41 protein-coding genes, 2 rRNA genes and 1 pseudogene are annotated in these 44,481 nt (G+C 48.2%); 19 read left to right on the forward strand and 25 right to left on the reverse strand.

Translation table 11 applies throughout. From position 1 onward, the window contains the following. The 10 genes and pseudogenes from OEY64_09935 to OEY64_09980 all read right to left on the reverse strand — a co-directional run. The coding region (locus OEY64_09935) for a chemotaxis response regulator protein-glutamate methylesterase (GenBank protein MDH5543270.1) at positions 1 to 181 on the reverse strand (181 nt) is incomplete at its 3' end. A gap of 138 nt (positions 182 to 319) precedes the next feature. Further along, a pseudogene (locus OEY64_09940) lies at positions 320 to 655 on the reverse strand (response regulator). 11 nt (positions 656 to 666) lie between these two features. Further along, positions 667 to 2,943: a hybrid sensor histidine kinase/response regulator gene (locus OEY64_09945; protein MDH5543271.1), complete on the reverse strand. Its 2,277-nt coding sequence runs from the start codon at positions 2,941 to 2,943 to the stop codon at positions 667 to 669. 35 nt (positions 2,944 to 2,978) lie between these two features. Further along, complete coding sequence (locus OEY64_09950; protein ID MDH5543272.1) at positions 2,979 to 3,440, reverse strand: chemotaxis protein CheX; 462 nt, start codon at positions 3,438 to 3,440, stop codon at positions 2,979 to 2,981. 209 nt (positions 3,441 to 3,649) lie between these two features. Further along, the gene (locus OEY64_09955) at positions 3,650 to 4,339 is read right to left on the reverse strand and encodes a DUF1573 domain-containing protein (GenBank protein MDH5543273.1); all 690 of its coding nucleotides are present in this window, start codon (positions 4,337 to 4,339) and stop codon (positions 3,650 to 3,652) included. Between the two features lie 38 nt (positions 4,340 to 4,377). Beyond that, positions 4,378 to 4,686: a hypothetical protein gene (locus OEY64_09960; GenBank protein ID MDH5543274.1), complete on the reverse strand. Its 309-nt coding sequence runs from the start codon at positions 4,684 to 4,686 to the stop codon at positions 4,378 to 4,380. Continuing rightward, positions 4,683 to 8,426, reverse strand: coding sequence for a PilC/PilY family type IV pilus protein (locus OEY64_09965; protein MDH5543275.1), 3,744 nt, complete (start codon positions 8,424 to 8,426; stop codon positions 4,683 to 4,685). The genes OEY64_09960 and OEY64_09965 overlap by 4 nt, the downstream gene beginning before the upstream one ends. Then, positions 8,417 to 9,025 (reverse strand): hypothetical protein, encoded by a 609-nt coding sequence (locus OEY64_09970; GenBank protein MDH5543276.1) that lies wholly within the window; start codon positions 9,023 to 9,025, stop codon positions 8,417 to 8,419. Before OEY64_09970 ends, OEY64_09965 begins: the two co-directional genes overlap by 10 nt. Continuing rightward, positions 9,022 to 9,711: a prepilin-type N-terminal cleavage/methylation domain-containing protein gene (locus OEY64_09975; GenBank protein MDH5543277.1), complete on the reverse strand. Its 690-nt coding sequence runs from the start codon at positions 9,709 to 9,711 to the stop codon at positions 9,022 to 9,024. Before OEY64_09975 ends, OEY64_09970 begins: the two co-directional genes overlap by 4 nt. A gap of 4 nt (positions 9,712 to 9,715) precedes the next feature. Then, on the reverse strand, positions 9,716 to 10,303 hold the full coding sequence (locus tag OEY64_09980; protein MDH5543278.1) for a prepilin-type N-terminal cleavage/methylation domain-containing protein: 588 nt from the start codon (positions 10,301 to 10,303) through the stop codon (positions 9,716 to 9,718). Positions 10,304 to 10,557: 254 nt separating this feature from the next. Here OEY64_09980 and OEY64_09985 point away from each other — a divergent pair, with 254 nt between their 5' ends. Then, positions 10,558 to 10,929: a hypothetical protein gene (locus OEY64_09985; GenBank protein MDH5543279.1), complete on the forward strand. Its 372-nt coding sequence runs from the start codon at positions 10,558 to 10,560 to the stop codon at positions 10,927 to 10,929. 43 nt (positions 10,930 to 10,972) lie between these two features. Further along, a complete protein-coding gene (locus OEY64_09990) occupies positions 10,973 to 11,674 on the forward strand; it encodes a hypothetical protein (protein ID MDH5543280.1) in 702 nt (233 codons plus the stop codon). 104 nt (positions 11,675 to 11,778) lie between these two features. On the opposite strand, the gene OEY64_09995 is transcribed toward OEY64_09990, so the two are convergent. The 4 genes from OEY64_09995 to OEY64_10010 all read right to left on the reverse strand — a co-directional run bounded on the left by OEY64_09995 (position 11,779) and on the right by OEY64_10010 (position 17,598). Further along, positions 11,779 to 12,222 (reverse strand): hypothetical protein, encoded by a 444-nt coding sequence (locus OEY64_09995; protein MDH5543281.1) that lies wholly within the window; start codon positions 12,220 to 12,222, stop codon positions 11,779 to 11,781. 94 nt (positions 12,223 to 12,316) lie between these two features. After that, positions 12,317 to 12,835 (reverse strand): signal peptidase II, encoded by a 519-nt coding sequence (gene lspA, locus OEY64_10000; GenBank protein ID MDH5543282.1) that lies wholly within the window; start codon positions 12,833 to 12,835, stop codon positions 12,317 to 12,319. A gap of 4 nt (positions 12,836 to 12,839) precedes the next feature. After that, a complete protein-coding gene (gene ileS / locus OEY64_10005) occupies positions 12,840 to 15,656 on the reverse strand; it encodes an isoleucine--tRNA ligase (protein MDH5543283.1) in 2,817 nt (938 codons plus the stop codon). An 82-nt stretch (positions 15,657 to 15,738) separates the two neighbouring features. After that, positions 15,739 to 17,598 (reverse strand): PAS domain S-box protein, encoded by a 1,860-nt coding sequence (locus OEY64_10010; protein MDH5543284.1) that lies wholly within the window; start codon positions 17,596 to 17,598, stop codon positions 15,739 to 15,741. Between the two features lie 522 nt (positions 17,599 to 18,120). On the opposite strand from OEY64_10010, the gene OEY64_10015 reads away from it, so the two are divergent. The 4 genes from OEY64_10015 (at position 18,121) to OEY64_10030 (ending at position 20,833) form a co-directional block, all read left to right on the forward strand. Next, entirely contained in the window at positions 18,121 to 18,999 is an 879-nt protein-coding gene (locus tag OEY64_10015) for a YicC family protein (GenBank protein MDH5543285.1), read from the forward strand. Between the two features lie 21 nt (positions 19,000 to 19,020). Beyond that, positions 19,021 to 19,674 (forward strand): guanylate kinase, encoded by a 654-nt coding sequence (gmk, locus tag OEY64_10020; protein ID MDH5543286.1) that lies wholly within the window; start codon positions 19,021 to 19,023, stop codon positions 19,672 to 19,674. Then, positions 19,671 to 20,519: a bifunctional methylenetetrahydrofolate dehydrogenase/methenyltetrahydrofolate cyclohydrolase FolD gene (folD, locus tag OEY64_10025; GenBank protein ID MDH5543287.1), complete on the forward strand. Its 849-nt coding sequence runs from the start codon at positions 19,671 to 19,673 to the stop codon at positions 20,517 to 20,519. Before gmk ends, folD begins: the two co-directional genes overlap by 4 nt. A gap of 158 nt (positions 20,520 to 20,677) precedes the next feature. After that, positions 20,678 to 20,833 carry a hypothetical protein gene (locus OEY64_10030; protein MDH5543288.1) on the forward strand — a complete coding sequence of 52 codons (156 nt, stop codon included), beginning with the start codon at positions 20,678 to 20,680 and terminating at the stop codon, positions 20,831 to 20,833. A 78-nt stretch (positions 20,834 to 20,911) separates the two neighbouring features. On the opposite strand, the gene OEY64_10035 is transcribed toward OEY64_10030, so the two are convergent. Then, entirely contained in the window at positions 20,912 to 21,829 is a 918-nt protein-coding gene (locus tag OEY64_10035; GenBank protein ID MDH5543289.1) for a diacylglycerol kinase family protein, read from the reverse strand. A gap of 183 nt (positions 21,830 to 22,012) precedes the next feature. Between OEY64_10035 and OEY64_10040 the strand changes: the two genes are divergently transcribed. Continuing rightward, on the forward strand, positions 22,013 to 22,204 hold the full coding sequence (locus OEY64_10040; protein ID MDH5543290.1) for a hypothetical protein: 192 nt from the start codon (positions 22,013 to 22,015) through the stop codon (positions 22,202 to 22,204). A gap of 412 nt (positions 22,205 to 22,616) precedes the next feature. On the opposite strand, the gene gatB is transcribed toward OEY64_10040, so the two are convergent. Genes gatB through rpmH form a run of 6 tightly spaced genes read right to left on the reverse strand, consistent with a single transcriptional unit; the run spans position 22,617 to position 27,405 of the window. Next, complete coding sequence (gene gatB, locus OEY64_10045) at positions 22,617 to 24,056, reverse strand: Asp-tRNA(Asn)/Glu-tRNA(Gln) amidotransferase subunit GatB (protein MDH5543291.1); 1,440 nt, start codon at positions 24,054 to 24,056, stop codon at positions 22,617 to 22,619. Between the two features lie 23 nt (positions 24,057 to 24,079). Beyond that, positions 24,080 to 24,988, reverse strand: coding sequence for a KH domain-containing protein (locus tag OEY64_10050; GenBank protein MDH5543292.1), 909 nt, complete (start codon positions 24,986 to 24,988; stop codon positions 24,080 to 24,082). A gap of 6 nt (positions 24,989 to 24,994) precedes the next feature. Further along, positions 24,995 to 26,683, reverse strand: coding sequence for a membrane protein insertase YidC (gene yidC / locus OEY64_10055; GenBank protein MDH5543293.1), 1,689 nt, complete (start codon positions 26,681 to 26,683; stop codon positions 24,995 to 24,997). 3 nt (positions 26,684 to 26,686) lie between these two features. Further along, the gene (gene yidD / locus OEY64_10060) at positions 26,687 to 26,896 is read right to left on the reverse strand and encodes a membrane protein insertion efficiency factor YidD (protein ID MDH5543294.1); all 210 of its coding nucleotides are present in this window, start codon (positions 26,894 to 26,896) and stop codon (positions 26,687 to 26,689) included. Between the two features lie 37 nt (positions 26,897 to 26,933). Beyond that, entirely contained in the window at positions 26,934 to 27,269 is a 336-nt protein-coding gene (gene rnpA, locus OEY64_10065; protein ID MDH5543295.1) for a ribonuclease P protein component, read from the reverse strand. Position 27,270: 1 nt separating this feature from the next. After that, positions 27,271 to 27,405: a 50S ribosomal protein L34 gene (gene rpmH, locus OEY64_10070; GenBank protein MDH5543296.1), complete on the reverse strand. Its 135-nt coding sequence runs from the start codon at positions 27,403 to 27,405 to the stop codon at positions 27,271 to 27,273. 432 nt (positions 27,406 to 27,837) lie between these two features. Between rpmH and OEY64_10075 the strand changes: the two genes are divergently transcribed. The 11 genes from OEY64_10075 (at position 27,838) to OEY64_10125 (ending at position 39,322) form a co-directional block, all read left to right on the forward strand. Beyond that, a complete protein-coding gene (locus tag OEY64_10075; protein ID MDH5543297.1) occupies positions 27,838 to 29,007 on the forward strand; it encodes a KamA family radical SAM protein in 1,170 nt (389 codons plus the stop codon). 155 nt (positions 29,008 to 29,162) lie between these two features. Further along, a complete protein-coding gene (locus OEY64_10080; protein MDH5543298.1) occupies positions 29,163 to 29,780 on the forward strand; it encodes a methyltransferase domain-containing protein in 618 nt (205 codons plus the stop codon). Next, positions 29,747 to 30,598 (forward strand): DUF3108 domain-containing protein, encoded by an 852-nt coding sequence (locus tag OEY64_10085; GenBank protein ID MDH5543299.1) that lies wholly within the window; start codon positions 29,747 to 29,749, stop codon positions 30,596 to 30,598. The genes OEY64_10080 and OEY64_10085 overlap by 34 nt, the downstream gene beginning before the upstream one ends. Then, positions 30,570 to 32,198, forward strand: coding sequence for an NAD+ synthase (locus OEY64_10090; protein ID MDH5543300.1), 1,629 nt, complete (start codon positions 30,570 to 30,572; stop codon positions 32,196 to 32,198). The genes OEY64_10085 and OEY64_10090 overlap by 29 nt, the downstream gene beginning before the upstream one ends. Before the next feature lie 8 nt (positions 32,199 to 32,206). After that, positions 32,207 to 32,755 (forward strand): arginine decarboxylase, pyruvoyl-dependent, encoded by a 549-nt coding sequence (locus OEY64_10095; GenBank protein ID MDH5543301.1) that lies wholly within the window; start codon positions 32,207 to 32,209, stop codon positions 32,753 to 32,755. A gap of 42 nt (positions 32,756 to 32,797) precedes the next feature. Beyond that, positions 32,798 to 34,978 carry a putative LPS assembly protein LptD gene (locus OEY64_10100; GenBank protein MDH5543302.1) on the forward strand — a complete coding sequence of 727 codons (2,181 nt, stop codon included), beginning with the start codon at positions 32,798 to 32,800 and terminating at the stop codon, positions 34,976 to 34,978. Positions 34,979 to 35,271: 293 nt separating this feature from the next. Then, positions 35,272 to 36,495: a FapA family protein gene (locus OEY64_10105; GenBank protein MDH5543303.1), complete on the forward strand. Its 1,224-nt coding sequence runs from the start codon at positions 35,272 to 35,274 to the stop codon at positions 36,493 to 36,495. A 44-nt stretch (positions 36,496 to 36,539) separates the two neighbouring features. Next, positions 36,540 to 37,340, forward strand: a complete 801-nt coding sequence (locus tag OEY64_10110; protein ID MDH5543304.1) for a MotA/TolQ/ExbB proton channel family protein — start codon at positions 36,540 to 36,542, stop codon at positions 37,338 to 37,340. A gap of 6 nt (positions 37,341 to 37,346) precedes the next feature. Then, positions 37,347 to 38,042 (forward strand): OmpA family protein, encoded by a 696-nt coding sequence (locus OEY64_10115; GenBank protein MDH5543305.1) that lies wholly within the window; start codon positions 37,347 to 37,349, stop codon positions 38,040 to 38,042. Positions 38,043 to 38,055: 13 nt separating this feature from the next. Continuing rightward, positions 38,056 to 38,466: a PilZ domain-containing protein gene (locus OEY64_10120; protein MDH5543306.1), complete on the forward strand. Its 411-nt coding sequence runs from the start codon at positions 38,056 to 38,058 to the stop codon at positions 38,464 to 38,466. A gap of 145 nt (positions 38,467 to 38,611) precedes the next feature. After that, a complete protein-coding gene (locus OEY64_10125; GenBank protein ID MDH5543307.1) occupies positions 38,612 to 39,322 on the forward strand; it encodes a ZIP family metal transporter in 711 nt (236 codons plus the stop codon). Between the two features lie 110 nt (positions 39,323 to 39,432). On the opposite strand, the gene OEY64_10130 is transcribed toward OEY64_10125, so the two are convergent. Beyond that, positions 39,433 to 40,143 (reverse strand): ion transporter, encoded by a 711-nt coding sequence (locus OEY64_10130; protein MDH5543308.1) that lies wholly within the window; start codon positions 40,141 to 40,143, stop codon positions 39,433 to 39,435. A gap of 424 nt (positions 40,144 to 40,567) precedes the next feature. Here OEY64_10130 and OEY64_10135 point away from each other — a divergent pair, with 424 nt between their 5' ends. Further along, positions 40,568 to 41,119: a hypothetical protein gene (locus tag OEY64_10135; protein ID MDH5543309.1), complete on the forward strand. Its 552-nt coding sequence runs from the start codon at positions 40,568 to 40,570 to the stop codon at positions 41,117 to 41,119. 114 nt (positions 41,120 to 41,233) lie between these two features. Here the strand turns inward: OEY64_10135 and OEY64_10140 are convergent, their stop codons facing one another. The 3 genes from OEY64_10140 to OEY64_10150 all read right to left on the reverse strand — a co-directional run. Further along, entirely contained in the window at positions 41,234 to 41,851 is a 618-nt protein-coding gene (locus OEY64_10140) for a cysteine hydrolase (protein MDH5543310.1), read from the reverse strand. A 102-nt stretch (positions 41,852 to 41,953) separates the two neighbouring features. Then, positions 41,954 to 42,070 (reverse strand): 5S ribosomal RNA (gene rrf / locus OEY64_10145). 149 nt (positions 42,071 to 42,219) lie between these two features. Next, positions 42,220 to 44,481 (reverse strand): 23S ribosomal RNA (locus OEY64_10150); the annotation flags it as partial.

Genomic DNA, 44,481 nt, shown 5'->3' on the forward strand with positions numbered 1-44,481 from the left:
CTTTTTCGGCGACAACCACCGAGACTTTGCTCAACTGGTTCATCCTTTCCGCAAAGGGGGGTATAAATGCCGTCGGCATGTGCTGAACTATCAAACCCCCTACCGGGAAATTACTATCAAACTCCGGCAGCAGTTTTTGGAGTGCGGCTGGACCTCCGGTAGACGTACCGATAGCGACCAACTCCGCTTCCCTGAAAACCGGCTTAACTTCCTCCCGCTTTTGCTCTCTTGCCGGCTCATGGGCCTTTTGGGCAATCAGGTCCTTTATTCTGGAGGCGACCTTCTTTCTGAACTTTATGTTGGATGTTGAAGTATCTCCAAACGACTTCGTAATGAAATCTTCGGCTCCTATCGATAACGCTTCGAAAGTAGCATGCGCCCCCTCTTCCGAAAGGGAGCTTATCATAAGAATTTTGGCGGAGCTCTTCTTCTTCAGGATCTTTAACGCTTCAAGACCGCTCATCTCAGGCATGATGATGTCCAGCGTAATAACATCCGGCTTAAGCTCTTCAGCCATTTCGACGCCTTCGCGTCCATTGCTGGCCATACCCGCGACCTCCATATCGCCATCCTCCTGGACGGCCATGGAAAGCATCTTCCGAACAAGGGCGGAATCATCGACAATCAGGACTCGAATCGGCTTTTTTCTGTCCATTTTCTGAAACGTCAACTGATGTATTTTCGAACCGTTTTAACCACACCTGCCAAGTCTGTCTTGGTGTGGAAATCATCCATCCCGGCCTTATAGCATTCCTCCCTCTTCACGTTTTCCGTCACGAAAGAAAGCGCCACGACAGGAATTGTTTTCAGCTTCTCGTCTGCACGGATCTTCATGGTCATTTCAATACCGTCCATTTTGGGCATCATAATGTCGGTGACTACCAAGCCTATTTCTCTATTCTCCGAAAGCACTCTCAAACCCTCTATCCCATTACTCGCTTCAACCACGGAAAAGCCCTTATCCTCAAGGAACTTTTTTTGCATCATTCTGGCTGAATTCGAATCGTCGACAAGCAGCACTTTTTTTACAGCCTTCCCCTTGGAGCCGCTTTTGCTGCTGTTTGATTTTCTCGGCGTACCACCGACCGCCAGGACATTTCCACCTTCTTCAATAATCTCCATCAGCCCGCCAAGATCCACTATCAGGGTCACTTTCCCATTGCCAAGAACGGTGGCCCCAGCAATCCCCTTGGGTTGTATGAATTTCCCGATAGACTTGATTACAACCTCTTCCTGACCGAGGAGTTCCTCAACGACAATTCCAACCTTTTTTTCCGCGATAGCGATCACTACCACATACATCCAGTCTTCGTCCCTGCCGGAATCTTCATCCGTGGTGATCTCGAAAACATCTTTCAGGCGAAACAGAGGCAACACCTCATCGCGAAGATGTATAACCTCCCTTTGATCGACATACTGAAGCGAGTCTACCGATGTCCTCACGGTTTCGACTACCGAAACCAGCGGAAGGGCGAAATATTCGATCCCCACTTTCACCATCAACGCCTGAATGATCGCAACCGTAAGCGGAAGCTTTATGGAGAATGTCGTCCCTTTTCCGATTTCCGTTGTAATCGATATCGTGCCGTTCAATTTAAGGACGTTGTTTCGGACAACATCCATCCCGACGCCACGGCCCGAAATATCGGTTGTCTTTTCCGCGGTGGAGAATCCGGGAGCCATCACGAGGTTCAACTTATCTCTTTCGCTCATACGATCTACTTCCGATTCCAGCACAATCCCCTTCTCTATCGCTTTTTTGACCAGCTTTTCAGGATCCATCCCCTTGCCGTCATCTCTCACCTCGATTATTATGCTGTTCCCCTCGTGAAATGCGGCCAGAGTGATCTTCGCCTCATCCGCTTTACCGGCCTGCCTCCGCTGTTCCGGCATCTCAATTCCATGGTCGACCGCATTTCGTACCAGGTGGACAAGCGGATCGCCTATCTCTTCCATAACAGACTTGTCGAGCTCTGTGTCTTCTCCTTCAAGCGACAGCTCTATATTTTTCCCCAAAGCCTTCGCCAAATCGCGAACCATCCTCGGAAAACGGCTGAACACCTTCCTCACAGGCTGCATTCTGGTCTTCATTACCCCTTGCTGGAGGTCCGCGGTAACCATATTTATCTGTCCAACCGTATCAGACAAAGACTGAACAAGCGGATCGTTTTCATGAGCCTGCTCCAGTTCTGAAGCTATCTGCAGTATCCTGTTCCTTCCAAGCACCAATTCGCCTACAAGGTTCATAACTTCATCAAGCCTGGTCACATCGACCCTGATAGTCTGTTCCGCCTTATCAGTTTCACGCCTTCCGAAATTTTGACCTTCTTCAGGCGACCGCCTCCTCTCAAGGTTTGACGGAACCTTCTCCGGCAATTTCGAGCCGCTGGCGGGAACCTCCTCCGAATCCCTTCGTCCCCTTCTCTCGATCCCGAGCTCAGCAAGGAGATCCGTCTCCGAGACAGCTTCCTCCTCGACAATCAGCCTCCCTGTTCCGGTCATTTCCGCAGAAGGCTTCTTTGCGACAGCCGCCGCCGGAGCGGCGTCTGTAGTAATCATGCATTTTCTTAAATCTTCGAGGAGGGGATTAATATCCATCGAAAGTTCCCGGTTTTCGTGGATATTTCCAAGAAGCGTCTTTATGGCATCAGAAGCCTTGAATACAGCGTCATTGATCGTAGGGGTCATCTTCAATTCCCCCTGTCTGCATTTGTTCAGAACGTTTTCGGCATTGTGTACGATGTCGACAATTTTTGTAAAACCAAGAAATCCGGCGGCTCCCTTGATAGTATGGACGCATCGGAAAACCTTGTTGATGAGATCCATGCTGTCAGGAGAATTTTCCAGCTCAATGAGGTCGTTATCGAGACCCTCGATGATTTCCCGTGTTTCGGTGACGAAATCGGCAACGATCTCACGCATTTCATCCTTTTCGTCAACCATCTTTCCCCCCTATCATCGGAAAACAGCAAAAAGGATTATTTTTCGAAACTCGTCTCCACCACAAATTGAGCGCCATCCACCGTGAAAGGTATTGCAACTGTCGGGCCGCTGGTTATAGATTCGATTTCGTGATTTTTCCCCGTTATAACGCTTGGCAGTCCAGCTTCAAAGTTGTGCCCCTTTTCCGATAGAGCTCTTCTTGCGTCTCCCGAAATCATGTTTGTGATCTCGCCCACGGCATCCTTTATATCGTCGTTCAGTTCAGTGAGAGTTTCGCCAAGCATGCCTCCGACGATTTTCAACGCCGCCTCCTTTGAAAGGCTGATGATCACCACTCCCTTGGTGGCTCCAGTAAGGCCTATCACTCCCGAAATATCACCGGATGCGACTTTATCCTTTTTCAAATACGGTTTGCCCGCAACAGGCTTTACGAACGCCATCATCTCAAGGACATTCAGCGTAGCTTTAAGAAAAGGATTTACAAAATCAGCGTTCATTAAAATCTCCAACTTCCATGCAGAAAAGTTTTCTTCTTTTGGAAAATGCCCCCTTCGCTATCGAAGCAATATTCCCAGCATTGATAGGCCAATTAAGATTTTACGAAATCCCGAACATTTTCGCAACTTCTTGTTACAAAACCCGACAGCGGCTTTTATCAGAAAATAAACTGCAGGAACGGAAACATACGCGGACATAAGAACGTATTTCACTTAACGGTGCCGATAATCCTTATTCGGAAAAGTGGCGTAATTGGGTCATTTGACCTGATTACCAGAAAATCGTGAATAGCCCCTTTAACGTCGGCAAAAAAATATCCCGTAAGTTCAACACGCTTCCCCTTTCCTATCCCCTTTTTACTTAATGGCAAGCCGGACGACTCGTTTAAAACGTCAAAATTCCGTATAAAAAGATCTCCGTCACCGCTATTACCGACGATAACCTTGTAATAAACCGTTTTGCCAAACTCTACATTCCCAAGATCAACAACACCAGGCGTAACGGATATCTCTGGGGCCGGCACCTTCACCTTGTGAACAAATTTTTCCGCAAAGGATAGATCGGCCTTGATAACCAGGGTATAGGGATCTTTCACGCCTTTCACATATACGCTGATATCGGATTTATACTGACCGCTCTGTCCGACGGGGTTGAATGAAACCCTTATCTCCCCTCTCTCCCCCTTCCCGATCTTACTCTGCCCGGCTATCGCAGCTGTACATCCGCAGGAGGTTATTACGTCAACTATCTCTATTTCGGAATCTCCCGTATTAGTGAATTTAAATGTGTGTGTCTGCCTGTTATATGATTCAAGTTTTCCGAAATTCCAGATCTTCTCCTGAAACTCAAGCCTCCCATCGGCATGGGAAAGAACGGGAGAAATAAGCAGAAATGCCAATACGAAAAAAAGTCGGCGGAAACAAAGAATGCCCAAAGCTAATACCTGGAAAGAACCTTTATTGATTTTGCGACCGGCGCATACTCATCGTTAAAATAATATATAAGCTCCACCCTCATGCCAGCCATCAGGCTGGAGAATGGAACAGCCGTGCCGCGAGTCCCGATAATCACTGTATCGGGAATGACAAGTATCTTCCTTTCGTTAATCTCGACAAAATCCACACCGACCCTATCGAGACCGACGTTGGCAACTTTTGATTCGATTCTGGTGATATCCCCATTTGCAGACAATGAAACGTCCGCAATTACACCTAATAACAACAGAGAAGCCAGCAAAATCCTCACCAGACCTCCCTCCATGCAACGATGCCGCTTTTAATATTTATTACAGTGTCAAATTTGACCTCTGTAACCTCACCCGTGCTTTTCTGTATGTACGCAACGGCCCCTTCCTCTCTCCCCGCGTGTATCGCAACGGACGAGGCCAGCCCAGTGCCTGCCGTTTCCGATCTTTTGAGGACAATATCAGGATTGGAAGAGCTATAGCCTATCGTAGACTCCTTGTAGGCTGTACCGGTTTTATAATAAAGCGAATAGAGGTAGTTCAACCCGCCGAAGCCACAAACATCCGTATTCGGAATAAAACTTGTAGCCAGCACTACGCCACCCACGATGGACGGTTTATTCAGAGCCCTCTCCTTGGAAGTGGTAAGACGCATGTACCACCCCTGATAATTGGCGAGTATTTCATCTGCCAATCCCTGCAGGGTGGTTATCCCGCCGGGTCCGCCTGTTATGGCCCCCCCCTTGGAGACAACAACTGCCGTTGTATCGAGAAGATTCGTTACCGTTGGGGAGCCGTAGCTCGCCGATGAATTCAAGGATGCCGCTCCCAAACATGCGTTATCCCATGCTCCGGTAACCCTGTCCCAGCAAACATCTCTGACCCCGTATACACCCTGAACCGCAGTGTCCGCCTTGTCGGTGGTGCTTTTGAACTTCCCGGTCCCCCAGTAGATCCAGAGCGGCCCCTCTGTATCGTTTGATACTGATGGAGCCGCGGAAATTGTCTGCCCTACGGCGGAGTTATGCAGCAGGGACATCTGCCAGTTGGCAGGGTTAGGGTCGTTGTTTATAACTATTCGCCACATTCGGCTGTTCCACGAACCACCCCCCGTGGCTTTGTAATAGGTTTCACCTATGTATACGGCGTCCGAATTGTAAATGGGGGGGGAAACGGTATTATCTGAAACAAAATCAATGTCCACCGATACCGGATCCGCAAAGTATGAGGTCGCGTCCGAAACCGCGAATTTCGCGGCAAGCGTTCCAGTTTCCAGATCGACTACGAATACCTTCCCCGTCTGGTTTGAGTTCCCCTGATAATCTGGAACATAGGCGGCCTTTGTACCTGAGCCGAAAACGGCGAACCATTTTGTCCCAACCTTTACGATAGCCGGGTATGATGCCGCGAATCCCAGTTCATTGTCATCCGCAACCAGTCCCGACCGGGTGAGGTTGTGCCCGAATTCCCAAAGGAGGTTCGGCGAGTTCGGATCCGTTACATCAAGGGCGAAATATGCCGACCTCCATTTCCTCAAATTCGCGGCTGTGTCACCGTCGCCGTCAACGTCAAATCCCGCGTCGGCTATCTCCCCTCCGCCACTACCCATTCCTCCAATGAGGATGGTCCCCCAGCATTTGCCAGCGGAGTTTGAGCCTACATGAATGGCGTCGCATGGGAATATCTGCACGTCAGAGATCTTTGGCCTCATATCAACATACTCCACGCGCGAGTAAGTAAGGCTCCCCATCCAGTTCAGATGCGGGAGGAGGTTGTATGGAATATACGCCCAACTCTCTGCGCCATCCTGCACGGTCGCAGAGGCATTGCTCGCCCTGATTGCGTGCAACATCCCGTCATTGGCCCCTACATAGGCATAAACGTCTCTGGGACTGGATCCTGTCACGCTGTATTTGTCGGAAAACATGTTATAGGAGGGATCTCTGTAAAGAAGTCCGTATGCCTCAGCCGGAGAAGAGACCACTCCGGGGGTCGAATTTACAATGTCCCCAAGTTTCCATTCGTTCCCGCTTATGTTGCGGTCACGATAGCCGACTACATCGGCCCCCCTTACGAAGTTGATCAGGTTGGCCGGATCCGCGCTCTTCATATACTTTGCAAGAGCCGCCGAGTTTCCGGTATTAAACGAGATGAACTCCCCCGTAGCGGGGCCGCTGCATCCATTGCAGACACCGTCTTCGTTTGAATCCAGGAATGTGTATATGTTCCTTGCTCCGGGCGCAACCGCACTCAGCAGCTTCTCCCCGGCATCCCAGTTGTACCCGCTGTATGAAACGAGCGGCACGGAACTGACCGGTGTAGTGGTGCAGACGCCGTTCACTTCAGAGAGGTTTTTCACCACCGTCTGGTTCTGAACGATATCAAATTCAAAACCTATGCAGTTCCCGAATTTGTCCCTCATCGCCCCCAGCGGGTCTACGTTGAAAGAGAGGAGATGCCCAAGCCAGTCGATGTCCCTGGTGCCGCTTGCCTCTACGACGGTTTTCTTCGGCAGGAAGTAAGCCTGGAAAATATTCCCGGCGCCGGAAGAGGATGTCGCAAGAACCGATATGGCTGTTCCCGATGTCGCGCGGTTCAGAATATCCGTTATCGCCTCAAGGAGTTTCGACTCCAGCTGTGCGCCATCCGATGCCTTGAAGTAGGTGTCCGGTATATTATCGCCGTTTACGTCCCACTCGCTTTGAAGATCAGGTATTTTGTTGGCGTTGGAATCAATGAACGCACCGTTTTTAGAAGTCTCTTGCAGGATCGTCTCCGCGGCCACAGAATCACCAAACGCAAATATTGTGTAAATGGTCAGATTCTGATCTCCCGCGATATCGCTTCGAAGATCCCCCACATGGGCGTAGAGGGCGACATCGTCCAGAAAATCCGAGTTGGCAACGGCATCGTTGCCGTCATTGTCATAATCTGTCAGAGGTCTGTTTAAAGGGTCTAGCACGGTAGGAACGATATTTTCATCGTAAGTTGGTTCACCGTCAGTAATTATGATCACGAAATTTTTACCGCAAGATACATAGCCGGCATATTCCGAATAGTACAAGGGGTCGTTGCCTATTACATTCGAAGGGAGGTTCCCGTTCACCCCATAATCCATGTTCCCCAAAGTAGGGTGGCGATAGAACGCAAAATACCCAGCGGCTATCCAGAGCGATTCCGCCAGCGGGGTAAATCCGTCTGCCGGCTCGGTCTGAAAGTTCGTTATGAAGTTGGTTCCATACCCGGTACCCGTGATGGCTTGGGAGATGTATCCTCCATCCCTTCCGTTAGCCGGCCCCCCTTCCGCCAGGGTTCTGCCGCTATTAAAGAATTCGAGGCCCCACCTCGCCTGGTTTTCAACTCTCTGCATGATGCCCGCGAGGTTTCCCGAAACGAAATCATTCGGCTCCAGGGCCTGGTCCTTTTGAATCGAAAGGGTAAAGGTAGCCAACACCAACTGGACTCCCGTGGCTATCGTAGTTCGGATCACACTCATATTTCCGCCAGCGAGCTTATACGAATAGGTGTATGTCGCATCATTCTGATAAGGGGTTATGCCGGCAGTGACGCCAAGCGGGCCGGCAAACATCCTATCCCACATTGCGGAAGAGGCCTCCCCCTTGTTCTGCTGGTTTCCTCCGCCCGTCCTCGATGTGGCAAGCCCACCCATGACGACTTTTCTGGAAACGTCCACCCTCCTCATTGTCGCCCAGTTGAGAAAATTCCCGCTCCAGGGACCGGCGGCGTTTATCGTAAAGACGTTGCTTGCATAGCTATACTTGTAGGCAGAAGTGAAGTAGCCGTAATAGGTCGTCGCAGGGTCGTATACGCCGAGGTAGGCCCGCTCATTCATGCTCCCCGAATTATCCATCAGAAAAAGGATGTTCGGCTTTACAGTGTTGCTCATGGAAATAGGGGTATGCGAGTAGTCGGCGTTTGTCTCGCCCCGCGCACTGCTTGCGGTAAAGCCGCACAAGAGGAGAGCAACGGCAATTATTCTATGCCTATTGATCACAGACATCTGGCACCCCCTTCAACGCATTTGAATTTTGCCCTTACCGTGGCCGACTTTCCAGCATTGGAAGTGTTATTTGAATCTATCCTGTAATAGAGGGCAACGCTCCCCGCGCTCCCGCTACCTATCCCTTCATAGCGCGAGCCGAACTCGGAGGATGTCCCGGCCAGCTTTCTGCTGGTCACATAATCGATATCGACGTTCACCTTTTCACCCGCCAAATCGACCTGAGCGTCCGGAATGGCGTCGTTATAGCTATCAGGGTCGTTAACGGAGTCCCCTTTCAGCTCATCTTCAAGGTCGGTAACGCCGTCAGAATTCGTATCGGTGTTATTGATCGTTATTTTCGCACTGCCCGTATCGATAGCCGCTACCTTTAAACCGTTACCGACAGCCCGCATCACCAGTCCGCCGCCGTAATCGGCGCCGCCATCTGCAAGGTACATCAGCTTTGTCTTATTTCTGTATTCCCCGCTGAACCGAAGGCTGAAACCTGTGCTGTTCACGGCAACAAGGGAGAATATGGCGAGAACCATCGTTATCAGGAGGGCGAATGCAAGAGCAACACCCTTTTCATTTTTTAAAACAGCCATCCAGCCTTTCATATATTGTTCCTCAATGAAACCCTCGTGGTAATTGATTCCAGATTGTACATCTTAGTAAGGTTATGCACCGTTTCCGTGCGAAAGGATGCGTTGATATCTATGGCAACAACCTTGTCGAAATTCCTCTCCAGAACCGCGTTGGTCGGGAGGCCGACATCCGTGCTTATCGTCCCGTTCTCATATTTATAGACAAATGCCAGCGCCGTCAGATTTTCCACAACGACCCTCCATGAGCCGATGGTACCGGCCAGATCCGTAATATTGGCTTGTTCAAGATTGGATCCATTCAGCCTGAACGCCAGGAATTCCCTCGTCGAGCTCCGCGTGCCCGAAACCGGCGGATTAACCGCTTCGCCATCCTCATCGAGGTCGGCCGTAAAATATATCTCTGTAGTTGAAACTATCACGGATGAAGTGCCTGCGGAAAAAGTTGAATCGGTAAGCCCGAATCTGTCGGGCCCCGCCTCTCCAGGGTCATATCCGATAAGCCGGAGGTTCTTCGACAATGTATCCATTGCGTTCCGTTCGCTGCCATGCATGTATACAACCTTCTGCTCGCCGGCAAAAAGCTTGTTTTGCGAATCAAACATCCTGTATATGGCAAGCATGACTATTGAAGCTACGGCAATGGATACCATAAGCTCCACCAGAGTTATACCTTTCTGATCCAGATTCATATTTGCCATATTCCTATTCTCCGACTATCGCCGTAGCTATCGAAACATACCTTGGGCTACCCTTTTCGGACCATCCCACCACAACGTAGACCGTCTTCATGCCGGCCACCGGATCATCATCCCTTATGGACCATGTCCTCCTCATTTCACTTGCGACAGCAAGACCCGACGGACACTGCAGAATGGCAAGGGGAAAAACTTCAAATCCGTTTGCGTCGACCGTATAGCTGTAATCAGGATCCGCAAATAGCGTAGCCGGATCTGTTTCAGCATCGTTTGCTATGGAACAGTTGCCAAGCCCGGCGCCTATCGTATCGTCGCCGCCGCCAATCGCCATATCCGCGCCCAGATTAAAATCTATACTTCTTAGATCTTCTATTGTCTTTTGCACAAGAAGACTTGCTTCAATATATCTGGAACTGGAGACATTCCCCCCTACTACAGAAAGAGAGATCGACGAAAGCGCCAACAGCGCGATTGAAAAGATGGTGATAGCTACCAGGCTTTCCAGGAGTGAAAAGCCTTCACACCCCGATACAGGAGTGCAATAAATCTCCCTGCGCCGGAAACTTGCCATATCGCGGTTGAATTCGCTTCTCATCTATTACCTTTTTTCCATTAAAAACAGCTACTTCTTTTGCACATATTATAGCCTTTTAGCGGCTAATATTATGATTTATGCATAATCCATACCAATATAAAAGAGAAAAGAATGCAAATTTGCAACATTTTAGCCATATATATAGACCGCTCAACATGCCAAGTATATATTATCATACACTTTTACCAATATCGGTCTCCCCACTCTTCTGCAACAATATTAACAAATTCATCCAATAAACCGAAAAGCATCATATGAAGTATTTCGCAATTCCCGCATTACTGCTAACTATACTTTTTTCCGGCGAAGCGTCCGCATGGTATGTGACCATTCACGACGAGCCGGAGGACTCTGAAAGAAAAAATGGAATAATTTTCCCTTTGACAAATAATACGAGCAGGGACATTGAGCTTGTATATGGGTGGGTATACAGATACGAAGCAGAAAATCCAAAGGATCTCTACCTCGTTTCAAATCCGCACGTACCGGGCATAAAGGTAACACCCGGACCACACAAACCTGGCGAAAAAGCGCTTTACTGGTTCGAGGTTCCTCCGTATCACATAAAACCTGATAAATACGGGATATTAATTTACGATGCTTCCATTCGGTTTTCCCGATTTTGACCCTCTCAATCCATTTTTCAGGAAATTCCGCTAGAATAGAGCGATGATTGAAAATCGGCTCTGCAGAATTAAAACGATTATCATCTTTATGACAATTGCCGGATTCGCGATACCGGCGAACCCGGAGGAGGAGAAGAGTGCGGAAATTCACTTCAACCGGGTTATATACGGCGATGTAATGACCGGGATGCGGCTGCAGCATTTCAGCTCAATTTTTCCCGGATTTACCGAAACCGCCAGCGGAAACTTTGTGGACCTTGAGAAGCGGTCCAAAACTGATTTCACGATACTTGTTGAAAAACCGCTCAACATTGACCTGTTCGGCATTTTCCTCAAAAGAATTCCAATATCAATATTCAGCACATCGGATGAATTGGCATGCAATACACCCCAGGGGGCGAGGTTTCTCTCACATCCCCCAACCAGGGAGGGCGCTATAAAGATCATCCTGTACTCCTACGACTATCTTGTCTGCGCGGGGGAAGGAGTAGTAAGCGGTGAAAGACTTCTTGAAAAATACATTGAGAAATACGGGAATTACGACAAGAAGGATTATGACCGCAACCAGCATATCTATTTCAACGTTGAAAAGAGATACGAGGTACGCGTAAAACCTGTAAAAAGCAAAACCGGCGAAGGCGCACTGATAATAACCGTTTCCGATAATGAAATTTTCAAGGAAGCCTACGACAGCTGGCGCGCTTACATCAGAAGGATCGAAGAATCGGCGCTGGAAAAATTCTAGCCGTCACCGCTAAAACAACGGTGCTACGCTAAAACAATACTAAAAATAACTGGATTTTCCCGCATGGCCCGCTTCACGGAGAGCCGTGAAGCGGAAATCGAAATTTAATTTGACGAAGAAGAGTGGAAGCGGCTGTTTTCGTCGACAACCAGAGCCGCCGCCTGCGAGACAAGCATCTTTAATTCGGGGTCGTCGACAACCTTGAGCAATGAAACAAGGTCGTTTTTCCTCTCCTTGAGGGAATCAACCATCGGTTTTATCCGCCCTATCGGAACATCCTGGTTCTCAAGCGAGTTTTTATAGATAGTCAGATCATCGAGAAGCGATTCCAGCTGGCCAACTGCAAGCAGGTTTATCGAATTGCTAGCTTTCGGAGTAGCTGTGACGCTCTGAACAGGGGGCGTCGCAAGCGGTGCATCAGCTTTAACAGCTTTTTCCGCCATAGCTTCTTTCAACACTGAATCAAACGGCGTAGAGCCGGTTTTTTCCGTTTTCTTTTGTGGAAGCTCCCCGCTCCCGCCAACTTTGCTTGTTACGTCTATTTTCATAAATTTCCTCCTGTTTCTTCCATATCGGAAAAAACCAAGTTTCCCTTTAGTAGATTATCCCTTTATGAGGAGTAAGGCAAACCGGGCGGCGATGCTACTTCTTTGGCGTATCCGAGACATTTCCGGAGGATAAATCCAATACCGTTTTCACTATTACCAGCGTCACACCTACCGAAATGCACGAATCCGCCACGTTGAACGCCGGCCAATGGTATGTCCCGAAATAGACGTCCAGAAAGTCGGTTACTTTACCGTAGAGGAACCTGTCCCACAGGTTCCCCAGGGCGCCGCCGAATATGAGAATGAGGGCCGACTTCATAACCTTGTCATCCTCTTCCACATCTCTGTAAATGAATACAATTACGATGAGCGCCACCACCGATGCGGCCTTGAAAAATATCGCGCGCCAAATGGAGTCTATCCCGGCAAGGAAGCTGAATGCCCCCCCACGGTTCCAGACAAACACGATATTGAAAAAGCCGTCGATAACAGAAACCGATTCCCCCTCGGCAAGGCTCCTTCTTATGATCTCCTTGGTTACCTGGTCAGCTACGAGGATGACAATGGACCAGATAATGAGCGGCAGATACTTCTGAAAAGCCGGGCCGTTCATGGTATCAAACCCCGCTTTCAGCAAGATGTTTCGCGCATCGTTCACATACGGCCGGGTGTTCGCTGTTTCTCCCCAGATCCGTAGAGTAATTCCAGCATCTTTCGCATTTCTCCCCATCGGCCTTCAATACCGATATCTCCATCTCCCCCTCTGATTTGGGTTTCACCACGGCCTGTGAAACGATGAATATAAATGGAAGCTCGGCCTCATACTCCTTCATAACAGTCTGATGCTTGCCGGATGCCGATATTTCAAGTTTCGCATCAAGCGAATGACCTATTACTTTGTCACGCCGCTTTTCTTCAAGCACTTTTAATACCCGGTTACGAATTTCAAGGATGGTATCCCATTTTTTTCGAAATTCGAATTCCTTCCCGCTGAACAGCGCCATAAGGCGTTTACCGGAAGTTTCCTCTGAATTTGCAAACCGGAACCACCCTTCATGAAGGAATTCCTCGGAATGCACAGTCGAGCCTTTTGGGCACAATGAATCTTCGGGTATCGCCTTCCATATCTCTTCTGCTGTAAAGCTGAGAACAGGAGCAACCAGCCGAACCATTAGTTGCGTGAGTGCGTATATGGTCGTTTGAGCGGCGCGGCGTCCATCTGACTCTGCAGGATATGTATAAAGCCTGTCCTTGACGATATCAAGATAGAAAGAGCTTAGATCCACTACGCAGAAATTATTAATCTGGTGGTAGAGGACATGATATTCATGGCGGTCAAATGCCTCCAGCACCTTTTTTTGCATCTGATAGGCGCGATCCAATATGTATCTGTCGAGTTCAGGCAATCTGTGACTGTCCACGAAATTCTTGTCTGGATTAAAATCATACAGGTTGCTAAGCAAGAAACGGAAGGTGTTCCTGATTTTGCGGTACGACTCGGAAAGGCGCTTTAAAATTTCATCGGATATCCTCACCTCTTCCATATAGTTCTCGGAAGATATCCATAACCTCAAAACCTCCGCGCCGTATTTCTTTACCACCTGCTCGGGGGTTATCGTGTTGCCTACCGATTTCGACATCTTCTTCCCCTGCTTGTCCACGACGTATCCGTGGGTAAGTACCGTTTTATACGGTGCGGGATTGCCGGTACCTACCGATTCCAGGAGCGAGCTTTGAAACCACCCTCTATGCTGGTCGCTCCCCTCAAGATAGAGGTCGGCCGGCCATGAAAGCTCCTTCCAGTCTTTAAGCACCAGCGCGTGGCTCACTCCGGAATCGAACCAGACATCAAGGATATCCTCTTCCTTCCTGAACCTGTCGCTTCCGCATTTGCACTTCGCGCCGGAGGCGAACTCCCCTGCGTCAAGCTCGAACCAGACGTCCGCCCCTTTATTCTCTATCATGTCGGCGGCTCTTCTTGCCACGTCGGCGCTCATCAGCGGTTCATCGCATTTTTCACAGAAAAGAATGGTTATCGGCACGCCCCACGACCTTTGCCGCGAAACGCACCAGTCGGGGCGCCCCTCGACCATTCCGTGAATTCGTTCCTTCCCCCATGCGGGAACCCATTTGGTTTTGCCGATGTTCTCAAGAGCCCTCGCCCGCAGATCATTCTTCTCCATGCTGATAAACCACTGCGCGGTTGCGCGGAAGATTATCGGTTTCTTGCATCGCCAGCAGTGGGGGTATGAGTGCCCCAGCTTCTCCTCATGGAGGAGCCTCCCTGTGGATGACAGCTTTTCAATCACGTCGCCGTTCGCTGCCGGAACCTTGAGCCCTCCGAAGAACTCCAGATCGTCTACATATCTGCCGTCACCCCTCACCGGGTTATAGACCTCAAGGCCATACTTCAATCCGACTATATAGTCATCCTGCCCATGCCCCGGGGCTGTATGAACCGCGCCGGTACCCTGTTCGAGGGTTACATGCATACCTGTGATAATCGGGGATCTTTTTTCATACAGGGCATGCCTCGTGTCGACATTTTCCAGCTCCGACCCCTTAAAGGTCTTAACGCTCTTTACGTCGTCTACTCCAAGTTTGCTTAAAACCTTTCCGGCAAGCTCCGTGGCGAGAATGAGGATACCGTCCTTATACTCCACTGCGGAGTAGTCGAACCCGGGGTGCACCGCAACCGCGCGGTTGGCGGGGATTGTCCAGGGGGTGGTGGTCCAGATCAGAATGGAAACCTCCCTGTCGGAAGGGAGGCCTAGTTTTTCTGCTTCCCCTTCCCAAAGGGGAAACTTGACGAACACGGATGGGGATACATGGTCTTCGTACTCCACCTCGGCTTCCGCAAGAGCCGTGCAGCAGGAAACACACCAGTGCACCGGTTTTAATCCCTGGTATAGAGAGCCGTTCTCAATGAACTTTGCAAGCTCCCTTACCGTATCGGCTTCATATTTATAATTCATTGTGAGGTAGGGATTCTCCCAATCCCCGAAGATGCCGAGCCTTTTAAACGACTCCCTCTGTTTGTCAACGAACTCGGAGGCGTAGTCACGACAGAGCTTCCTTTTCTCCGAGCGGGAAATCTCCCCCTTCTTTTTGCCAAGCTTCTTGTCTACCTGGAGTTCGATAGGGAGTCCGTGGCAATCCCACCCCGGAACGTAAGGGGCGTCGAATCCCTGCATGGTTTTGATCTTTACTATCATGTCCTTGAGGATCTTGTTAAGAGCATGCCCCGTATGGATGTCGCCGTTTGCGTACGGCGGGCCATCGTGAAGGATATATTTGGGCGCGCCGGTCCTTGCCTTGCGGATCTTTTGATACATGTCCGCCCACTCCTCCAGCAGGCGCGGTTCAAGCGTTGCCAGCCCCGCCTTCATGGGGAAGTCGGTTTGAGGAAGGTTCAGGGTATCTTTGTAATCCATAGTCGGATAAGTTTACTTTCACATCACCAACTAATCAACACTCCATTCAAAAAGAAACGGAATAATCGACGCCATGGGGCTGTCAGACTATGAGTTTGCGGATGCGCGGCAGGAGATCCTCGGGGACAAAAGGCTTGGTGATAAAATCGTTCGCCCCGGCGCGGAACATTTCATCCTTTTTGACAATCTCTCCGGATGGCATAAGTGCGATAAATGGAAGAGATGCGGTCAGGTGGTTTGAGCGTATCTTTTGCAAAAGTTCCAGTCCGCATGCGTTCTCCGTTCCGGTCGAGGCCAGGATCAGATGTGGCTGGCTTTCGTTTATCATCTCTTCCGCCTCAGGACAGCTGTTGGCAATCCTGATCTCAACATTGAGTGTGCCGATCAGTTTGGATAGAAGCTTCCGAAGGAACTTGTCATCATCCACTATTAGAACCTCGGGTTTTACCTCCGGCACTGAAAAATAGAATGTGCTCCCCGCGCCTACTGCTGATTCAGCAACCAAATTACCGCCAAGCGCAGTTGCGATCTCCTTGCAGAGAGGCAATCCCATACCGGTTCCCAGTTCCCCCCCTGTTCCAACTGATGAAGTCTTTATCTGGTAATCAAACAGCGACTCGATAATGTCGGGGCTTATACCAACCCCTGAATCGCTCACGGCAAGGGAAGTCTTTTCACCGTAAGGCAGGTAGAGGCGCACCTTCCCCCCTCTGTTGCTGAATTTTATCGCGTTGGAGAGGAGATTTCTCACAACCTCATGATAGAGCGCGGAATCCACATAAATGCGCGTACGCCTCGGAACATCGTTTACAACCTCTATCCCCTTGCTCGCGGCAAGATGGAAAAAATAATCAAAATTCCTGGCAATGAGATAATGCATATCTTCAAAGCCAAAGACCGGTTTTAGCGCGCCGGTCTTCAGCCTTCCAATGTCTAGCAGACTTTCGATCAGTTTCATCAATGATTCACCCGTAGATATCGATGAATTGACCAGCTTCAACGCTTCATCCCCCATCCCGTATTTCGGAGTGGAAATCAGCACCCTCATTGTGCTGATAATAGTAGCGAGCGGACCTTTCAAGTCGTGTGAGACAAGCGAGAGCATTTTATCTTTCAGGACTGTAGCTTTCTCAGCGTTCTCCTTGGCGGATATAAGGTCTTCCTCCCGTTTCTTCCTGTCCGTTATATCTATGGACAGTCCGCAAACGGCATATGGCCTCCCCTCCTTGTCCAGGATAGGAAAACAGCTGGTCAGAAATACCTTTGGCCTTCCGTCGACAATCTCCGTATCTTCCCTGTCAAAAGGCTTGACCTCCCGGAAAAGTTTCTGTTCGCTCTTCCAAAGTTTTTGCGCGAACGACACCGGAAATACTTCTGCGCCTGTTTTGCCGACTACGGCATCCTCTTCCAGATTATGCAACTCAAGGAAACGCTTGTTCACCATGACAAACTTTCCGTCTTCCCCCTTTACATATACCGCGGCTCGAGAACCGTTCAACAGCTCCCGAACACTTTCGATAGCGCTCCCTTTAGCAACAACTTCTCCGATCGTCGCTTCTTCTCTGGAAATCCCCATGATGCCGATAATATTCCCACCGAGATCCTTTATCTGCGAAGCGGAAACAAACGACCGGAAGATCTCGCCATTCCTGCGCTTGTTCAGGATCCAGCCATGAAATTCCCCACGTGCCTGCATTGTCTGAGCCGGCTTTTCGGACTCGGACGCATTGGCGTACAACATGACTACGTTCTTGCCGATAACCTCGGATTCTGCATAACCGAATGTCTTTTCGGCGGTCTTGTTGAATTTGACAATCCTTCTGGCCTTGTCGACAACGATTATCATCTCGTTGGAATTGTCCAGAAAACTGGATGAGACATCGCGATTTTTGATCATATTGCCAAAAATTTCTCCGCTCTTGTCCGGTGCCTTGCTATCCATAGGGTGCCCCGTTTATAAGAATTTGTCCGAATACGCCGGATTAACCGCCCAACTTATATTTAGTGGACATGAGCACAATTTCGGAACCATTAAAGGTGAAAAATGCGGAAATGCAGATCCAGCCCACGCAGGGAGTTGGAACGCAGAACCAAACATCCTGAAACATGCAAACGGCAAGACGAAGGGGCTTGTTAGCGTCCTGGACATATGTAGAATTTCACTAGCGAATTGCGTTACTCCACTAAAACGCCTATCCCTCATAAGTGATTTCCTTTAAAAAACATGTTAAATTATAATGCAATATCAAATGCAAAACAATCTTCATGATGCAAATCTGCACTCTGTAGATAGATTGTTACATGGTTCGTCGTCCACAACATAGCCTTTTTGCTACGCATTGATCATGGGTCAACAAATAAGGTCAAATATTTGATTTTAGCGGATGCTATTCAAAAAAAGAATCCCATGGATTATACTTACCGCAACTTATTACATTGGAATTTTTACATTGGCGGTGGATGAATGATACTGAGCATGACCGGTTTTGCCCGGACTGAATCGGAAAATGAAAAACTGAAATGCGTCGTTGAGATACGATCCGTAAACCACCGGTTTCTGGATATCTCCGTTCGCCTCCCTTCGAAAAGTTTTGAGCATATAAAGGCTATCAAGGATCTCGTTTCGGCAAAGATATCCCGCGGTTCGGTGGAGATCACAGTTTCGCTGGGGGAGAGTGAAAACAACCAGAAAAGGCTGGTCATTGATGAGAACCTGGTAACGCAATACATGGCTGGAGCCAAATCGATAGTTTCGAAATTCCAGGTTTACGGCGAAATCGATCTGCCGACACTTTTTTCCATGAAAGACATATTCAAATACGAAGAGACGGAAGATGACGCCGAAGGACGATGGCAGCTTATCCAGAAAACCGTCAACGGCGCTCTTGAAAAACTGGTCGAGATGAGGCGGGTCGAAGGTGATGCCTTGGAAAAGGATATACTTTCACAACTCGACATAATCGAAAAATGCGCCGAATCGATAATCAAAACAAAAGACATCCAAAAAAAGGAGGTCACTGAAAAGCTGAGGGCGCGCCTCGAAGAACTTTTCGCCGACTTCAAGGCCGACGAACAGAGGGTCATTACCGAAGCCGCCATACTTGCCGACCGCTCCGACATCAGTGAAGAGATCATACGGCTGAGATCACACATCGACCAGACAAGAGAACTTGTGAAAAACCACGGGCCAAACGGCAGGAAACTTGAGTTCATCCTTCAGGAGATGAACAGGGAGACCAATACGGTCGGTTCGAAAAGCACGCTTTTCAATATAAGCACGGATGTGATCGAGATCAAAAGCTGTCTTGAAAAGATCAGGGAGCAGGCCGCAAACATTGAATAATCTAAAAGCGGAAATCACAGTATGACTACAAACTGGAATCCCGGATGCGGAATCCTGTTTGTGCTATCAGCCCCGTCCGGCGCTGGCAAGACCACTCTTGCCCAATACCTTGTAAAGCATATCCCGGACATGAAACAGTCGATTTCGTACACAACCCGCCCCATGCGGGATGGTGAAGTGCAGGATATTGATTATCATTTTATTGATCAATCGTTGTTCGAGCAGATGATAACCGACAACTCATTCGCTGAATACGCGAAGGTGCACGATTTTTATTATGGTACCTCCTACAAATCAATTTCCGACGCTAAAAAAAGGAAAAAGGATCTTCTTCTTGTCATTGATGTTCAGGGTGCGGAAAAGATCCACAACAGCGGCCTCAGCAATGTCGTTTCCATTTTCCTCCTCCCTCCATCAATCGAGGTTTTGAGGCAGAGACTGGAAAGCAGGGGGACCGATACGGCGGAACGGATAAACAAACGGATCGAAACGGCAAAAAAAGAGATAGAAGAGTGCAGAAAATATGATTACATTATCGTGAACGATGATCTTGAAACGACAGAAAAGGAAATATCGGGGATCGTGAGGGCGGAGAGATCCAAGCCGGAAAGGAAAAATCCAAAATTTCCTGATTTTTCGATACCGCCGCCAACAAAAGGAAGGAATCAGCAATGAGCGCAAAAATAATCGACGGAAAAGAGATCGCCCAACAGATAAGAAGTGAGGTAAAGAACGAGGTGAGCAAACTCATCGAGGGGGGCGGACGCGCGCCTGCGCTCGCAGTGGTGCTGGTTGGTAACGACCCAGCTTCGGAGATATACGTAAAAAACAAAAAAAAGGCGTGCCACAGCACCGGAATCACGTCGATCGAACACAAACTTAGCGAAGATATCCCTGAAAAAGACCTGGTTGCACTGATCGACCGGCTGAACAAGGATCCTGAAATAGACGGCATACTGGTTCAGTTGCCGTTGCCGGGGAAACTTCATGAGAACATGATAATAGAACGGATCGACCCGAAAAAAGATGTCGACGGATTCCACCCCGTGAGCGTTGGACGACTGGTGGCCAACACGAAAGGGCTTAGGCCATGCACACCCGCAGGCATAATCGAACTGCTGAAACGGATAAATGTCGACCTCGTGGGGAAAAAGGCTGTCGTCCTCGGACGCTCAAATATCGTCGGCAAGCCTACGGCAACCCTTCTCCTCCACGAAAGCTGTACAACAACAGTCGCCCACTCCAAAACAAAGCACCTAAAAGAGCTGTGCCAGAGGGCCGATATAATCATCGCCGCGATAGGTAAGCCGAAATTCGTGACAGCTGACATGGTTAAAGAGGGGGCGATAGTTATTGATGTCGGCGTAAACCGGACAGAAGAGGGGATCTTTGGCGATACCGATTTCGCAAACGTGAAACAGGTCGCCGGCTATATTACTCCGGTGCCCGGGGGGGTTGGCCCAATGACGATCGCAATGCTCATGGTAAATACCCTGGAAGCCTATAAGCTGAACAGATAAGCGTAGTAGATATTTTTGCCCTTTTCCCGCTAATACTGGGGAAATACCCTGTCTAATATGTTTACACAATCTTTACTTTTTATTTCTTGGCCGAAAGGTGTAAAATGTATTGTATAGATACATTATTAACATTAGGAAAATTGGAGAATAGTAATGCCATGAAAGACTTTGATGTGTTTTTAGAGGGAATGGATAAAACTTCTTCCTCAACTCTGGAATGGGTTTTACTTGTCGGATTTTTCCTGGTCCTTTTTATTGCATTAAAACTGGTCCAGCGGTCGAACAAGAAAGCTGAAGAAAACTCCAACGATTAAACTGATACCTTAAATTTCCCGCCCCACACGCGAGAATTACTTGATCTTACTGCATAATTTCTTGACATACCGCCATGTCTACTTCATCGGGAAGCATACGTTTAGCGCTTTCGGCAGAAGGTCTATCATCATATCGGTCGAGCCGTAGAGCTCTCCATCGATCTCGGAACCCAATGGTTTTGGAGCGCGCAACTCCAGCCTCTTTGCTGAATATTTACTAATCCCCCTCACGGAGAGGTAGTTTCCCGTGAAAAGTTTCCCCAGGCTGTAAAGCATGTAAAACGGGTTGCTCTTCTCAATAACCGTTATCTCGAACCTTCCATCGTCCAGCGCAACGTTCAGGCCGAAATTCATCCCGTTCCCGGCATAACTCCCCTTCGAGACCGTTACTGCCAGAACTTCCCGCCTTACGGTCTCTTTGTCCATGACTATCTCGACCTCCTTTGGATGAGCCTCGAAGAGACCGATCATTGTCGGAAGGATATATCTCAGATTGATGTGGATGAGGTCGCTTGCTTTCTCCTTTTTTTCAACTATCTCGGCGGTAAGTCCTATACTTGCCATATTCACAAAATACTGCCCGGCCATAGCGTGGTCGCCATAACTTGCATACCCGACGTCAACCGCCCGCACCTCCGAATCGGCGACAAGCTCCATCCAGTTCCTGGTATTTTTATATTTTGTAATTGAAGAGTAGTAATCCCAACCGCTCCCTTCCCTCGTAACCACAAGGCTGGCCCCGCTGTTTATCGGTTTCCCGTTTTCGAAAAATCCGTTTACCACCGCATTGACGGTTCCGTCTCCGCCAACCGCGATGATCCGATTAAAACCTTCCTTTAGAGATTCCCTTGTGAGCCTTATTGCATCATCGCGTCCTTCCGGCAGAACATATTCAAAGGAGCCGATAGCGGATTGGAAATATTTCTCCATATCCAGTATTCGGCGATTCCCGATTTTCCTCCCCGAATGCCTGTTGATGATAAACCTGTATCTCACCTTCCCTCCAGAATTAAGAAGAATCTACCATTTGCATGCAGGCTTTTCAGGAAATTTTTGCCGCGCCGGATTCGCCACCCCGGATTTTTGCGATCATAAAAAAACACTAATGCCAATTCCCAATTTTCCGATAAATAGGGAGAGAGTAATTTGCACCAGAAATGCAATTCTTTAGTAGGAGTAATGATGATAAAAACTGCCGAAAGAAATGGAAACAGAGTATCAGGATATTCATCGGTATTCAGCGTGAAGCATCTCACGATAGAACCTGACAGAGACGAAAAAGGAGAGGAAAGTCTTGGCGAGTTCGCCTCCTATGCGCTTACCTCTATCCTTACATTTGTATTGTTGATCGCCTATATGGAGTGGTTATAGAGGATACCCCCTCCCCTCTTTAACGCTCTCTCCAGAAAAAGCCGCTGCCTCCCCTCGGCGGCTTTTTCTGCATGAACACTGCCTGACGAAGCCCTATCCCTGAACAAAAAGAACCTCCATTGTCCACGTGCGGAGGTATTAAACGAGCTGACGTTCATTGTTGCGGGAATGCATGGGGCAAACCTCTCAAAAAGCGGAACGGCGCCCCTGTGCGCCTTTTTGCCCCGGGGAACAGGGATTCGAGGCAAACGTCGTTCCAAGCGTTCCAAATCCCCGCTGGTCGCAGGAGACTGAGCGATTAATAGATGCCGGAGATCGCGTTCCTGCACTTCCATACAACGGGTACGCAAAACAAGTTGGATACCTGTACATCTGAGATTGCGGACATTAGAGAAGCCCGGTGGGGAGATATCTAGCCGGAGAGCTTTTTCTTCAGCAGGTCGTTTACTATTCCGGGGTTTGCCTTCCCTTTGCTCTCCTTCATGACCTGGCCGACAAAGAAGCCGAGCAGTTGCTCCTTCCCTCCGCGGTACTGTTCCAGCTGTTTTGGATTCGCCGCTATTACGCTATCGACTATTTTCTCGATCGCCCCCGAGTCTGAAACCTGCACCAGACCCTTCTCCTCGATGATCGCCTTCGGATTCTTCCCGCTCAATTCCATCTCGGCAAAAACAGTCTTTGCTATCTTGCCCGAAATCGTACCGTCCTTTATCAGCGCCAGCATCTCGGCAAGCATTCCGGCCTTAACCGGGCATTCGGCAAGCGGGATATTCTTCTCTTTCAATATCCTCAGCACGTCGGTCATTATCCAGTTTGAGGCCGCTTTAGCGTCGGCGCCCCCTTTGACAACCTCTTCGAAGTAATCGGCTGTCTCCCGCTCGGCTGTGAGCACCTCCGCATCGTAGGGGGGTATACCGTAATCCTTTACGAACCTCTCCCGCTTGGCATCCGGCAGTTCAGGCAGGCCTTTTCTTACCTCCCCTATCCAATCCTGGCTTATCCGCAGTGGAACCAGGTCGGGATCCGGGAAATAGCGGTAGTCGTTTGCCTCTTCCTTGCTTCTCATCGAGATGGTTATTCCCTTGTCGGAATCGAAAAGCCGGGTCTCCTGAACTATCCGCCCGCCATCCTCGAGTATCTCTTTCTGTCTTTCGATCTCGTATTCCGCGGCGCGCTGAAGAAAGCGGAAAGAGTTCATATTCTTCACCTCCACCTTGGTGCCAAACTCCTTTTGCCCCTTGGGGCGGATGGAGAGGTTCAGGTCGGCGCGAAGGGAGCCCTCTTCCATATTGCAGTCGCTGACATTGATGTACTGCAGGATGGTTTTCAATTTCGTAAGGTACTGCTTCGCCTCTTCCGAGGAGTTCATGTCCGCCTCGCTCACTATCTCTATCAACGGCACCCCTGTCCTGTTCAGGTCGACATAGCTGTGGGCCGGGTCATTGAAATTCTCGCCGTGGATCGATTTGCCGGCATCCTCTTCCATATGAATACGGTTGATGCGTATCGTTTTAGGCTGGCCATCGATGAATACCTCTATTTTCCCGTTTTGCGCGATCGGTAGCTCGAACTGGGATATCTGATACCCTTTTGGAAGATCGGGGTAGAAGTAGTTTTTCCTGGCCCAGATAGACATCTCGGCGATACTGCACTCGGTTGCTAGAGCCGCCTGCATCGCCTTGCGTACCACTTCCTTGTTCAGTACCGGCAATACGCCCGGCATTCCAGCGCATATGGGGCATGTATGGCTGTTCGGCTCGCCGCCGTACTCGGCCGAGCAACCGCAGAAGATCTTAGACCTTGTATTTAGCTGGGCGTGAACCTCAAGGCCGATAACGACTTCGTATTCCATGACGTCGTATTATAACGTGTCTTTCAATTGCCGCCATTCCGTACAGGGAAAATCACGATACGGCGGTTGTCATCTCTCCCTTCGGAACGGGTCTCTACTGCCGGATTGTCCTGAAGCGTGAAGTGGATGATCTTGCGTTCGTCGGTTTTCATCGGGCTTAGCTTCACTTTTTTCCCGGTTTCAAGAGCCTTCTGCGCCGAGCTTATGGCAAGCTCCTTGAGCTTTACTTCACGCCTGTTCCGATAGTCTTCGGTGTCTACTATTACGCTCATGAAGGAACCTTTTGTCCTCGTCGCGTAGATTTCCATTATCTTCGTGATCGCGTCGAGGGTCTCCCCTTTTCGTCCGATAATAAGTCCGCCGGAATCCGACTTGATGTCTATCATTATGTCGCCGTTGTTCTCCTCCGCGTCGACACTCCCTGCAATCTCCATAGCGGCAAGTATCCTTTCGAGGAAATCCTTGCACGCTTTCGATGTCTCTGTCTCCGTACCCTGCCCGAATACCTTTGAGGCAGGAGGGTTCTCCATATTCCGTTTAAGGCTCTTTTTGCGGGGCATCTCGGGAGCTCTATCTCCACCGCCCCCCTTTTTCCTCTTCCGCGGCGGTCTTTCCCTTACCTGCTGAGCGTTCCCTGCAGGCGCCTGCTCTTTCACCTGGGGCGGCTGTTGCTGTTGCTGACCGCCGCTTCCGATCTTTGCTATCTCCGAGCTCAGGGAAGAGGTTAACGAAGCGATCGATACGCCTGCGCCTCCAAGGGCTTCATCCTTTATCCTTCCTCGGACCCGGATAACGGTCTTTCCCAGCCCAAAAAGTTTTTTCTTTTCCCCTACCTCTTCGATCTCTACCTCGGAACGGTGAGCTCCAAGAGACAAGAGCAGTATTTCTACCGCTTCCTCGTAAGTATCGCCGTCAGCTTCTGTCCAATCCATAATTTCTCAGGCCTCCTCAGCGCTTCTGTTTACATACCATTGCTGTGCAATGGAAAGTATGTTGTTCACCAGCCAATAAATAACAAGCCCCGAAGGGAAGTTAATAAACATCACGGTAAAGACTACCGGCATTAACAGCATCATGTTCCTCTGTACGGGATCGTTCGCCTGCGGAGAGAGCTTTTGCTGGAGGAACATCGACAATCCCATCAATAGAGGGGTGACATAGTAGGGATCTTTCAGCGAAAGGTCGTGTATCCACCATATGAAATCCGCCCCTTTAAGTTCGATCGATTCGAGCAGAACCTTGTAAAGCGCGATAAATACAGGTATCTGAAGGAATATGGGGAGACAGCCGGCCAGCGGATTCACCTTGTGCTTCCGGTAAAGGAGCATCAGCTCTTCGTTCATCTTCGTCTTGTCGTTCTTGTACCTCTCCTGAAGTATCTTCATCTGGGGCTGGAGTTTTCGCATTTTGCTCATCGACTGGAAACTTTTCTGCGTGAGCGGGAAAAAGAGTATCTTTATGACGACCGTGATAACGATTATCGCCCACCCGAAATTGTAAAAAACCGAATCGTGCAGCCAGACCATTACCCTGTAGATCGGCTTGGCGATAATATCAAACCAGCCGTAGTTGATCACCTTCTGGAAACCGCGGTTCTGCTTCTTCAACTCGGAGACCATCTTCGGCCCCGCGTACATGTAAAAGCTTATCGGCTTCCCGCTTCCGGGGGATACAAGCTGGAGGGTATTGGAATAGATATCATCCTCTACCTCCCTCTGGGTCATCTTCGCTTCCCTGTCCTCGGGGAAAAAGGCGACGCAGTAATACCTGTTCGTCAGTCCGGCCCATTCGATCTTCCCTTCGTATACATTCTCTTTATCCATATCCGGTGTTTTTGTCAGACGTTTTCCGTCAATGTAGATTACCGGGCCGTCATATGAATACATCTTGTCCTTGATATCCCCAAGCCCATACCAGCCTATTCCAAACGCGGAACCTTTCACGGAAGAGCCGGAATGGCTGAGTGAGACCTCCATATCCGCCCGGTGCGAATTGTAATGGAAAACTATCTTCTTCTTTATTTCAAAGCCGGTGGCGAGACTGTGTACGAAAAGCACCTCCGCATCCCGGTTCTTTTCGGATAACATTATCTTCGCCGGAGCATTTACTTCAAACACGGTCTTGTTGATCTTCTTCGTCGCATCAGCTGATGAGAATTCAAGTGAAAGCGGCTTCATTTCCAGACCCTGCTTTACCAGTTCAATCGGATTGCCATCGTCGTCCCCAAAGCCTGAGAGCTTCCATGAAGTAACCACTCCTCCGATATTTGAAAGGGTGACTACAGCGTATCCGGTATCGATGAAAATTTTCTTTTCGGACCCCCTCTGGTTACCGGTCGAACTTTCACCGGCATCCTGCTGTAGAGAGGCAGTAGGGTCCAAAGGAGTAACGTCTGGCTGAGCGCTACCGAGCACGATTTCCGCATCCTCATGGCTGAAAACATCGGGATCCACCGTCTCAATTTGCGCCGGGGCTGTTTCCTTCTCCTGTACCTGCTCTTTCTGTTGTTCAATTTTCTTTAACTTGTTCGCCTCGATTACGTCGCCGTACCTGTGGAAGTACCACATATTCCAAAATATCATTACGACGATCGAAAGGAAGATGGCTGTAAGTGTCTTTTTATCCATTTGTCATTTTACCGGGTCGAAACCGCCAGGGTGGAAAGGGTGGCATTTTGATATTCTTTTTACTGAGAGCCAGACGCCTGTAAAAACACCATGTTTTTCAATGGCATCACTGCTGTATTGAGAACAGCTGGGGAAGAACCTGCAAGATGGGGGTAGAAATGGGCTAATTGCCGCCTGGTAGCCGCGTATCATAAATAACAAAAACCGTTTCATTCAGCAGGTCCCAACGCAAAACATGCGCGGGAAAGGATCAGCCGCCAATCGAGCGTACAAAGCTTTCAAAGCATTTCTTCAACGCCTGGTAACTCTCCAGCCGCTCACCCTTTCTCGCAATTACTACAACGTCCAGGCCTTTCAATCTATCCAGGTTCTCCCTGAACAGGGCGCGCGCTCTCCGTTTAAAACGATTGCGGCTTACCGCCTTGGCCAATATCCTTTTCCCGGCAATAATTCCAAGCCGGCTACATTCCAAACCGCTATCGGCGAAATAAAAGACAAGGTTGCCAGTGACGAATTTCCTTCCCGCAAATGCGGAATCGAATTCGCGACCCCCTGATAACCGTGTCTCCTTAAACCGGATACGCAAATTAAACAGTAAGGCGCGCTCGGCCTTTCTGCCTTCGCCTTTTGAGAACTGCCTGACCGTTTGCCGTAGACATTCTCTTCCTGAAACCGTGAGTCCTTTTTCGCCTAATGTTACTAGGTTGGTATGGCCTTTTCATAATCCGGTTAATCTACATGAAAGCGGGGGGGCTGGTCAAACTTTTTCGACATTTATTTCGAATTAAACAATTATTTATTCAATTGTTAACCTTTTGGCCCCCCACACGGCATTACACCAAGCCCCCCAGTGAGGGAAATAAATCGGTTTTGGAGTCGCAAAAGAAAAGATTATTCTTTTTCGGCAAGGTCACCGTTAAAAGTTGAAACACTTTAAAAAATCATTCCCCTTGCAACATACTGATAATAAAAGAAATCTCTAGAGTTTTTGGTATTTTATCCACAGTCGCCCCGCTCAGCGGGGTTGAAAGTTGCTCTTCTATTGGCTACCATCCAATCGGAGGAGCTGTGGGGAAGAAACTTTACCGAAAATTGTGTGCATCGGTTTTCCCCGAAATAAATCTTTTTAAATGTGGAATTTGGCAGGAAGTAATATGGAATTCGGAAAAATCTTTGGTAAAAAGCCTGCTACATGGGTAAAGAGGCCCAAGTATACAACCTCTGTCGAGCAAATAAATGAAATAGGCGAAGCGGAACGGCAATCCCTTCGAGTGGTTGAAGATACGTTCCAGTTCAGAACAAACGACTACTATACTTCCTTGATCGACTGGGAAGATCCTGACGACCCCATCCGGCAAATATCAATTCCGAGCATACGCGAGCTGGAGATGAATATGGACTGGAGCCTTGATGCGTCGTGCGAGGAGGATTATACGAGGGGTGGAGGGATTCAACACAAATACTCAAACACCGTACTCCTGCTGGTTAATAACGTCTGCGGAACATACTGTCGATTCTGTTTCCGTAAAAGATTATTCATGAATGACAACGACGAGGTTGCCAGGAATATCTCTGAAGGGCTTGCGTACATTGCGGAAAACAGCAAAATTACAAATGTCCTTTTAACGGGTGGGGATCCGCTCATCCTCTCCACACCTAAGCTGGAAGAGATAATCCGCAGGCTAAGGGAGATCAAGCATGTCAAGATAATCAGAATTGGCAGCAAAATGCCTGCTTTTAATCCATTCAGGATATTGAACGATCCATCTTTGCCGGAGATGCTCTCAAAATACAGCTTGGCCACGAAAAAGATATACCTGATGGCACACTTCAATCACCCGAAGGAATTGACCGAACACTCCATCGAGGCAATGACTGTTCTGCAAAGACATGGCGTAATAACCACCAACCAGACGCCCATCCTGCGGGGGATAAATGACAGCCCCAACACCCTCTACGAGCTTTTTGAAAAACTTTCATACATGGGAGTCCCCCCATATTATGTATTTCAGTGCCGCCCGACACAGGGGAATGAAATGTTCTCCCTCCCTCTTGAGGAAGCCTATGGGATATTCGAAAAAGCCCAAAGCATGGCCTCGGGGCTCGGCAAAAGGGCACGATTTGTCATGTCCCACCAAACCGGTAAAATTGAAGTTATCGGCCTTACCGAGGAGCAGATATTCATGCGGTACCACCGATCACCCGACAATGCGAACCGGGACGGAATAATGGTTTTCAACAGGAATTCCCAGGCATACTGGCTTGACGACTACGAAGAGGCCGAAAAGATCATCTCAAGCAGATACATGATGAACCCGGCATAATCCCCCGCGTCCACCATCAATCTCCGGCTTTCGAAGCTCCCTTTATCAGTGTGAAATATTTTTCATTGAAACACATTGGGATGATATATACTCAAATATCAAAATAATCTAGGCCGGTTTGACAAAATCGCTGAGCCAATTGAGGAGGTACTTCTGTGGAATACGAAAGTATTCAAAAAATTTACAAGCTGTATTCGGGTTTCTATGATTTGTTGTTCAAACAGATTTTCTTTCCGAGGCAGGAGTACGCTATCAGCCAGATGGACATTAAACCGGGCGATAAAGTGCTTGATGTAGGCATTGGAACCGGGCTGACCCTGGGGTGCTACCCAAAGGATTGTCATGTTACCGGGATAGACCTCTCGGCCGCCATGCTGAAAAAGGCGCATCATAAAAAAAACAAACTCGGCCTCGACAACGTAACATTGCTGGAAATGGACGCATGCGAACTTGCTTTTGACGACAACCAGTTCGACCATGTAATTTCCACATTCGTCCTGACCGTCGTCCCTGACCCCGTGAAAGCTCTGTCCGAAATGAAAAGGGTGTGCAAGAAAGGGAACTCCATTGTCTTTATCAATCACTTCGCCAGCGAAAACAAGTTCCTTGCCTGGACCGAGGATAAACTCGACCCTCTTTGCAGAAAACTTGGGTGGAGAAATACCGAGTCGTTATCCGATCTTTCGGCACGGGCAAATCTCGAAATAGCTTCATGCACCCTTTTGAAAAAATTCGACCTATGGCCAATAGTTTTTGCAACAAACAACAAATAGGTCTTTGGCTTAGCGTTTTATTTTTTTCGTTTGCGATTTCAGGTGAGGCAGCCGCCTCACCTCTCCAGGATAAAAAAGGTGAACTCCCACTACCTTTCCAGGTCGGCGAAATACTGATTTTCCAGGTTGAATGGCTTTTCCTTGATGCCGGACGCGTCACCGCGACAATCCCTGAGAAGATAAAGGAAAACGGCAGGGAACTTCTCCACTTCACCCTCCATACTGAAACCACAAACCTTTTAGACGACATTTGGACAATGGACGACTGGTTCCATTCGTACTGGGACATAAATGAGAGAGCAACCAGGAAATTTACCGTTAAGATTCGTGAAAGCACATACAAAAAGGACAAACTGATACTGTTCGACATTGAAAACGGTATCGCTACCGTGACTAAGAACAGCGACGAACCGAAGGAAATACCTCTTAAACGTGGAGCGCAGGACTTCTTCACGGCTGGTCATATGTCCCGCACCCTGCCGCTGAAGAAGGGGGGGGACTACAGATATCCGGTATTCGAAGACGACAAAAATTATGATGCGCAGATAGTCGTGGTCAAGAAAGAAACAATCGAGATCATGGGGGGGAAGATCGATACGATCCTTATCCACCCGAAGATCAGCTTCGAGGGGGCTTTCCATAGTAAAGGCACACTCCATGTATGGCTTTCCGACGACGAGTACCGCGCGCCTGTAAAACTAAAGCTCTACACCCTTTTCGGCGCGGTTGATATTACCCTGATCGAATATGGCGGAATAAACCTCAATATCGTCTACCCGGAAAAAAATAATGGCAAAAATAGCGCTCGCACAAATTAATCCGACTGTCGGCGATCTCGACCTAAACCGAAAGATGATCATCGATTTTGCAAGAAAGGGTGAGTCCCTGGGGGCCGACATAATTGTATTCCCCGAACTCGCCATCACCGGCTATCCGCCGGAGGATCTTCTGTTGAAAAGAAGCTTTATCGAAGCCGCATGGAAGAACCTTACCGAAATTGCCCGGAGCATCCAAAACACATGGGTCGTGGTAGGAACCCCGCACCGAGAGGATGGAAAGCTTTATAACGGCGCGGCGGTGCTCCACAAGGGGAAGATTGAAACAATAATCCACAAGACGCATCTCCCGAATTATGGAGTGTTCGATGAAAGACGGTACTTCACCCCGGCTGAAAATGTTGCCTCTGTCAAAATGGCCGGAATTACTACTGCAGTTACCATCTGCGAAGACATCTGGGTAAATTCAGGTCTGCCGCACGACCTCTGCGCAAGAGAGGATATTGACCTCATAATTAATATCTCTTCATCCCCGTTCCATACCGGAAAATCCGAGGAGCGCAAGAATAAAGTCACCGGGTTCGCCTCCAGCCATCAAAAGGAGCTGGCATACTGCAATTTGGTCGGAGGCCAGGACGAACTGGTTTTTGACGGAGGATCGTTCTTCTGCGACACAAAGGGGAAAGTTACCGCGTCACTCAGGGAGTTCGAGGAAGATCTGATAGTCGTGAAAGCGGGAGAGGAGAATTCCGGCGGCGCTTCAGCATTTCACTCCTTTCCAAGATCGTATGCATATCCTGAAAATGTCTTTGAAGCTCTGAAAAAAGGATTGAAGGATTACCTGTCCAAAAACTCTTTCCATGATGTTGTCATAGCCCTGTCCGGCGGCATTGATTCGGCTCTTACCGCGTCAATCGCCGTTGCAAGCCTCGGAGCCGAGAGGGTGAGAGGGATTGCCATGCCTTCAAGGTTTTCCTCACCGGAAAGCCTGCAAGATGCGCGCGAACTTGCGGAAAACCTCGGCATGAAATTCGATGTCATCCCCATCACAGAGCTGATGGATTCCTTCGGAAAGGCGCTTTCCGGGGTGTTCGAGGGGACAAAACCCGGGATCGCGGAGGAAAACATACAGGCCAGAATTCGCGGAACCCTTATCATGGCGGTAAGCAACAAATTCGGAAGTCTTGCCCTGGCAACAGGCAACAAAAGCGAAATAAGTGTAGGCTACTGCACTCTTTACGGCGACATGGCGGGAGGTTTCGCGCTTATTAAAGACCTTCCGAAAAACATGGTCTACGATCTTGCGAAGTGGATAAACGGAAATTCCCCCACTCCCAACATCCCGGCAAGGAGTATTGAGAAGGAACCGACCGCGGAACTGAGACCAAACCAGAAGGATTCCGACTTTCTGCCGGAATACAAAATACTGGACCCGATACTTAAACTGTATGTCGAAGAGGAAAAAAGTATTGAAGAGATAATTTCTCTCGGATATATTGAAGGCGATGTGAGGAAGGTATCTCGTTTGGTGAATCAAAACGAATACAAAAGGAGGCAGGCTGCTCCAGGAGTAAAGATATCACCGAAATCTTTCGGAAAAGACAGGCGAATGCCTATTACAAACAGATTTTTTGAGACATAGGGAAGAAGATGACAAACTGGGTACCAAAAAAAATATTTTTCACAAGAGGCGTTGGCGTCCACAAAGACAAATTGCGTTCTTACGAGCTGGCGCTTAGAGATGCCGGAGTAGAACGCTGCAACCTGGTTGAAGTATCTTCCATACTCCCCCCCAAATGTAAAATCCTAAGTAAAAAAGAGGGACTTAAATACATATCGGGCGGGATGATAACCTTTTGCGTACAGGCGCGGCTAACCAGCAACGAACCCCACAGGCTGATAGCAACAAGCATCGGGTGCGCAATTCCCGCCAACCAGTCGCTATACGGATATCTCAGCGAGCATCACAACTATGGTGAAACTGAAAAGGTGGCCGGCGACTATGCTGAAGACCTTGCGGCAGGAATGCTCGCGACAACACTCGGCATCGATTTTGACGAGGATAAAAGCTGGGATGAAAAAAGACAGATATACAGGATCAGCAACAAAATCGTAAGAACAAGGAATATCACTCAAACAGCGGTTGTAAAAGGGAGAAATCACCACACCGTCGTTGCGTTAGCGGTATTCATTCTGTAACAAGTGAGGCCAGGAAGGGAAACCTGCTTTTACTCGGCGAAAGTGAGCATAAAAGCCGGGCCTCTTTCCTTCCTGCTCCCCCTCCTTGCATTCTTGTCCGTAGTCCTGTTCCATCCCCAGGCGGTAGCGGAAGATAAAAACGTTTCCGATTTCGACAGAAGCAAAATGGAGGGGCCTCTTTCCATTACCGCCGACTATATAAGGCATTATCGCAAGGAAAATCGCGCAGAAGCCAAAGGAAACGTGGCACTGGAATATAAGGATACTCTCCTTACCGGAGATGAATGTGAAATAGACAGCAATACCGGCCTTGGAATCATGAGAGGCAATGCCAGGATACAAACAGAAGAGATTCTGCTTGGCGGTTCTAAATTCGAATTTTTCCTGAACTCCAGCCTCGGCACAATGGAGAATATGACCGGCTATACGAGGGATGGTTTTTATTTCACTTCCAAAAAAGCTGTCCGGATAAAGGAAGACCAGTATCGCCTTACGAAAGGAACCTTAACAACATGCGACCCGGAAAATCCCGATTGGGTTGCCAAAAGCGGACGGGTGGAATTAACTCTTGAAGATTTCGCAACTTTTTACAATATGTCATTTTACTTCAAGGGAATCCCTGTCTTTTATACACCTTACTGGGCGGTGCCAAGCATAACAAAAAGAACTACAGGTTTTCTGGAACCAAGCTTTGGCTGGTCATCCCGGGACGGGGATTATTTGAACCTGACCTATTTTATAGCGGTATCGGATCAGGACGATATAACCCTTTACCTCGACTACCTTTCCAACAGAGGAACCCGTGAAGGATTCGAATACAGGTATTTCTTCGCAAAGAACACATATGGAAAATTCAATTTCGACTATGCCGACGACCGTATTGCGGATAAATCGCTCTGGAAGCTCGATTATACACACAGGCATAAATCCAAATCCGCTTTATACAGCAGAGTAAAGCTTGACGAAGAGAGCGAAGTCAGTTATTCAAAGGTTTTTAACGATGACGATACCGCACTGAGGTCGAAAAAATATACCGACTCATTCATAGAGTTCAGCTATCTCTTCCCGGGAAGCTCGGCATCCATGTTTGCCAGGTCTTACAAGGATATGGGTGACCTTTACCCTTTAAATAAAAACTTCTACAGCAAGAAACCTGAGATTTCCGCCAATATCTACCCAAGGCGGTTGTTTAATACCCCGCTGATCGCGGGAATCCAAAACACTATTACAAATTTGGAAACGGAAACAGTTGGACCAAACCCGGTTGACATAAAAAACACAAGCCGGCTTGATGTACGGCCAATGCTCTCTTTGCCTCTTGTTCCGTTCAATGGCTTCAATTTCATGCCTTGGGTGAACGGTATCGGAACCTGGTACAGCCATAATAAAATCGATGAAAGCCCCCTTTACGTTTCCTATTACACCGCAGGCGCCGCAATGGAAATCCCGAAAGCATATAAAATATTCCGTCTAGGCGACCAGGATTTGAAACACACCCTCACCCCGATAATCAGCTACCAATATATCCCTGGATATGAAGTAGATGATGAAAGACTGAAGGTTCCGCTTATAGACCACCTTGAACAATCGACGCCAATAAGCCTTCTGAATTTCAGCCTTGAGAACAGCGTTCTGCAAAAAAGCGCCGGAAATACACTTGGCCAGGAAATTATCCGGCTCAACATCACACAAGGTTACGACTTCAGGGAGGCAAACAGGATCACGGTTGGGGAAAAGGATAAAAACAAACCGCTATCAAATTTGAATTTAGACCTGGATTCGAAGCCGCTCCCATGGATGGTACTCAATACCGCTCTATCCTATAACCATTATGAAAATAAACCCGACTCAACCATAACCGAGGCAGGAATCGCTCTTAAAAACGGATTTTTCATCTCTTATCAGAAAACAATAAATCGCCTGCCGGAGGCAGTTTTCTCTTCCGGGATCATGGGAGTTTCGGTGGAGAGAGGATGGTCAGCTGAGATCTCGACAATTTATGATGAAATAAACTATGAAAATCCATCAACCATGCTGGATATCACCTACAAATCGTGCTGTTTCACGGTAGATGTTGCCGCCCAAAAATATTACCGCACAAGAGTTCTTGAGGATAATACCTACGAGAGATACCTCGATACTAAATTCTTTCTCCTCTTCAGCTTCAAGGGCTTTGGAGATACCGGAAATAAGGTTGCCCCGATAGTCGGTCGAAAGATTTAAAACTATCCGTAGAAGACGCTGTTTTTAGATATTTAAATAAAACATATCTACTCTACATTTGCTGTATCTTCTTTATTTATAACAAGTTACAATGAAGCGGCTAAATTCGGCATTGAGGAATGGTATTTATGTTTTCAACTTTTCCGAAAATATTCCGATAATGGAACGGAAGTTGCTCATATTGGGCTACATGAACCTTTATGACAATTATTTGACAGATTGGGGCGGTTACTGCAGGACCCATAGCGCCTATATGCAGTCAGGTTCCATGTTCTATAATAGGAGAAAGCGCAGTGCCTGACAGGTTGATGTTTGTATTTCCTGGCGTGGAATCTGAGACTTTTTTTGAGGGGAGAGCAAATATTACCCAATTCATCCCGCAGCCTAAAAAAATGCCCGCCAATCAGGTATTCGGATACTACATACCTGCGGGTGACAAAGCACCTCCCGAGATCAAATCAACTCAAATATGGCACCTACCTGACAATACTGACAAGAACAGCCTGATACTCGAAGGGCTCCGCTTCACCGATGATGTCCCTTCAAAACTGCAAACAGTCAACAGTGGTTACTTGACCTCCGTTGATGGCAAGATGAAGGTGACAAAAATTTTCGAGATTTACGAAGATATTGACGCAAGAACCGGGGATATAAAGGCTGACTCCTCTATTCTCCTTCATGGAACTGTAACCCAGGGTATTGAAATAATCTCCGAAGGTGATATTGAGGCCCGCGGTTTGATCGAAGACGCGACCTTAAGGGCCAAAGGAAGCATCGTTGCCAAAGGGGGAATTTCCGGAAACAACAAAGGGAAAATAGTAGCTGGCGGCAACATGTACAGCACCTTCATCCAACAGGCGGATATTGAGGCGATGGGAAATATTCTTGTCGATGGCGCGATAATAAACAGCAATATCCTTTGCGGTAAAAAGATCATCGTAAGGGGGAAAGGGCTTCTTGTCGGCGGAAAGGTCATGGCCCGTGACGGAATTGAAGTTCTGCATCTAGGCACAGAAGCCGCAATTGCCACAGAAGTGGAGATAGGATGCAATCCTTTTCAGAGAACCCATGTGGAAAGGATCGAAAAGGAAATAGCCGATTTGGAACAGGGGATGAAAACGATAATCGTACAGATAAAACATCTCGAACACGAACTAATGGGATTCGTCAAATTCCAGACCAGAGATCTCGCAACCGCCCTGTTCAACACCGCGGAATTCGTGCAAAAAGAAGGGAGTGATTTTGGTGAAGAAAAACTTCACCAAATCAATAGATTCGGCTCCGGCATTATGAGACTTATGAGAATGACGGGGGAGATTGAACAGCTGAAGGAAGAGCTCAAAAGGGTCAGCAGTTCGGAAACTTACTCAAAAAAAGCACGGATCCAAATCGGCAAAACAGCCCACCCAGGTGTAACCATCAAGGTACAAAATACATCCTTAAGACTGATGAGGGAATACGACCACGTCTCCTTTTACTACAGCCCCGAAAAGGGGGAGATCGTGGCAGGATTTTGAAAATGAAAATAGATTTACTAACCCAAGCGAAAGGTTAAGCAGATATGTCAACTTTAATTGCGATTATATTCGGTATGGGTCTCATGCTTGGCGCCATTTTGGCCGGTGGCTCACTTTCAGTATTCATCAGTCCCCCCTCAATGATGATTGTTATGGGCGGCACTATCGCCGCTCTCTTTATCAGTTTTCAGTTACCGCGGGTTATGAAAGTAACAGGCGTGCTCATCCAAATTTTCAAGAGGGACGAACAGAATCCAAGCAATGTAATCGCCGAGATCGTAAAGCTGTCCTTTAAATCAAGGCAACAATCGCTTCTGGCGCTGGAAGACGACATGAACAAACAAAAACACAGATTCATAAAACTTGGCCTTGGAATGGCCATTGACGGAAGCCCCGGTCAGCTTATACGCGAAGTCATGGAAACCGAGCTCGATTTCATCCAGGTCCGGCACCGAAGAGGCGAACATATTTTCAGAACCGCCGCCCGGTATTCCCCTGCGTTTGGTTTGATAGGAACGCTTATCGGCCTTGTGCAGATGCTTCAGGCCTTTGGTGAATCGACTGGAGCAAGCGCCGCCTCGCTTGGCGTCGGTATGTCGGTCGCGCTTATAACTACCTTCTACGGCTCCATGATGGCTAACCTTTTCTTTAACCCAATCGCGGAAAAGCTCAAAGCGCGAACCGAAGACGAGGTACTTACCACCCAGATAATAATCGAAGGGATCGTCATGCTCCAGGCAGGAGCGAATCCGCGTGTTATTGAAAGAAAACTGAATTCATACCTGCCGCCTGAAGCGCGCCAGAACCATTACGAACGGATGATGAAACGCCAAAAAGGGGCATAATATCGAATGGGTAAAAAGCTATATCGACAGATAGAGGTCGAAAGACTTGTTGCCGAAGCCGAAGAAGAGGGTTTAGCTGAATCCGGCTGGCTTGCCACCATGGCAGACATGATGACCCTCCTTCTCACCTTTTTCGTTATGCTGTTGGCGCTTGCCGCGCCGGAATCGCAAAAATACATTGAAGCATTATCTGAGGTGGGAAGCGCATTCGGAGGAAAATCACTTGTAGAAACCAAGGCTGAAGAAAAAAAGATAAAAAAGAAAGACATAAAAGAAGAGCTGAAGAAAGTGATAGAAGATAACAACCTTTCCAAGGATGTCATTGTAACGGAAGACAGCCGGGGGCTTGTAATTTATTCAAGAGGTGACTTCTTTTTCAAACCCGGAACTTCCGAACTGATCCCGGAAACCCAGTTTTTTCTAAAACGGATAACGAAAATACTTAAGGATACAAAAGGCGATATCATGATCGAAGGGCATACGGACGATCTCCCCCTAAAACCGGGAGGACGATATCCCACCAACTGGGAACTTTCTTCGGCCAGGGCCTCTTCAGTCGCGAGATATTTTATTGAAGATATGAAACTCCATCCGGGGCGTTTTATCGTGGCCGGCTATGCGGAATTCAAACCAAGGTACGCGGTTATTCCCGCAAACCGGGGGAAAAACCGCAGGGTTGAAATCATCTTAATGAAAAAATAAAAGGAATAAATCAATGAGCGAACCTTCAGGCGGACCGCCAAAACAGATCAGAAAAGACTTCAGGGTTAAACTGGCCGCCTCTGTCCGCTATCGCGTAGCGAAAAAGGTCGGGGAAAAATATGTTCTTTCACCCTTTTTCAAAGGGATAGGCGTAGACTTTTCAGGGGGAGGGGCAGCCTTTAAAATAGGGAACTCAATTCCCAAGGGATACCTGCTCTACCTGGAAATCTTTTTCCCCTTCGACAAATTTCCAGTATCTGTCGTTGCCGAAGTCATCAACATTAAAGAAGATACTTTGAAAGACAAAAAGGTCTTTCTCTGCATTACGAGGTATCTGCTCATGTCGCCAACCATCAACGACAGGATGATCGGCTACTTTATCAATGACGCGGCAAGAGGGGCGGCTAGCCAGCAAAACGAATAAGACTTTGCCTTTATAACGGCCATCAACCCCCTTCTTCGCCACTTCCGCCTTACGTAAACTTTTTGCCTTTCCCGAACTCTATGGAATTTTCACAAACAACCAGTTTCAAATTGGAATAGAAGCATTATTGCTGTAAAGTCTATCCATGAATTTCTATAACTATCTTATAGCCATCTTCTTTGTTACATTCGCGGGGGGGCTTATACCACTGCGCTTTGCGAAAACTAAAAATTTCATCGCATTTGCTGTATATTTCGCCGCGGGGATATTGATAGGAACCTCTCTCTTCTCGCTTCTTCCAGAATCGATAGAAATCCTTGGCAATATGACAGGCTATTCCATACTAGCGGGTTTCGCGATATTTTATCTTCCGCAAAAATTCATGCTCACGCACCCTTGCGAAGAGGAAGATTGCGATTTTCATTCCCTTGGTGTCATGGCCTTTATCGGAATAGCGTTTCATGCCTTTACTGATGGCATTGCAATCGGTTCTGTTTCAGAAATTGCCGATCTTCAAGTTGTCGTTGGAGCCGTTATGTCTCACAAGATACCGGCTTCGCTTGCCCTTTCCCTGATGCTCATCGCTTCAGGAATAAGCAGGGGGAAAATTGTTCTGCTGATGGCTCTTTTCGCCTTTGCAACCCCTCTAGGAGCGTCAATTACGAGACTCTTTTTAATCGACACTGGCAGCAACGAGCTGGTCGGGCACGCTCTTGGATTTTCGACCGGCAATTTCCTGGCCATCGCCGGAAGCGACGTGCTGCGAAGACTTCATCAGCAACAGAGATCAAACCTCGCTGTCAGGCTGGCGCTGTTGATCACCGGCTGTTTCCTTCCGCTTCTCGGCTCGCATTAGCGCAATTTACTTAATGAAATTTATTATGCGCGGTTTCGGCAATCCGTCGATACCGGCATGGAGAGATGATCATCCGCGCTGAGTTATTTAATGAATCAGCAGGAAATCTCTCAGCTTTCGCCTTCCGTTTCGATATTCAATAGCCGACCGCAATGCTTGCAGTGTGTCGAATCAGGATCATGACGCGTAAGCCCACAATCGGGGCACTTGAAATATACCTTTGGCGGCCTGATTATATCCCTGGCGAGCTTTACGAACAGCGTAATTCCAAAAACCATAATTATGACTGCGAGAAGCCTGCCGTTTGTCCCCTGCAAAGTGATATCTCCAAATCCCGTTGTCGTCAGTGTAGTAAGCGTAAAATACAAAGCGTCGAGATAGTTGTTGATTGAATCGTTGACCCCGCTCTGGCTTACGAAAACAATATCGGTCATGATAAAAACGAATACGAATAGATTTAGAAAGGAAAAGATGACATCCTCGTTAACCCGAACCCAGCTCTTCTCATGGTTTATTCCTTCGAGAAGCCTGTAAAAGCGAAGTACTCGAAGCGCGCGTACGACTCGCAGAAATGTGAAATTGCCGAAAAATATCGGCGCAAAACAGGAAACTACCACAACAAGGTCGACTAGGTTTATCGGCTTAAAAGCAAACCACAGTCGATTCTGCGCTATCCAGAAGCGTATGAGGTACTCGACAAGGAACACAATACCAAATACAAGCTCGACCGACCTTATAATGGCATCGCCATGAAATATCGGATCCAGGATAAAAACGAAAATAGCGATTACATTGAAAACAAGAAGGGCCCGATTAAACATCAGGCTTTCCCGGCTCTGACCATAAAATAGTTCTGTCAGACGTTCCTTAAGGTTTTCTTTCATATTTTTTGCTTTCAAAAGTTGTCGATAGGAATTCAGATATATTTAACATGCCAGAACCAAGCGGTATATAGAAATAATCTGATACTTCTTATCACGGGATATAGCATTGTTTATTTCGCTTCATGGAAAGTAAATTTACACATCTCAAGAAAGAATGCAAAATCCTGCAATTATCTTTTTGCATGATCTCTAGCTTAATACCGACAGCAATAACTAATGCATTTACAATGTTTTACAAGGCGGGCAGCTTATTGAATTCGAATAACCTAAGTGATAGAGTCTCACATTGAACAACAAAAGTTGATCTATGCGTCGCGCAACATCTTTATTTATATGTACATTTAGGCATGGGAGAACGAGAATGGCAGATGTGAAGAAATCAAAAGTATTTTATATGATTCTTTTATCGGCAGTGATCGCGTTTGCAGCACTCGGTGCAGAAAATGCCGATGCGGCAAAGGTGCGGAAGTTCATCGGCAAATCAAAGTTCGGGAATCCATCCTTGTTCAAGAAGGGTGATACATACGTCGGTGCCGGATACGTAAGCGGCTGGGGTGGCGGTTTCGACCTTACCGGCCAGAAATTCCTGTATGACGACATATCGGTGCAGGCTCATTTCGCCATGCTTTCATATGACTATGGATATGGCACCACTGGCGTCAACTACATCTCCGCGGCAGGCGTATACCATTACAAGTTGGAAGATATTCACGGGTTGTATGGAGGAATTGGCCTGGCAATGGGTGAAGCCAGATGGGATGATAACAGAACCGGCACACTCTCTTCTCATTCGTACAACCTTGGGGGGCCGTACTGGACGTTCGGCTACGAGATGCTTTGGTCCAGAAACACGATGTTTAATGTCGGGTGGGGCGTTACCGGAATCAACATCGGAGCCAACTTCAAATTCTAGTTATATAAGACACTCGTGAGAGGGGGAAATCCCCTCTCATTTTCATATAAATTTTAGGACTTGTGCATAGAAGTACTTCATATATTTTCTGTCTGATACTTGAAACTATAAAAATCAGCTAAATCCCCACTCTCTTTTCAAATTCGCCACGAGTAGATCAGTCTCGACGACTTCAACTCCTATTCCTCTCATTTCCCCTAGCCCCTTCTCATACACGCCGGAAACAGCGTCCGAAACCATTACTATCCTGAAATCGCGTTCACTCGCTTCGTAAATGGATGTTCGCGGACAGTTCGGAAAGTTGCATCCGGTAAATATTAGAGTCGACACTCCCAGGTCGGAGAGATGTTCTTCAAGCGGTGTTTTAAAAAAAGCCCCCCACCTCGGTTTGTAGATAACGACTTCGCTTTTTGAGATTTTTTGAATCCCGCCTGACATCAGAAGACCAGCATCAAGTGGAGTGGTTTCTGCAAAAAGGTCCTGCGCCAATTCGCAGCCGGAACTACCTTCCAAAAGTAATCTCTCCCCCTTTTCTATTATGCCTCTACGGCAAATATCGGCGTTGCTCCCATCCTTTTTATAAATCCTAACGATATGGACTATCGCTTTTGATCCGAGCCTGAAGAGATCCAGCAGTCGCCTTATTTTGGGTAAAATCGCCGAGGTGCCCGGAATCTCAAACGGCATTCCATCGAGCGTGTCTTGTTGCGCATCTATTGTAATGAGTGCCACCGAGCCAAAATCCGGTTTTATATATTCTGCCATCGTCCTTTTTTGGGCAAAAAAAAACCCTGGGCAGAGCCATTACGCTCCACCACAGGGTCAATATTTAAATGCCGGCAACGACCTACTCTCCCACACAGTTACCCGTGCAGTACCATTGGCGCTGAAGAGCTTAACTTCCGAGTTCGGAATGGGATCGGGTGGAACCTCTTCGCTACAGCCACCGGCAAAACATTTTCTATATCAAAACAAGAACAAAAAAAACAAGAGCTGTCTCAGGTTAGCAAAGAAATTAATGCGTCTAAGCGTAACCAGAGCGCTCCTGTACTTATATCTTATCATAAACATTGGGGCTGATGAAAATAACTGAAAAATTAAAGGTCAAGCCGAACGACCAATTAGTACCGGTTAGCTTCACACATTGCTGCGCTTCCACACCCGGCCTATCAACCTCGTAGTCTTCGAGGGGTCTTCAGGGATATCTTATCTTGGAGTCGGCTTCCCGCTTAGATGCTTTCAGCGGTTATCCGTTCCGAACGTAGCTACCCGGCGATGCCGCTGGCGCGACAACCGGAACACTAGAGGTTCGTCCATTCCGGTCCTCTCGTACTAGGAACAGATCTCCTCAAATATCCAATGCCCACGGAGGATAGGGACCAAACTGTCTCACGACGTTTTAAACCCAACTCACGTACCGCTTTAATGGGCGAACAGACCAACCCTTGGGACCTGCTACAGCCCCAGGATGCGATGAGTCGACATCGAGGTGCCAAACCGCGCCGTCGATATGGACTCTTGGGCGCGATCAGCCTGTTATCCCCGGCGTACCTTTTATCCGATGAGCGATGGCCCTTCCATACAGAACCACCGGATCACTAAGACCTGGTTTCCCACCTGCTCGACTTGTAAGTCTCGCAGTCAAGCTCTCTTTTGCCTTTACACTCAACGACTGGTTTCCAATCAGTCTGAGAGAACCTTCGCGCGCCTCCGTTACAGTTTAGGAGGCGACCGCCCCAGTCAAACTACCCGCCTGACAATGTCCCTGATCCAGATTCATGGACCTAGGTTAGAAACCAAGCGTACGAAGGGTGGTATTTCAAGGATGGCTCCACGAACTCTAGCGAGCCCGCTTCAAAGCCTCCCACCTATCCTACACATCATAAACCCGAATCCAATGTCAGGTTATAGTAAAGGTGCACGGGGTCTTTCCGTCCTTCCGCGGGTATCCGGCGTTTTCACCGGAAGATCAATTTCACTGAGTCCCAGATCGAGACAGTAGGGCCAGCGTTACGCCATTCGTGCAGGTCGGAACTTACCCGACAAGGAATTTCGCTACCTTAGGACCGTTATAGTTACGGCCGCCGTTTACCGGGGCTTCAATTTGTTGCTTTGGCCGAAGCCTGACAACGCCTTTTAACCTTCCGGCACCGGGCAGGCGTCAGTCCCTATACATCGTCTTACGACTTAGCAGAGACCTGTGTTTTTAGTAAACAGTCGCAGCCCCCTTTTCACTGCAACCCCCAACAGCTCCACGGGCAAGCCGCTTCACCATCAAGGGCACTCCTTATCCCGAAGTTACGGAGCAAATTTGCTGAGTTCCTTAATCTGGGTTCTCTCAAGCGCCTTAGGATACTCTCCTCGCCCACCTGTGTTGGTTTCGGGTACGGTTATCTGCAACTCTCCTTAGAGGTTTTTCCTGGCGGTATAGGATCAGCCAGTTACGCGTCATCCGTAGAATTCGCGCCACTCAACCCTCAGACATGGAATCTAACCCAGCGACCCGGATTTGCCAAAGTCGCGTCCTACGGCCAAGAACCAGGACAACCAGCGCCTGGATGGCTTACCTTTCCGCGTCACCCCATCGTACAAACGAATTACAGACAGTGCTGGAATATTAACCAGCTTCCCATCGACTACGCCTTTCGGCCTCGCCTTAGGGGCCGACTAACCCTGGGAGGATTACCCTTCCCCAGGAAACCTTGGGCTTACGGCGAGCGGGTTTCTCACCCGCTTTATCGTTACTCATGCCGCCATACTCACTTCCATGCAGTCCAGCCGTGCTTACGCTCGACCTTCATCCCGCATAGAACGCTCCTCTACCACTCATCAAATAAATGATGAATCCATAGCTTCGGTGACAGGTTTTAGCCCCGTTAAATTTTCGACGCAAATCCACTCGACCAGTGAGCTATTACGCTTTCTTTAAAGGAATGGCTGCTTCTAAGCCAACCTCCTGGCTGTTTATGCAAATTCACAACCTTTGCCACTTAACCTGTACTTTGGGACCTTAGCTGATGATCTGGGCTGTTTCCCTCTCGACTACGGAACTTATCTCCCGCAGTCTGACTCCCGTAGTTCCACGTGTAGTATTCGTAAATTGGTAGGGTTTGGTACCCGGTCAAGGGCCCTAGCCCATCCAGTGTCCTACCCCCACACGCTACCGTACGAGGCTATACCTAAATATATTTCGAGGAGAACCAGCTATCGCCGGGTTTGGTTGGCCTTTCACCCCTATCCACACATCATCGAATGACTTTTCAACGTCAACTCGTTCGGGCCTCCACGAAGTGTTACCTTCGCTTCACCCTGCACATGGATAGATCACCCGGCTTCGGGTTTACTCCACGCGACTATGTTCG

The sequence above is a fragment of the Nitrospinota bacterium genome, assembly GCA_029881495.1.
Classification (GTDB): domain Bacteria; phylum Nitrospinota_A; class UBA7883; order JACRGQ01; family JACRGQ01; genus JAOUMJ01.

What these genes read in the sequence shown, in the direction of transcription:
- OEY64_09945 (MDH5543271.1), bottom strand. Translation starts at nt 2,943, where the DNA reads ATGGTTGACGAAAAGGATGAAATGCGTGAGATCGTTGCCGATTTCGTC.
- OEY64_09950 (MDH5543272.1), bottom strand. Translation starts at nt 3,440, where the DNA reads ATGAACGCTGATTTTGTAAATCCTTTTCTTAAAGCTACGCTGAATGTC.
- OEY64_09965 (MDH5543275.1), bottom strand. Translation starts at nt 8,426, where the DNA reads ATGTCTGTGATCAATAGGCATAGAATAATTGCCGTTGCTCTCCTCTTG.
- OEY64_09970 (MDH5543276.1), bottom strand. Translation starts at nt 9,025, where the DNA reads ATGAAAGGCTGGATGGCTGTTTTAAAAAATGAAAAGGGTGTTGCTCTT.
- OEY64_09975 (MDH5543277.1), bottom strand. Translation starts at nt 9,711, where the DNA reads ATGGCAAATATGAATCTGGATCAGAAAGGTATAACTCTGGTGGAGCTT.
- OEY64_09980 (MDH5543278.1), bottom strand. Translation starts at nt 10,303, where the DNA reads ATGAGAAGCGAATTCAACCGCGATATGGCAAGTTTCCGGCGCAGGGAG.
- OEY64_09985 (MDH5543279.1), top strand. Translation starts at nt 10,558, where the DNA reads ATGAAGTATTTCGCAATTCCCGCATTACTGCTAACTATACTTTTTTCC.
- OEY64_09990 (MDH5543280.1), top strand. Translation starts at nt 10,973, where the DNA reads ATGATTGAAAATCGGCTCTGCAGAATTAAAACGATTATCATCTTTATG.
- OEY64_09995 (MDH5543281.1), bottom strand. Translation starts at nt 12,222, where the DNA reads ATGAAAATAGACGTAACAAGCAAAGTTGGCGGGAGCGGGGAGCTTCCA.
- lspA (MDH5543282.1), bottom strand. Translation starts at nt 12,835, where the DNA reads ATGAACGGCCCGGCTTTTCAGAAGTATCTGCCGCTCATTATCTGGTCC.
- ileS (MDH5543283.1), bottom strand. Translation starts at nt 15,656, where the DNA reads ATGGATTACAAAGATACCCTGAACCTTCCTCAAACCGACTTCCCCATG.
- OEY64_10010 (MDH5543284.1), bottom strand. Translation starts at nt 17,598, where the DNA reads ATGGATAGCAAGGCACCGGACAAGAGCGGAGAAATTTTTGGCAATATG.
- OEY64_10015 (MDH5543285.1), top strand. Translation starts at nt 18,121, where the DNA reads ATGATACTGAGCATGACCGGTTTTGCCCGGACTGAATCGGAAAATGAA.
- gmk (MDH5543286.1), top strand. Translation starts at nt 19,021, where the DNA reads ATGACTACAAACTGGAATCCCGGATGCGGAATCCTGTTTGTGCTATCA.
- folD (MDH5543287.1), top strand. Translation starts at nt 19,671, where the DNA reads ATGAGCGCAAAAATAATCGACGGAAAAGAGATCGCCCAACAGATAAGA.
- OEY64_10030 (MDH5543288.1), top strand. Translation starts at nt 20,678, where the DNA reads ATGAAAGACTTTGATGTGTTTTTAGAGGGAATGGATAAAACTTCTTCC.
- OEY64_10040 (MDH5543290.1), top strand. Translation starts at nt 22,013, where the DNA reads ATGATGATAAAAACTGCCGAAAGAAATGGAAACAGAGTATCAGGATAT.
- gatB (MDH5543291.1), bottom strand. Translation starts at nt 24,056, where the DNA reads ATGGAATACGAAGTCGTTATCGGCCTTGAGGTTCACGCCCAGCTAAAT.
- OEY64_10050 (MDH5543292.1), bottom strand. Translation starts at nt 24,988, where the DNA reads ATGGATTGGACAGAAGCTGACGGCGATACTTACGAGGAAGCGGTAGAA.
- yidC (MDH5543293.1), bottom strand. Translation starts at nt 26,683, where the DNA reads ATGGATAAAAAGACACTTACAGCCATCTTCCTTTCGATCGTCGTAATG.
- yidD (MDH5543294.1), bottom strand. Translation starts at nt 26,896, where the DNA reads ATGAAACGGTTTTTGTTATTTATGATACGCGGCTACCAGGCGGCAATT.
- rpmH (MDH5543296.1), bottom strand. Translation starts at nt 27,405, where the DNA reads ATGAAAAGGCCATACCAACCTAGTAACATTAGGCGAAAAAGGACTCAC.
- OEY64_10075 (MDH5543297.1), top strand. Translation starts at nt 27,838, where the DNA reads ATGGAATTCGGAAAAATCTTTGGTAAAAAGCCTGCTACATGGGTAAAG.
- OEY64_10085 (MDH5543299.1), top strand. Translation starts at nt 29,747, where the DNA reads ATGGCCAATAGTTTTTGCAACAAACAACAAATAGGTCTTTGGCTTAGC.
- OEY64_10090 (MDH5543300.1), top strand. Translation starts at nt 30,570, where the DNA reads ATGGCAAAAATAGCGCTCGCACAAATTAATCCGACTGTCGGCGATCTC.
- OEY64_10095 (MDH5543301.1), top strand. Translation starts at nt 32,207, where the DNA reads ATGACAAACTGGGTACCAAAAAAAATATTTTTCACAAGAGGCGTTGGC.
- OEY64_10110 (MDH5543304.1), top strand. Translation starts at nt 36,540, where the DNA reads ATGTCAACTTTAATTGCGATTATATTCGGTATGGGTCTCATGCTTGGC.
- OEY64_10115 (MDH5543305.1), top strand. Translation starts at nt 37,347, where the DNA reads ATGGGTAAAAAGCTATATCGACAGATAGAGGTCGAAAGACTTGTTGCC.
- OEY64_10120 (MDH5543306.1), top strand. Translation starts at nt 38,056, where the DNA reads ATGAGCGAACCTTCAGGCGGACCGCCAAAACAGATCAGAAAAGACTTC.
- OEY64_10125 (MDH5543307.1), top strand. Translation starts at nt 38,612, where the DNA reads ATGAATTTCTATAACTATCTTATAGCCATCTTCTTTGTTACATTCGCG.
- OEY64_10130 (MDH5543308.1), bottom strand. Translation starts at nt 40,143, where the DNA reads ATGTTTAATCGGGCCCTTCTTGTTTTCAATGTAATCGCTATTTTCGTT.
- OEY64_10135 (MDH5543309.1), top strand. Translation starts at nt 40,568, where the DNA reads ATGGCAGATGTGAAGAAATCAAAAGTATTTTATATGATTCTTTTATCG.